Origin of the sequence: Aquamicrobium defluvii (assembly GCF_004363725.1) — a bacterium.
GTDB lineage: Bacteria > Pseudomonadota > Alphaproteobacteria > Rhizobiales > Rhizobiaceae > Mesorhizobium > Mesorhizobium defluvii.
Genome location: NZ_SNZF01000015.1, coordinates 1 through 55433, shown reverse-complemented (window position 1 = coordinate 55433; position 55433 = coordinate 1). Strand labels below are relative to the sequence as shown.

At 64.2% G+C, this 55433-nt stretch carries 62 protein-coding genes (1 of these 62 running past the window's edge); 16 read left to right on the top strand and 46 right to left on the bottom strand.

The window, feature by feature from the left end:
• Together DES43_RS12815 and DES43_RS12810 are read left to right on the top strand one after the other, a co-directional pair.
• On the top strand, positions 1-605 hold the final stretch of the coding sequence (locus DES43_RS12815; protein ID WP_051520419.1) for a sigma-54-dependent transcriptional regulator. 895 nt of this gene lie to the left of the window's left edge; 605 of the gene's 1500 nt are visible here — the last part of the coding sequence; the start codon falls outside the window, past its left edge; the stop codon is at positions 603-605.
• A 210-nt stretch (positions 606-815) separates the two neighbouring features.
• Positions 816-2636 (top strand): peptidoglycan L,D-endopeptidase MepK, encoded by a 1821-nt coding sequence (locus DES43_RS12810; protein ID WP_425352065.1) that lies wholly within the window; start codon positions 816-818, stop codon positions 2634-2636.
• A gap of 85 nt (positions 2637-2721) precedes the next feature.
• Here DES43_RS12810 and DES43_RS12805 read toward each other — a convergent pair whose 3' ends face one another.
• A complete protein-coding gene (locus DES43_RS12805; RefSeq protein ID WP_035024290.1) occupies positions 2722-3366 on the bottom strand; it encodes a 2-dehydro-3-deoxy-phosphogluconate aldolase in 645 nt (214 codons plus the stop codon).
• Positions 3367-3437: 71 nt separating this feature from the next.
• Positions 3438-4316: an N-acetylmuramidase domain-containing protein gene (locus tag DES43_RS12800; RefSeq protein ID WP_035024603.1), complete on the bottom strand. Its 879-nt coding sequence runs from the start codon at positions 4314-4316 to the stop codon at positions 3438-3440.
• Positions 4317-4509: 193 nt separating this feature from the next.
• On the opposite strand from DES43_RS12800, the gene trhO reads away from it, so the two are divergent.
• From trhO to DES43_RS12770, 6 genes are all read left to right on the top strand, one after another.
• Positions 4510-5436: an oxygen-dependent tRNA uridine(34) hydroxylase TrhO gene (gene trhO, locus DES43_RS12795; RefSeq protein WP_035024601.1), complete on the top strand. Its 927-nt coding sequence runs from the start codon at positions 4510-4512 to the stop codon at positions 5434-5436.
• Between the two features lie 164 nt (positions 5437-5600).
• Positions 5601-6335 (top strand): tellurite resistance TerB family protein, encoded by a 735-nt coding sequence (locus DES43_RS12790; protein ID WP_051520418.1) that lies wholly within the window; start codon positions 5601-5603, stop codon positions 6333-6335.
• Positions 6336-6513: 178 nt separating this feature from the next.
• Positions 6514-7269, top strand: coding sequence for an SDR family oxidoreductase (locus DES43_RS12785; protein ID WP_035024285.1), 756 nt, complete (start codon positions 6514-6516; stop codon positions 7267-7269).
• Positions 7270-7365: 96 nt separating this feature from the next.
• Entirely contained in the window at positions 7366-8052 is a 687-nt protein-coding gene (locus tag DES43_RS12780) for a GNAT family N-acetyltransferase (RefSeq protein WP_035024284.1), read from the top strand.
• 14 nt (positions 8053-8066) lie between these two features.
• Positions 8067-9053 (top strand): cation diffusion facilitator family transporter, encoded by a 987-nt coding sequence (locus tag DES43_RS12775; protein ID WP_035024283.1) that lies wholly within the window; start codon positions 8067-8069, stop codon positions 9051-9053.
• Positions 9050-9298: a hypothetical protein gene (locus tag DES43_RS12770; protein WP_084496406.1), complete on the top strand. Its 249-nt coding sequence runs from the start codon at positions 9050-9052 to the stop codon at positions 9296-9298. The genes DES43_RS12775 and DES43_RS12770 overlap by 4 nt, the downstream gene beginning before the upstream one ends.
• A gap of 16 nt (positions 9299-9314) precedes the next feature.
• Here DES43_RS12770 and DES43_RS12765 read toward each other — a convergent pair whose 3' ends face one another.
• From DES43_RS12765 to DES43_RS12755, 3 genes are all read right to left on the bottom strand, one after another.
• Positions 9315-10415: a nickel/cobalt transporter gene (locus DES43_RS12765; RefSeq protein WP_035024281.1), complete on the bottom strand. Its 1101-nt coding sequence runs from the start codon at positions 10413-10415 to the stop codon at positions 9315-9317.
• A 9-nt stretch (positions 10416-10424) separates the two neighbouring features.
• Positions 10425-11087 (bottom strand): DUF1007 family protein, encoded by a 663-nt coding sequence (locus DES43_RS12760; protein ID WP_035024280.1) that lies wholly within the window; start codon positions 11085-11087, stop codon positions 10425-10427.
• Positions 11088-11179: 92 nt separating this feature from the next.
• On the bottom strand, positions 11180-12079 hold the full coding sequence (locus DES43_RS12755; RefSeq protein ID WP_035024278.1) for a LysR family transcriptional regulator: 900 nt from the start codon (positions 12077-12079) through the stop codon (positions 11180-11182).
• Between the two features lie 577 nt (positions 12080-12656).
• Here DES43_RS12755 and odc2 point away from each other — a divergent pair.
• Positions 12657-13790: an ornithine/lysine decarboxylase gene (gene odc2 / locus DES43_RS12750; RefSeq protein WP_035024277.1), complete on the top strand. Its 1134-nt coding sequence runs from the start codon at positions 12657-12659 to the stop codon at positions 13788-13790.
• A gap of 97 nt (positions 13791-13887) precedes the next feature.
• The gene (locus DES43_RS12745; protein ID WP_051520417.1) at positions 13888-14481 is read left to right on the top strand and encodes a GNAT family N-acetyltransferase; all 594 of its coding nucleotides are present in this window, start codon (positions 13888-13890) and stop codon (positions 14479-14481) included.
• Between the two features lie 61 nt (positions 14482-14542).
• Here the strand turns inward: DES43_RS12745 and DES43_RS12740 are convergent, their stop codons facing one another.
• The 38 genes from DES43_RS12740 to DES43_RS12555 all read right to left on the bottom strand — a co-directional run bounded on the left by DES43_RS12740 (position 14543) and on the right by DES43_RS12555 (position 47297).
• On the bottom strand, positions 14543-14827 hold the full coding sequence (locus tag DES43_RS12740) for an SCP2 sterol-binding domain-containing protein (protein WP_035024275.1): 285 nt from the start codon (positions 14825-14827) through the stop codon (positions 14543-14545).
• A gap of 152 nt (positions 14828-14979) precedes the next feature.
• Positions 14980-15501 carry a hypothetical protein gene (locus DES43_RS12735; protein WP_035024274.1) on the bottom strand — a complete coding sequence of 174 codons (522 nt, stop codon included), beginning with the start codon at positions 15499-15501 and terminating at the stop codon, positions 14980-14982.
• Between the two features lie 19 nt (positions 15502-15520).
• Positions 15521-15940, bottom strand: a complete 420-nt coding sequence (locus tag DES43_RS12730; protein ID WP_035024272.1) for a hypothetical protein — start codon at positions 15938-15940, stop codon at positions 15521-15523.
• Between the two features lie 9 nt (positions 15941-15949).
• A complete protein-coding gene (locus DES43_RS12725; protein ID WP_035024271.1) occupies positions 15950-16486 on the bottom strand; it encodes a rod-binding protein in 537 nt (178 codons plus the stop codon).
• Positions 16487-16560: 74 nt separating this feature from the next.
• Complete coding sequence (locus DES43_RS12720; RefSeq protein ID WP_035024270.1) at positions 16561-16944, bottom strand: hypothetical protein; 384 nt, start codon at positions 16942-16944, stop codon at positions 16561-16563.
• A gap of 3 nt (positions 16945-16947) precedes the next feature.
• On the bottom strand, positions 16948-17703 hold the full coding sequence (gene fliR / locus DES43_RS12715) for a flagellar biosynthetic protein FliR (protein WP_035024269.1): 756 nt from the start codon (positions 17701-17703) through the stop codon (positions 16948-16950).
• Positions 17700-19787, bottom strand: coding sequence for a flagellar biosynthesis protein FlhA (gene flhA, locus DES43_RS12710; RefSeq protein WP_035024268.1), 2088 nt, complete (start codon positions 19785-19787; stop codon positions 17700-17702). The genes fliR and flhA overlap by 4 nt, the downstream gene beginning before the upstream one ends.
• A 79-nt stretch (positions 19788-19866) precedes the next feature.
• The gene (locus DES43_RS12705) at positions 19867-21513 is read right to left on the bottom strand and encodes an MFS transporter (protein ID WP_035024267.1); all 1647 of its coding nucleotides are present in this window, start codon (positions 21511-21513) and stop codon (positions 19867-19869) included.
• Positions 21514-21779: 266 nt separating this feature from the next.
• Positions 21780-22046: a flagellar biosynthesis protein FliQ gene (gene fliQ / locus DES43_RS12700; protein WP_035024265.1), complete on the bottom strand. Its 267-nt coding sequence runs from the start codon at positions 22044-22046 to the stop codon at positions 21780-21782.
• A gap of 3 nt (positions 22047-22049) precedes the next feature.
• The gene (gene flgD, locus DES43_RS12695; RefSeq protein ID WP_035024261.1) at positions 22050-22487 is read right to left on the bottom strand and encodes a flagellar hook assembly protein FlgD; all 438 of its coding nucleotides are present in this window, start codon (positions 22485-22487) and stop codon (positions 22050-22052) included.
• A gap of 2 nt (positions 22488-22489) precedes the next feature.
• Complete coding sequence (flbT, locus tag DES43_RS12690) at positions 22490-22933, bottom strand: flagellar biosynthesis repressor FlbT (RefSeq protein ID WP_035024258.1); 444 nt, start codon at positions 22931-22933, stop codon at positions 22490-22492.
• On the bottom strand, positions 22930-23277 hold the full coding sequence (flaF, locus tag DES43_RS12685; RefSeq protein WP_035024257.1) for a flagellar biosynthesis regulator FlaF: 348 nt from the start codon (positions 23275-23277) through the stop codon (positions 22930-22932). The genes flbT and flaF overlap by 4 nt, the downstream gene beginning before the upstream one ends.
• Before the next feature lie 20 nt (positions 23278-23297).
• On the bottom strand, positions 23298-24344 hold the full coding sequence (locus DES43_RS12680) for a flagellar hook-associated family protein (RefSeq protein WP_035024256.1): 1047 nt from the start codon (positions 24342-24344) through the stop codon (positions 23298-23300).
• A 2-nt stretch (positions 24345-24346) separates the two neighbouring features.
• Complete coding sequence (gene flgK / locus DES43_RS12675) at positions 24347-25783, bottom strand: flagellar hook-associated protein FlgK (protein ID WP_035024254.1); 1437 nt, start codon at positions 25781-25783, stop codon at positions 24347-24349.
• 26 nt (positions 25784-25809) lie between these two features.
• A complete protein-coding gene (locus DES43_RS12670) occupies positions 25810-27060 on the bottom strand; it encodes a flagellar hook protein FlgE (RefSeq protein WP_035024253.1) in 1251 nt (416 codons plus the stop codon).
• Positions 27061-27160: 100 nt separating this feature from the next.
• Entirely contained in the window at positions 27161-27829 is a 669-nt protein-coding gene (locus DES43_RS12665) for a response regulator transcription factor (protein ID WP_035024249.1), read from the bottom strand.
• Between the two features lie 188 nt (positions 27830-28017).
• Positions 28018-28536, bottom strand: coding sequence for a transglycosylase SLT domain-containing protein (locus tag DES43_RS12660; protein WP_166647749.1), 519 nt, complete (start codon positions 28534-28536; stop codon positions 28018-28020).
• Between the two features lie 103 nt (positions 28537-28639).
• Positions 28640-29863, bottom strand: coding sequence for a flagellar hook-length control protein FliK (gene fliK, locus DES43_RS12655; protein ID WP_084496405.1), 1224 nt, complete (start codon positions 29861-29863; stop codon positions 28640-28642).
• Complete coding sequence (locus tag DES43_RS12650) at positions 29860-31179, bottom strand: chemotaxis protein MotC (protein ID WP_035024246.1); 1320 nt, start codon at positions 31177-31179, stop codon at positions 29860-29862. Before DES43_RS12650 ends, fliK begins: the two co-directional genes overlap by 4 nt.
• Positions 31176-32450: a MotB family protein gene (locus DES43_RS12645; RefSeq protein ID WP_035024593.1), complete on the bottom strand. Its 1275-nt coding sequence runs from the start codon at positions 32448-32450 to the stop codon at positions 31176-31178. Before DES43_RS12645 ends, DES43_RS12650 begins: the two co-directional genes overlap by 4 nt.
• Entirely contained in the window at positions 32447-33058 is a 612-nt protein-coding gene (locus DES43_RS12640) for a hypothetical protein (RefSeq protein ID WP_035024243.1), read from the bottom strand. Before DES43_RS12640 ends, DES43_RS12645 begins: the two co-directional genes overlap by 4 nt.
• Positions 33058-34719 (bottom strand): flagellar basal-body MS-ring/collar protein FliF, encoded by a 1662-nt coding sequence (gene fliF, locus DES43_RS12635; protein ID WP_035024592.1) that lies wholly within the window; start codon positions 34717-34719, stop codon positions 33058-33060. Before fliF ends, DES43_RS12640 begins: the two co-directional genes overlap by 1 nt.
• Positions 34720-34837: 118 nt before the next feature.
• Positions 34838-35791: a flagellin N-terminal helical domain-containing protein gene (locus DES43_RS12630; protein ID WP_035024240.1), complete on the bottom strand. Its 954-nt coding sequence runs from the start codon at positions 35789-35791 to the stop codon at positions 34838-34840.
• A 188-nt stretch (positions 35792-35979) separates the two neighbouring features.
• Positions 35980-36990: a flagellin N-terminal helical domain-containing protein gene (locus tag DES43_RS12625; RefSeq protein WP_035024238.1), complete on the bottom strand. Its 1011-nt coding sequence runs from the start codon at positions 36988-36990 to the stop codon at positions 35980-35982.
• 185 nt (positions 36991-37175) lie between these two features.
• Positions 37176-37907 (bottom strand): flagellar type III secretion system pore protein FliP, encoded by a 732-nt coding sequence (gene fliP / locus DES43_RS12620; protein ID WP_035024235.1) that lies wholly within the window; start codon positions 37905-37907, stop codon positions 37176-37178.
• Positions 37904-38389, bottom strand: coding sequence for a flagellar basal body-associated FliL family protein (locus DES43_RS12615; RefSeq protein WP_245264646.1), 486 nt, complete (start codon positions 38387-38389; stop codon positions 37904-37906). The genes fliP and DES43_RS12615 overlap by 4 nt, the downstream gene beginning before the upstream one ends.
• An 11-nt stretch (positions 38390-38400) precedes the next feature.
• On the bottom strand, positions 38401-39105 hold the full coding sequence (gene flgH / locus DES43_RS12610; RefSeq protein ID WP_035024232.1) for a flagellar basal body L-ring protein FlgH: 705 nt from the start codon (positions 39103-39105) through the stop codon (positions 38401-38403).
• Positions 39102-39671: a MotE family protein gene (locus DES43_RS12605; RefSeq protein ID WP_035024229.1), complete on the bottom strand. Its 570-nt coding sequence runs from the start codon at positions 39669-39671 to the stop codon at positions 39102-39104. Before DES43_RS12605 ends, flgH begins: the two co-directional genes overlap by 4 nt.
• Positions 39668-40906, bottom strand: coding sequence for a flagellar basal body P-ring protein FlgI (locus DES43_RS12600; protein WP_035024226.1), 1239 nt, complete (start codon positions 40904-40906; stop codon positions 39668-39670). The genes DES43_RS12605 and DES43_RS12600 overlap by 4 nt, the downstream gene beginning before the upstream one ends.
• Positions 40903-41376 carry a flagellar basal body P-ring formation chaperone FlgA gene (gene flgA, locus DES43_RS12595; protein ID WP_035024589.1) on the bottom strand — a complete coding sequence of 158 codons (474 nt, stop codon included), beginning with the start codon at positions 41374-41376 and terminating at the stop codon, positions 40903-40905. The genes DES43_RS12600 and flgA overlap by 4 nt, the downstream gene beginning before the upstream one ends.
• A 4-nt stretch (positions 41377-41380) precedes the next feature.
• Positions 41381-42169 (bottom strand): flagellar basal-body rod protein FlgG, encoded by a 789-nt coding sequence (gene flgG, locus DES43_RS12590; RefSeq protein ID WP_035024224.1) that lies wholly within the window; start codon positions 42167-42169, stop codon positions 41381-41383.
• Positions 42170-42171: 2 nt separating this feature from the next.
• Positions 42172-42480 carry a flagellar hook-basal body complex protein FliE gene (gene fliE, locus DES43_RS12585; RefSeq protein ID WP_133675503.1) on the bottom strand — a complete coding sequence of 103 codons (309 nt, stop codon included), beginning with the start codon at positions 42478-42480 and terminating at the stop codon, positions 42172-42174.
• Positions 42480-42896, bottom strand: a complete 417-nt coding sequence (flgC, locus tag DES43_RS12580; protein WP_035024218.1) for a flagellar basal body rod protein FlgC — start codon at positions 42894-42896, stop codon at positions 42480-42482. The genes fliE and flgC overlap by 1 nt, the downstream gene beginning before the upstream one ends.
• 5 nt (positions 42897-42901) lie before the next feature.
• Positions 42902-43282, bottom strand: coding sequence for a flagellar basal body rod protein FlgB (flgB, locus tag DES43_RS12575; protein ID WP_035024215.1), 381 nt, complete (start codon positions 43280-43282; stop codon positions 42902-42904).
• 73 nt (positions 43283-43355) lie between these two features.
• Positions 43356-44039, bottom strand: a complete 684-nt coding sequence (locus tag DES43_RS12570; protein WP_342585377.1) for a hypothetical protein — start codon at positions 44037-44039, stop codon at positions 43356-43358.
• Positions 44029-45429: a flagellar protein export ATPase FliI gene (fliI, locus tag DES43_RS12565; protein ID WP_035024210.1), complete on the bottom strand. Its 1401-nt coding sequence runs from the start codon at positions 45427-45429 to the stop codon at positions 44029-44031. The genes DES43_RS12570 and fliI overlap by 11 nt, the downstream gene beginning before the upstream one ends.
• Before the next feature lie 12 nt (positions 45430-45441).
• Positions 45442-46164 carry a flagellar basal-body rod protein FlgF gene (gene flgF, locus DES43_RS12560; RefSeq protein WP_035024207.1) on the bottom strand — a complete coding sequence of 241 codons (723 nt, stop codon included), beginning with the start codon at positions 46162-46164 and terminating at the stop codon, positions 45442-45444.
• 14 nt (positions 46165-46178) lie between these two features.
• The gene (locus DES43_RS12555; RefSeq protein ID WP_035024588.1) at positions 46179-47297 is read right to left on the bottom strand and encodes a DUF1217 domain-containing protein; all 1119 of its coding nucleotides are present in this window, start codon (positions 47295-47297) and stop codon (positions 46179-46181) included.
• Between the two features lie 153 nt (positions 47298-47450).
• Between DES43_RS12555 and motA the strand changes: the two genes are divergently transcribed.
• The 6 genes from motA to DES43_RS12525 are packed head-to-tail and all read left to right on the top strand — an operon-like array spanning position 47451 to position 52288.
• The gene (motA, locus tag DES43_RS12550) at positions 47451-48326 is read left to right on the top strand and encodes a flagellar motor stator protein MotA (RefSeq protein WP_035024205.1); all 876 of its coding nucleotides are present in this window, start codon (positions 47451-47453) and stop codon (positions 48324-48326) included.
• Between the two features lie 25 nt (positions 48327-48351).
• The gene (locus DES43_RS12545; protein WP_035024203.1) at positions 48352-49275 is read left to right on the top strand and encodes a FliM/FliN family flagellar motor switch protein; all 924 of its coding nucleotides are present in this window, start codon (positions 48352-48354) and stop codon (positions 49273-49275) included.
• A 29-nt stretch (positions 49276-49304) separates the two neighbouring features.
• Positions 49305-49688 (top strand): flagellar motor switch protein FliN, encoded by a 384-nt coding sequence (gene fliN / locus DES43_RS12540; RefSeq protein WP_035024200.1) that lies wholly within the window; start codon positions 49305-49307, stop codon positions 49686-49688.
• A 43-nt stretch (positions 49689-49731) separates the two neighbouring features.
• Positions 49732-50748: a flagellar motor switch protein FliG gene (locus DES43_RS12535; RefSeq protein ID WP_035024197.1), complete on the top strand. Its 1017-nt coding sequence runs from the start codon at positions 49732-49734 to the stop codon at positions 50746-50748.
• Positions 50749-50759: 11 nt separating this feature from the next.
• Positions 50760-51842 (top strand): flagellar biosynthesis protein FlhB, encoded by a 1083-nt coding sequence (gene flhB, locus DES43_RS12530; RefSeq protein ID WP_035024194.1) that lies wholly within the window; start codon positions 50760-50762, stop codon positions 51840-51842.
• Positions 51839-52288, top strand: a complete 450-nt coding sequence (locus tag DES43_RS12525) for a hypothetical protein (protein WP_035024191.1) — start codon at positions 51839-51841, stop codon at positions 52286-52288. Before flhB ends, DES43_RS12525 begins: the two co-directional genes overlap by 4 nt.
• Here DES43_RS12525 and DES43_RS12520 read toward each other — a convergent pair.
• From DES43_RS12520 to DES43_RS12505, 3 genes are all read right to left on the bottom strand, one after another.
• Positions 52278-53030, bottom strand: a complete 753-nt coding sequence (locus DES43_RS12520) for a response regulator transcription factor (RefSeq protein WP_245264645.1) — start codon at positions 53028-53030, stop codon at positions 52278-52280. The two genes, DES43_RS12525 and DES43_RS12520, sit on opposite strands and share 11 nt — an antisense overlap.
• Positions 53027-53737 carry a helix-turn-helix transcriptional regulator gene (locus DES43_RS12515; protein WP_051520413.1) on the bottom strand — a complete coding sequence of 237 codons (711 nt, stop codon included), beginning with the start codon at positions 53735-53737 and terminating at the stop codon, positions 53027-53029. The genes DES43_RS12520 and DES43_RS12515 overlap by 4 nt, the downstream gene beginning before the upstream one ends.
• Before the next feature lie 338 nt (positions 53738-54075).
• Positions 54076-55110, bottom strand: a complete 1035-nt coding sequence (locus DES43_RS12505) for a histone deacetylase family protein (protein WP_035024183.1) — start codon at positions 55108-55110, stop codon at positions 54076-54078.
• Positions 55111-55433 lie beyond the last annotated feature (323 nt).

The window sequence follows — 55433 nt, the reverse complement described above, 5'->3', positions numbered from 1 at the left end:
AGGACCTGTTCTATCGCCTCAATGTGTTTCCGATCTACGTGCCGCCGCTGCGGGACCGGCGTGAGGACATTCCGCTGCTCGTGCGCCACTTCCTGCGCACCGTGGGCGTGGACAAGCCGCCACGCGGCATATCGGAGGAAGCTCTGGCGCTGCTTCAGGCTTACGACTGGCCCGGCAATATAAGGCAGCTCGAGAACGCGGTTTTCCGCGCCGCCGTGCTCTGTGAAGGGGACATGCTGACCGAAGCAGAGTTCCCGCAGATCAGGGCGCAGGTGGAAGGCGGGATCAGTCTCGACGATCGTGACGGCGCCACCGCAGTGGCGGCGTCCGTTCCGGCGGCGGCGGCAGCGTGCCGCGAGCCGAAACCTCAGCCCGGCCTCGTTTCCATGCTGGACGAACGTGGCGAGGTGCGCGCACTCGCCTCCACCGAACTGGAAATGATTCGTTTCGCCATCGACCATTATAACGGGCGCATGAGCGAGGTTGCGCGCCGGCTGGGCATCGGCCGTTCGACGCTTTACCGCAAGCTCAGGGAATACGGGATCGACCCGGACGCTGTCCGTAATGTCGCAGGCACCGACGCCGCGAATTGTGGCGACTCGTGAAACTTTCGATAAGGTTTTGTTAAATCTGATTAAACTTCTGATTAACCATACACCGCCTTGCACCTTTTCGGCCTTCGGGCTGCCACGCTGTCACCGCATTTGGGCTTCAATAAGCGATGATTAACCATTAGGATTGATATTCGGATTTGGTTAATCCATATCCGTTTGCTCAAATCCGGGGACAAACGGCAGCCTGCAAGGCCTTTTGATTTGAACAGAAGCGAACGGCACAAAAACGGTCGGCATCCCTGCGGCAGCATCACCAGATGGCTGGTGGCGGCGGTATGCGCTTTCGGTCTCTACACGGTTTCCGCCCCCGCCGCGCAGGCGGAGGTGAGGGCGCTCAAGCTCCATAATCTGCACACCAAGGAGAAGGCGGAAATCGTCTTCAAGCGCAACGGGCGCTACGACCAGGCCGGGCTGAAAAAGCTGAACGTTTTCCTGCGCGACTGGCGTCGCAACGAGCCCACCAAGATGGACCCGCGCCTGCTCGACCTCGTGTGGGAAGCCTACCGGGCGACCGGCTCGCGCGAATATATCCACGTCGTCAGCGCCTATCGCTCGCCTGCGACCAACAACATGCTGCGCGGCCGCTCGAAGGGTGTCGCCCAGAAAAGCCAGCACATGCTCGGCAAGGCGATGGACTTCTTCATCCCGGGCGTGCCCTTGAAGAAGCTGCGCGATATCGGCCTCAAGATGCAGGGTGGCGGCGTCGGCTACTATCCGACCTCGGGCTCGCCCTTCGTCCATATGGATGTCGGCAATGTCCGCCACTGGCCCGGCATCAGCCGCAAGGAACTGGCAAGCGTCTTCCCGAACGGCAAGACGCTGCATGTTCCCAGCGACGGCAAGCCGCTGCCCGGCTACGAGCAGGCTCTCGCCGCCTACAAGTCGCGCAGCGCGGCAGGTTCGCCTGCGATCGCTCTCGCCGGCCCCACCACTTCCGGTTCCGGCAAGTCCGGCAAGTCCGGCGGCCTGCTTGCGGCACTGTTCGGCGGCGGAGCCGACGAGGAAGAGGATAACGGCGTGGCCGTTGCCGCCGCTCCGGCCCCGAAGAAGCCCGTCGCCACGGCTGCCAGGAAACCGGCTGCCGGAACACAGAGCAATCTGCCGGGCATCGCCGTCATCTCGCCTGATCAGGCAAGGCGCGCGGAAGTCCCGGAGCTTGCGGAGGAACCGCAGGAGACTCCGGAAACGATCATCGCAGCGCTTCCGGTGCGCAGCATTCCCGTGCCCGGCGCGGCGCCGCGCCCCAAGGCGGATGTGGGCGTGCAGACGCCCGATACGGTTCCATTCGGCGTGGCCGATGTCAGCCCGGTGCAGACCGCAGCGCTTCGCCCGACGCCTGAAGATGTGCCCTTCGCACAGGCGAGTGGCGAGCCGGCATCCCAGGTGGCCTCCAGCGAGGCTCCGGCGGCAGCGGTTCCGGTGCCGAGCTTCCGCCCGCAGCTTGCGCCTGCGTCCGACAATGCATCGGCGCTTCTGGCACTGGCATCCGATGAGGCGGTACCAACCGCCGATACGCTGGCGGTGGTGCCGAGCGCCCGTCCGGGTGATGAGGTCAAGGCCCTGCTCGAAGAAGCAGGCGACGAGGAATATCAGATTGCGGCAATTCCCACTCCGCGTTCGGCCTTCGCCGATCCGACGGGTGTCGATGCCGCTCCTGCATCGCCGCGCGCCGCAGCCATCGGGACACCGGCCGATCCGGCTGGCGCAATCGGCGGAAACGTAAAGACGACGCGCAAGTCGGCCCGCCCGACCGCCGAAGTCGCAAGGTCCGAACCGAGGGCCGTGGTCGTCTCGGCCGCGCCCGAGCGGGCGCGCTGGGCGCTCAACTCCGGCGACTATGTGGTGAAGGCCTCCAACGCGGCCACCGCGCCGCGCTATGCCTACAATCTGGTCCGCACGGCGCCGACCGAGGTCTATACCACCGGCTTCCAGGCCCGCAACGAAATGGCCAGGGCCAATCAGTTCACCGGCACTGCCGTGAACTTCCTGTCCGTCGCGCGCTTCGAGTCGAAGGTGAACTGAGGTCTCGGAGCGGATCCGCCTGAGGCCGACGACAAAGCCGATCTGAAAAGCGCCTGTCATGCAGGCGCTTTTTTTGTTTCCGTCGTCAGGCCGGCTTGCGCAGCTCGGCCGCCGCGCGGGCCAGATCCTCGATCCGGCTCCACTCGCCGTTGACGACGAGATCGTCCGGCGCAACCCATGAACCGCCGACGCAGATCACATTCGGCAGGCCGAGATAGCCGGCTGCGTTGGTCGCGCTGACGCCGCCGGTGGGGCAGAATTTCACGTCGGCGATCGGGGAGGCGAGTGCCTTGAGGAAGGCTGCGCCGCCGGCCTGCTCGGCGGGGAAGAACTTCAGGAAGGTCAGGCCGACCTGTCTGGCGGCCATGATCTCGCCCGGTGTGATCGCCCCCGGCAGAAACGGGATGTCGCTGTCGGCAGAGGCTTTCAGAAGCTCCTTGGTGATGCCGGGGCTGACGATGAAACGCGAGCCGGCCTGTGCCGCGGCGTCGTATTGCGCAGGATCGAGGATGGTGCCGGCGCCGACGACGGATTCCTCGACCTCGCCCGCCACGCGCCTGATCGCTTCAAGGGCGTCCGGGGTCCGCAGCGTGATCTCGATGGCCTTCAGGCCACCCCGCGCAAGCGCACGGGCGAGCGGCACCGCCTGCTTCGCATCGGCGATCCTCAGCACCGGAATCACCGGCTGGCCGGCGAGCAGGGAAACCAGTTTTTCGGACTTGTTCGACATGGCAATCTTTCGACAATGCAAATTTCAACCGATTTAACATGGGCCGGATTGCAAGTCCATGAAGCCTGAAATCAGGCTCTGCCCAGAATGCGGGCGAGGCCGCTTTTCACGGCGCTCCACCAGCGCGAGACTGGTCCGGGAACGGTTTCGGTCAGCGCGGCTCGGGTTTTTGCGCCGACGATTCCGTCCGCCGCCAGGCCCCCGTCCTTCTGGAAACGGCGCACGGCTTCCCGTGTCGCAGGACCGAATTGTCCGTCTACCTGAAGCGGATAGCCCAGCCGAACGAGGCGGTTCTGGATATCCGCAACCGCCTCGCCCTTCGAGCCCAGCCGCAGCAGCGGGCCGGTGCCGGCAGGTTGCTTCGCGCCGGACGCCCGGCGGGCATAGGCGGCAGCCAGTTTCTTGTCGTAGGCGTTCTTCGCGTAGCCGGGGCCATTGTAGCCGCGCGCGAAAGCCTGCCAGTCGTGTGAGTTGAGCGCTTTGATCAGCCCGGCCTTGTCGATATAGCGCACCATGAGCCTGATCTGGCCGCCGGCACCTGAACGGGCTTCGGCCACAAGGGCCTGGACGTTGGCGAAGCCGAGCCACAGCCAGTGTGCGCCCATGACCTGGCCGATGCCCCATGAGGTCGATTCATAGGCCGCCCTTGCATCGATTTGCGTGGCTTTGCCCAGCAGGGCCCAGCGTCCTGCCTGTGTGGAGGGGTTGGCGATCGCGCCAGCCGCGGGCGCGGCAAGGCCGAGTTCGCGGGCGCGTGCCTGCTTGCTGCCTGTCAGGCGGCGATCGAAATAATGCCCCTCGAAGCGGATGAGCGGTTCGTTGCGCCCATTCACGACGGCAAACAGGCGACCGCCGCTTTCAACCTCCATGACGGCAAGCAGGGCGGCCGGCTCGATCCCGGCCAGCGCTGCCGCGGCATTCGCTTCTGTGATGACGGCATCGTTGAACATCGGCCCGACCTCTTTGCTGAAAACATTTTTTGGCGGGAGAAGTTTCGGCCAGATTTTCAGGGCGGGCACAAATCTCTTGCCGCGACAGCACATGCGGGGCTTCAACCAGCGGAAACGCATGGCTTTTCCGCATTGGTGGCCGTGGCGTGTCGGCATCTTGAATCCACGGCCCGGAAACGTTACGCCCGGCATCATGAACGAGACCATCGCCCCTGCGTCTTTCCGTGTCGCCGCCCTCTACCGCTTCTGCCGGCTGGAACGGTTCGGGGAACTGCGCGCGCCGCTTGCCGCCTTCTGTTGCGGGCGGGGCATCAGGGGCACCCTGCTTCTCGCGCGCGAAGGCATCAACGGAACGGTTGCCGGCACCGAGGCGGCGATTGCCGAACTGGTCGCCTGGCTCACGTCCCAGCCGGAGCTGACCGGCCTCGAAGTCAAATACAGCCATGCGGCCGAAATGCCGTTCCACCGCATGAAGGTTCGCCTGAAACGCGAAATCGTGACCATGGGGGTCGATGGCATCGATCCGCAAACGAGCGTCGGCACCTATGTCGCTCCATCCGAATGGAACGAGCTGATCTCCGACCCGGACACGATCGTCATCGATACGCGCAACGACTATGAAGTGGCGCTCGGCACGTTCAGGGGCGCGGTCGATCCGCGCACGGCTACATTCCGCGAATTTCCGGAATGGGTGGAGGAACACCGGGGTGAACTGGAGAATCGCAAGATCGCCATGTTCTGCACCGGCGGCATTCGCTGCGAGAAGGCAACAGCCTTCGTGAAGTCGCTCGGCTTCGACGATGTGTTCCATCTCAAGGGCGGCATCCTGAAATATCTGGAGGACGTGCCGGCCGAAGAAAGCCTGTGGGAAGGGGAATGCTTCGTCTTCGACGAGCGCGTTTCCGTGACGCACGGGCTGGAGGAAGGCGAGGCGGAACTGTGCCGCGCCTGCCGGCACCCGCTCACCCCGGCCGAACGCGCTTCTGCGAAATACAGCCCCGGCATCTCATGCGATTACTGCCATGACAGCCGCTCCGAGGAGGACCGGGCGCGCTATGCAGAGCGCCAGCGCCAGGTCGAACTGGCGGCGAGGCGGGGCAGGGAGCATATCGGAAGCTGATCCGTTTTTTGTGCGGGCTTGCGTGACCCGCGTCATTGTAATGACATGGTCGCCGCCCTACCTGTCCCCGACAGGAAACCGCCGACCGGGATGAGGGCGTTAACGCAATTCCGAACGGAAACCGGGTTTCCAGATGTCCTGAAATTGCTCCAGCGGAGGTGCCGATGTTCGATCCCAAGAAACTTCTCGACGACCTTCTCGGCTCGCAAGTGCCCGGAACCACCGGTACCGTGCGCGACAAGGCCGGGCAGGCCGTGCAGATGGCCAGGGACAATCCACTCGCGGCCGGCGCAATCGCAGCGGTTCTTCTGGGCACCCAACCGGGCCGCAAGGTAGGCGGCGCGGCGCTCAAGCTGGGCGGTCTGGCCGCCATCGGCGGGCTCGCCTACAAAGCCTATCAGAATTACCAGAACGGCAGGCAGCCGGCTGAACCCGCACAGGCCGACGAACAGGTTCTGCTGCCCCCGCCCGAGGATACCGAATTCCATCCCTCGCAGGCCCCGCAGGGCGAGGCTGAGTTCGCGCTGACGCTGGTGCGCGCCATGATCGCGGCCGCCAGGGCCGATGGCCGGATCGATGACGACGAGAAGCGGCGCATCGGCGAGAAGCTCAGCCTGTCGGGGCTGGATGCCGAGGCCGAAAGCTTCCTCAAGGCAGAACTGGAATCGCCGCTCGACCTCGACACGCTGGTGGCGGCCGCCAGAACCGAAGCGCAGAAGGTGGAGCTTTACACCGCCTCGCGTCTTGCCGTCGATGCCGACACGCGCGCGGAACGCGGCTATCTCGATCTGCTGGCCGGGCGCCTCGGTCTGGCGGATCAGCTTGTCGATCACATCGAGGCGACGGTCACGTCGTCCGGCGCCCCGCAGCCGGCACCGGTCCCCGGCTCGCCCTGGTGACGTTGTAGCCGTTAAGGTATTGTTAACCCTGCAGGAGCAGGATTGCACACAGGCGAAGTGCCTTCCTCCTCCCGGGCGCTGTACGCAAATTGGGGCGGTCGCGAATGACCGCCCTTTTTGTATGCTTGCCTTGACCTTCGGCATTTGCGATTCCCTCTGCCAGTCTGGAGGAATTGGCATGACAATAAAGGGAACGGCCGTCGTCACCGGCGCAGGCTCCGGCATCGGCAGGAGCGTGGCGCAGGCTTTGTTGCGCGATGGCTGGAACACGGTGTTCTGCGGTCGCCGCAAGGAACCGCTGGACGCAGCCGTGCGTGAAGTCGAGGGCGCCGAGGCAAAAGGTCTCGCGGTTTCCTGCGATGTGACCGTGCCCGAACAGGTCGAGGATCTTTTTGGTGTCGCGGTCGAAGCCTTTGGTCGGATCGATCTCCTGTTCAACAACGCCGGGATGGGCTGCAAGGCTGCGCCCATCGACGAAATTCCGGTCGAAAGCTGGAACGAGGTGGTGGGTGTCAATCTCACAGGCTCCTTCCTGTGCGCCCGTGCTGCCTTCGGGGCCATGCGACGGCAAAGCCCGATGGGCGGCCGCATCATCAACAACGGATCGATCTCGGCTCACGCGCCGCGGCCGGGTTCCGTGCCCTACACCACCACCAAGCATGCCATCACCGGACTGACCAGGACGCTGGCGCTGGACGGACGGCCCTTCGACATTGCGTGCGGCCAGATCGATATCGGCAACGCCCTGACGGAAATGGTAGCGCCCATGGCGGCAGGCATCCCGCAGGCGGACGGCAGCATTGCCGTCGAGGCGGTGATGGATGTCGAGCGGGTGGCAGAGGCGGTCGTCTACATGGCCGGTTTGCCGCTCGACGCCAATGTGCTGTTCATGACGGTGATGGCGACGAAGATGCCATTCGTGGGCAGGGGATAAGCCCCGCTCTCCTGGGACATTTCTCAAGCCCCGCTGGTTCTTTCCCGCTGGCTGCTTTCCTGTGAGCCTTGTACGGTGAACAGGCAAGGAGAGACCATGGCCGACGAGCTGAGCAAATGGCAGCCGAGACCGCGCCCCGAGCGCCGGGTTCTGGAAGGCCGAACCGTGAGGCTGGAGCCGCTGGATGCCGCCCGCCATGGGGACGAACTGTTCGAGGCGTCTTCGGTGCCGGATGCCGCATTGCGTTTCGCCTGGCTGCCGGAACTGCCGCCGCAGGACCGCGCATCCTTCCAGCCATGGCTGGACAAGGCGGTGGCGAGTCCCGATCCGCTGTTCTTTGCGGTCATCGACAAGGCCAGCGGCAAGGTCGCGGGGCGTCAGACGCTGATGCGCATCGATCCGGCCAATGGCGTGGCGGAGATCGGCAATATCTATTGGGGGCCGCTCGTGGCGCGCAAGCCGGCGGCCACCGAAGCGCAGTTCCTGTTCGCGTCCCATGTCTTCGACGATCTCGGCTATCGCCGTTACGAATGGAAGTGCAACAACGCCAACGAGCCGTCGAAACGTGCAGCAGAACGTTTCGGCTTCCGTTTCGAGGGCATTTTCCGCCAGCATATGGTGGTCAAGGGCGCGAATCGCGACACCGCGTGGTATTCGATCATCGACAAGGAATGGCCGGCGCTGAAAGGCGCCTATGAGGCATGGCTCGATCCTTCGAATTTCGACGGGGAGGGCCGGCAGGTGAAAAGGCTGGAAGAGTTCCGCGCCGCGTCCGGCGCCTGAAAGGCATCGCTCCCATGGCGCATTCGCACGATCATGACGGCCACGACCATGGGACGCACGATCACGGAGCGCATGGCCACGGCCCGACCGACAAGCGCCGGGTGATGATCGCAGCCTGCCTCACCGGCGGCTTCATGATCGCAGAGGCGCTGGGCGGCATCTTCACCAACTCTCTGGCGCTGCTTGCCGATGCAGGCCACATGCTCACCGACACGCTGGCGCTCAGCCTCGCCTGGTACGCATTCCACCTTGCCGAACGGCCGGCCACCAGCCGCATGTCCTACGGTTTCGGGCGGGTGAAGACCCTCGTCGCCTATACCAACGGTATCGCCATCTTCGTCATTGCACTGTGGATCGTCTACGAGGCGTGGCGGCGTTTCATGGAGCCGCCGCCTGTTCTCGGTGCGCCGATGCTGGTCATCGCCACGCTCGGCCTGCTGGTGAACATCGCCGGCTTTCTGATCCTGCACGGCGGCGACCGCGAAAGCCTCAACATGCGCGGCGCGATCCTGCATGTGGTCGGCGATCTGCTCGGTTCCGTGGCGGCGATTGCCGCTGCGCTCATCATCCTCGCCACCGGCTGGAACCCGATCGATCCGATCCTGTCGGTGCTGGTGGCCGTCATCATCCTTTCGACCGCGTGGCGGCTGATGCGCGAGGCTGCGCATCTGCTTCTGGAGGGCACGCCCGAGACGCTCGACCGCGATGCGATTGCCTCCGATCTCAGGGCCAGCGTCGCCGGCGTGAGCGAGGTGCATCATGTGCATCTGTGGTCTCTGGACGGCTCGAAGCATATGGCCACGCTCCACGCGCGTCTGGACGAGGGGGCCGACCCCCATGTGGTCGTCGGCGCCATCAAGGCCCGCCTGGCTTCGGAGCATGGCGTGGAGCATGCAACCGTCGAAACGGAACTCGACCGCTGTGCGGACGGCGACGGCGATCATGACCAACACCATGGCCATTGCGGGCGCGACGTGGCAAAGCAGGCGCACCAACATTGAACAAGGCCGACATGCGTGCGGCCGCAGCCTGCCGAGGAACGACGATGGACCGTGAAACCAGACAGACGGCGCTCGCCACCTTTCTCATTCTCGCAGTATTCGGAACGTTCCTCTATTTCGTCCCGACCATCATGCTGGCGGTCGGAAACATCTCGCCGGTGCTCGGCGGCGTGTTCATGGGGCTGGTGCTGATTGCGCCGTTTGCGTTTTTCTGGCTCCGCTCCCGGAGCCGCAACGGCAGGTAAAGGCGCCCGATACGGGTCAGACGCTCAGGCTTGCCGAAAGCAGCGTCAGGCCGACAAGGAATATGAAGGCGGCCGCGCCGATCTCGATGGCGGTGTGAATGCGGTTGCCCAGCCTGCCGCCGCCGGCCAGAAGCACGGCCCAGTTCTTGGCCGTAACCGCCAGAACCGCCAGCGTCGAGACGGTGATGGCGGTGCCCAGCGCCATTGCCAGAACCGACAGGATTCCCGCCATCCACAAGCCGTTCAGCAGGGCGAAGGACAGGACGATCAGCGCCCCCGAGCATGGCCTGAGGCCGACGGCGGCCATGGCCGACCATGCGGTGCGCCAGTCGAACCGCTCGGATGCGAGAAGGCTGGGGTCGACGGCATGGGAATGGCCGCAGCTTGAGCACACCATTCCTTCCTCGTGATGATGTGCATGATCGTCATGACGATGCGCATCGTCATGATCGTGGTGGCCGTGGCAGCACTGGCCGTCAAGATGATGATGTCCGGTGTCGTGATCGTGATGCGCATGCGGGGCGCTTGCGGCGGAAAGGCTGTAGGCGGGGGCGGCGCCGATCATGCGCCTCACCACGGGACCGGCCTTCTTCCACAGGAGCCATGCGCCGAATCCGGTGACGAAGACGTAGCTCGCGATTTCGAGGAAGTGCGCGGCATTGGTCATGGACACGGACGTGCCGCGCAGCACGAAATAGGCGAGCAGCATGACTGCGATGGCAGTGGCCGCCTGAAGAAAGGCGGAGATGAAGGACAGGACGACGCCGCGGCGCAGCGCCACCTCGTTGGCCAGCATATAGGAGGAGATGACGGCCTTGCCGTGTCCGGGTCCGGCCGCATGGAACACGCCGTAGGCGAAGGACAGGCCGGCCAGCATCCACACCTGCCCGCTGTCGTCGCGCATGGCCTTCATGGCCGAAGACAGGGAGCGGTAGAATGCCTGCTGGTGCTGGTTGATCCACATCATCAGGCCGGAGAACATGCCGGTGGAGGGGATCACGGCTTCGTTGGCGCCGATGCCGAGCGAGCTTTGGGCATGGGCATGACCGGCGAAATGCGACAGCACGTAAGCGACGGCCAGCAGGGCGAAGGTCACGCGTATGAAGATCTTGTTCAAGGGCAGTCCTCACGCATGGCATTTGATTTCGAGCTTGGTCGCGAAGATCTTGCTCATGTCGGTGCCTGCCGGGTCGTTGAAGAATGCCTCGGTCAGCGTCTGCTGGTTCTCGGCCAGAGCGGTGTCGGGGTCGGGGCGAACCACCGTCCGCGTGCAGATGGAGGGCAGGCCGTCCACCGCCATGTTGGCGTCTTCGGTAAAGTCGATGGCTGTGTAGAAAGTAGGGTCGTAAACGCCGAGACGGATGTCCCCGGCAAGCTGGATCGGGGTCTCGGGTTCGGATTCGAACAGGATGATGAGCTGGTTGTTCTCGAAGTTGGCCATGATCGCGGCGGGCGGCTTCATCTTCACGTCCTTGCCGTCCACCGTGACGAGCTGGAAATAGTTGAAGTCGGCCAGCGAGGCGTGGATGGTGTTGGCCACCTCCTGCAACTCGTCGTCGTCGAGCCTGAGGTCGGCGTTGGCGTCGAATTCCATCAGCACGGTCGAGGAGAACAGGTCGTCGAAACGCCACAGGTGGCGCAGTGCCTTCACGGTCTGATGGTCGGCGCCGAGCACCACGTCGAGCCGGGCTTCCGCAAAGACATGCGGATGCACGCTTGCGGGAACGGTGCATGCGAGCAAGGCGGCCAGTGCGGCCCCCACCTTCGGCACTGTGCGTTCAAAGGGCATTTGAAGGTTCGTATCCCTGACTTGCTGCGAGCCCGAGGATTATCACAAAGCGGGCGAAAATGGGACAATGGCATGAAACCATGACAGAACCGTCATGGTGCTTCGCGTGTTCTGAACCAGTTGGCGAGATAGTCGACAAAAACCCGAACCTTGGCAGGCAGGTAGCGGCGGTGCGGATAGACCGCGAAGATGCCGCCGCCTTCCAGAACCCTGTCCTCCAGCACCGGCACAAGCCGGCCGGCTGCGATCTCCGGAGCGGCGATGAAATCCGGCAGGCCGGCGAAGCCGAGGCCGGAGACGGCTGCGGCGCGGGCGGCTATGGGGCTGTTTACCTCAATGGGCCCCGACACGGCCACGCTGATGGTGTCGCCGCCATCGCCCTTGAATGGCCAGTTGGACAGCCATCGCCCGTTGGTATCGATGATGCAGGGCATGCCGCCGAGGTCCTGCGGTTGCCGCGGGGTTGGGTGTGTGGCCAGCAGTTCCGGCGATGCGCAGATCATCACCCGGAACGGCGCAAGCTTGCGGGCGATGAGCGACGAGCTTTCCAGCCGCGAGATGCGGATGGCGAGGTCGAAACCCTCCTCGACCAGATCGACGAAGCGGTCGTCGAGCCTGATCTCCAGCACGATGTCGGGATATTCCCTGGCGAAGTCGATCAGCGACTGACCTATGGGGGCGTCGGCGAAGGTTCGCGGGGCGGACAGCTTGATGCGGCCGCGCACGTCACCAGATGTTTCGCGAACCGAATCAGCAAGGCTGTCGATCTCGCGCACGATCTCGGAGGCGCGCCTGTAATAGGTGTGGCCCGCCTCGGTGAGGGAGAACTGACGTGTGGTGCGGTTGAGCAGAAGCGCGCCCAGCTCGTCCTCCAGCTCGCGCACATATTTGGAAAGCAACGCCTTGGAGCGCCCTATCTTGCGGGCGGCTGCCGAAAAACCCTCGGCTTCCACCACATCTATGAATGCGCGCATGCGCGTAAGCGTGTCCATCTGGTCTTCCTTCCACCGGGGAACCCGGACAGCCATCGTCTCCAAACGTGAAACGATGATGGCAGGATTGTTCGATGCCGGTGATTTTTCAAGGCGGGCAAAGAATTCGGTTGATTGTGACAGGCACTGTTCCTATATCGCGCTTGCCCAAAGTCGCACGTGCCTGTGGGCGTCCCCCGGCTCCTCGAATGGCGAGGACAGTCGGGACGGTACCCGGGAAATAACGAGCCCGGTCGATCAAGTGGCCAACCGCATGATCGAGGACGCCTTGAAGCAACGACGGTGCGGGCCTTTCTGGTGTCTGCCGATCGTCCATAGATCGGGGTTACTGAAGAGGCACACCTTCATTGCCGGCAGTGCGGTTGGGATTTCCCATCCAAGCCAAGGCAGACAAAGCGAGCCGGAGCCGGGCAAGGCTTCAGCTCACCGCCGCGGAAAGGCGTTTCGGGGTTCCGGTGTCTCCACCGGCCGGCTCCCTGCGATTCCCTTCCCGCTTTGTCCACCGCGTTCATGCGAGGCCGCGCGCCCGCTCGACGCAGCCTTTGTGCGCGCCTTGTGGCGCGATGGAGAAAAGCCGATGGCCACCCAGCGTATCCTCGATTTCCTCGCCACCCGCCGTCCGAGCGGACCGTGCCTCGTGGTAGATCTCGATGTCGTGCAGGAGAATTATCGCGCCTTCGAGAAGGCGCTTCCCGACGCGCGCATCTTCTATGCGGTGAAGGCCAACCCGGCGCCGGAGATCCTGCGCCTGCTGGCCGGCATGGGCTCGTCCTTCGATACCGCCTCGGTCGCCGAGATCGAGATGGCGCTGGACGCAGGCGCCACGCCCGACCGCATCAGCTTCGGCAACACCATCAAGAAGGAGCGCGACATTGCCCGCGCTCACGATCTCGGCATCCGCCTCTACGCGGTGGACTGCGTCGAGGAGGTAGAGAAGATCGCCCGTGCGGCCCCCGGTGCCCGCGTGTTCTGCCGCGTGCTGACCGACGGCGAGGGCGCCGAGTGGCCGCTGTCGCGCAAGTTCGGCTGCGCACCGGCGATGGCCGTCGATGTGCTGCGCCGCGCCGCCGCGCTCGGGCTCGACGCCTATGGCGTGTCGTTCCACGTCGGCTCGCAGCAGACAGACCTCACGGCCTGGGACCGCGCGCTGGCCGATGCCGCCGGTGTGTTCGGCAAGCTTGCGGCCGAAGGCATCGTGCTCAAGCTCGTCAACATGGGCGGCGGCTTCCCGACCCGCTATCTCAGCGACGTGCCGGCCGCGCAAGCCTATGGGCAGGCGATCTTCGAGGCGCTGTCGAAGCATTTCGGCAACCGCCTGCCGGAAACCATCATCGAGCCGGGCCGCGGCATGGTCGGCAATGCAGGCGTCATCAAGTCCGAGGTGGTGCTGATCTCGAAGAAGGCCGACAACGACAATGTGCGCTGGGTCTATCTCGACATCGGCAAGTTCGGCGGCCTGGCCGAGACCATGGACGAGGCCATCCGCTACCCGATCGTCACCCCGCGTGACGGCGATGCGGTGGAGCCCTGCGTGCTGGCCGGTCCGACCTGCGATTCGGCCGATGTCATGTACGAGAAGAAGCCCTATCCGCTGCCCCTGTCGCTGACCATCGGCGACGAGGTGCTGATCGAAGGCACCGGAGCCTACACGACCACCTATTCGGCGGTCGCCTTCAACGGCTTCGAGCCTCTCCGATCCTACGTGATCTGACGGGCCATAAACCCGTCAGATCGTCCATACGCCGGTGAAGCTTCACCGGCGTATGGGTTCGCTCGTGGAAAATCTCCGCCTGTGAAGGATCGCGGACATGAACAACCTTGCCATCGCTACCCCTGATTTCGATCCCGCCGGTTTCGCCCGGAACCTGCCTGCATTCACCGTGGAAGCCGAACTGCCTGCCGACGTGGCGGCGCGGGAGGCTTTGCTCGACCGTGCCATGGGCGCGGGGCGCAAGCGCAAGTCTTCCGAGAAGCTGCGTCGCGGCCGCCTTCCGGCGGAAGGGCTGGCGCTGGTCGCCCGCTCGGCGGGCGGCATGCTGCTCGGCACCGTGCGCCTGTGGAACGTGACGCTCGGTCCCGGCGGCCAGCCGGCGCTGCTGCTCGGGCCGCTGGCCGTGGAGCCTTCGGTGAAGAGCGCAGGCATTGGCTCGGCGCTCATGCGCCATGCAGTCGCGCAAGCGCAACGTCTCGGCCATGGCGCGATCCTTCTGGTCGGTGACGAGCCCTACTACAACCGCTTCGGCTTTTCGTCCGCGCGCACCGGCGCGCTTGCCATGCCGGGTCCTTATGAGCGCCATCGCCTGCTGGCGCTCGAACTGAAGAACGGTGCGCTGGACGGTGCATGCGGGATCATAACCGCGTCCGGCCGCAAGCAGCGGAACGAACGGGTGCAGGCTGCCTGAACAAAAAAAGCCGCCTCGTCGGGCGGCTTTTTCTTTTTTTTTCGGACCGGCGTTTCGCGGGTCAGCCGATAAGCTGGCTGAGTTGCATGGCGATCGACATGTCGCCTTCGATCTTCAGCTTGCCGCTCATGAAAGCCATGGTCGGGTTGAGCTCGCCGGCCAGCAGCGACTCCAGATCGTCGAGCGACAGCTTGATGGTGCAGTCCGCCGGGCCGTCGGTGGTGGAGATGCTGGTGCCGTCGATGAGGATCACGCCGTCGCTGCCCGTGTCGAACTTGACGGAGCGGCTGAAGCCGGCGCTCTCGACCTGCGCCTTCAGCTTGTTTGCGATGTCCTGCACGCCCATGGTCTCTTCCCTTGAATTGTGCGCCTTTGCGCGGTTGCGTCTGCCGGGACAATGCCAGGCTCCATGCGGCGCGACCAGCGCACCGGTTGGCGCTTTTATAGGAGGTGTTTGACGTTTACGTCAACGTGATTTGAGCGGCGCGGGACGAAATCTCACGGCATGTCCGCGGTCGTTTCAGATGTGGACCCTGTCTGCGCTGCCGGTTTGCGACGGCGCCTGGAGTGATCGCGGATATCGTCCCTGGTCAGGAAGTCCATCTGTTCGATCAGCACCTCGTGAATGAGCTTGTCGCCGACACGCCGGTTGATGCTGTCGCGTATTCCGGCGCGAAAGCCGTCGAGATTGACCGCTGTGCGGTCGGACATATCGAATTGCGGGTTGGAATAGAGGTAGGAATAGACCTGATCGGCGAATAGCGCCGAAGGCGGCACCGACAGCCTGTTCAGCCTGGCCGGCTCGGCCGTGAACACCAGGCGGGCGATGAAGTATCCTTCCACCGCGGAATTGCGCACTATCGGAACGGTGATGAGGTCGGTTTTCACATAGTCGAGCCCGCCGAACATGGCCGGCGCCGGCTGGGCGTCTTCGGCCTTGCCGGAGTTCTGGAACGAATAGAACACCGCGCCGACCGTTGCGGCGCTGATCCAGAGAGCTGCGACGACAAACTTGATCATGATGACGGGATCGCCGGTGTCATGGCTGCGCCCAGCCGAAGCCGCCGGACGAATAGGTGCCGTCCGCCTCGGCGTTCTGGATCGCATCCTTCAGCAGATTGGCGACCTCGGTGACGGCATTGAGATGCGCCAGAATGGCCGCCTCGTTGCGCGCCAGTTTCTGGCGCAGGCGCTGCAACCCGTCGCGATGCTCGGCCAGATTTTCGGGGCGGCCGGATTTCATCACCCGGTTCAGCTCATAGAGATAGCGGCTCTTGCGGGCGTTCGATGCCTTGATGTCGAAGGCGGGGTCGGTGCGGATCGCGGCCGTTTCGGCTTCCACCGCCTCCTCGATGCGGCCGATGAGCGTGGCAAGGTTCCCGGCAGGGGCAGACATTCCAGGTCCGGGAGAGGAGGCAGGGGCGGGCAGGCCGGAAGTGAATTCGGAATATTCGTGCATGACGCGGCCTTACTTGCTGCGGGACTCTGGGAGGGTCTGACCGGCTTCGCCAAGCGAACGCACGACACGCATCTGGAGCTGGTGGACGAGCGACGAGGACATGTTGAGCTGGGCATTCAGCTCCGCCTTGTTCCGGTTCGGGGAAGCGGGTCCGGCCGCTTCGGCTCCCGCGCCGGAAAGATAGTGCGCAGAAGCCAGCGCTTTCGCTATACCGATGCCGCCGCGGTCGGCGACCGTGTCGGCAAGGCGCTCGGCCATCTGGGTCTTCCACATGTCGCCGGCAAAACCCTTGCCGTAGACACCTTCGGTGTCCTTCGGCAGCATGTTCTGGATGAAAGTCTGCAACACCATCGCCTCGAAGCGTCTGAAGCTTTCGCCGCCCTTTGCCGGTTCCGCTGCGCGCGCAGCCGGCAGGTTTGCGACCTCGAAGGAAGCTTCGCTGCCGCCGATGCGGTTCATCAGTTCGGCATGGGCTTTGCGGATGTCCTCGGGACCGGCCGCGCGGGCCACGTCGAGCACGATGTCGCTGGGGGGAGAGATCGCCAAGACAGGAGCCTTCTATCGTTGTTCCGATGCCGATCATGCCGCCGAAAGCTTGCCGCAGGCTGACGTGGCGTTCGTCACCTGCGCCTGTGCTTCTGCTCGATGAGGTCGAGCAGCATGCGTTCCGTGGACCGGCGCTCGTCCGTCTGGCGGGCGTCCCTGTAATCGCGCTGCACCATGTTGGCGCGCGCCGTGGCGGTTGCCAGCCGGGACGACTCGGCGCGGGCTTTTTCAAGCTCGGCATCGCAGCGGGCGAGGGCATCGGCGATCCGCCGGTGATAGACATCCGGAAAGAGCGCCGACAGCGAACCCGGTGCGTCGAAGCCGGCGGCAAGCTCCTCGGCTTCGCGTCTTGCCGAGGCGGCGTTGGCCAGATGCGTGGCGTGATGCATTTCGTGCAGCGCCCTGATCTGGTCCTGTACCCTGACGAGTTTCTTCAGGCGTCTGGTGCGCGGGGTCATGGATTATCTTGCCAGCGTCATGCCGAGGAAACCGTCGGCGAACAGGGAAAGCATGGTCGAGAAGGCGAAGTAGAACAGGATCAGCCCCCCGGCGATGACGAAGGGCAGGGAGATGAAGTAGATCGGTATCTGCGGCGTCAGCTTGTTGACGAAGCCGATGGTCAGGTTGACCAGTATGGCATAGGCGATGAAGGGGCTGCCGAGCCGCAGCACGAGGAAGAAGCTTTCCGAAACCGTATCGGCCACGTCGATCAGGGCCGATTGCGGGTTGAAGAAGACGTTGACCGGCGCGATCGAATAGGAGGCGACGAGCGCGCGGATCACTTCCAGATGGAAGTCGAATACGAACAGCAGGAGCAGCGCCGACAGCGAGATGAGAGCGGCGAGCGGACCTTGCGGGTCGGCTTCCTCGATCGCCGTGCCGCCCATGCTGTTGAAACCCATGAGCATCGCGATCGCCGTGCCGATGAAGCGCATCGCCTCCATGTAGAGCCGCGTCAGCGCGCCGATCAGCCCGCCGACGAGCAGTTCCGAAACGATCATCGGAACCATGACGGCCGGGCGCGTCCCGTCGACGAAGGGAAAGATGCGGTCCCACAGGAAGGTGAGCAGGGCCATGGTGACGGCGACGGCCGTGAACAGGCGCACCTGGACCGGCACGCGCACGCTGGACAGGCCCGGCATGATCATCAGGCAGGCGCCGATGCGGCAGAAGGCGAGGAATGCCGCCAGAATGGCGCCTTCGGCCAGCGCTGTCACGATATGGTCCCGAGCACCCTGATCTCGACGCCCCGCGCGATCTCGACATGGCTGAGCACCGGCAAGGTGGGGTAGAGGCGCTCGATGATCATGCGCACATAGGGCCGGGCGTCCGGCGCGGTGACGAGCACGAAGCGCTCGCCGGCCTCCAGATGCTTGCGGATCGCCTTGGTGGCATCCTGCCCGAACTCCTCAAGCTGGCGCGGGTCGATGTCGAACTCGCGGATTTCACCCTTGCCGTCGCGCTTGAGGCTCTGGTGAAAGGCGAGATCCCAGCGGTTGCCGAGCCGCAGCACCTTGAGCACGCCGCCTTCGGAGAGGTCGCCGCAGATCTGCTGCGCCATGCGGATGCGCACATGCTCGACGATCTGCTCGGTACGGCGCACATGCGGGGCGATCTCGGCGATGGCCTCGATGATGAGGTGCAGGTTGCGGATCGATACGCGCTCGGCCAGCAGCAGCTTCAGCACCGCCTGCAGACCCGGATAGGAAATGTGCGTGGTGCAGATCTCGTCGGCAAGCTTGCGATATTCCGGGTCCTGCCGCTCCAGAAGCGCCTTCATGTCCTTGTAGGACAGAAGCTGCGGCAGGTTGTTGCGAATGACTTCGGACAGGTGGGTGAGCAGCACCGACATGTTGTCGGCGTAATTGAGCTGCTCGCGCTTGAGGTCCTCGGCGAATGTTTCCAGAACCGAATAGGCACGCATGCCGAAGGCCGGTTCCTTCACCTCTTCTCCCGGTATGTCGGGCAGGTCGCGGCTGCCGAGCAGCACCATGATCTCGCCCACGCGCATCTCGTATTCGGCCACCACCGTGCCGTGGATCTTGATCTGGTAGCTTTTTGGCGGGATGGCGAAATCGTCGGTCAGCCGCACCTCCGGCACGACGAAACCGTACTGTTGCGCGAACTTCTTGCGCATCTTGCCCATCCGGAATGCGAGTTCCTGATGCGAGGTAAGCAGCCGTGTCGAAAGCTGCTTGCCGATCAGGAGCTCGATCTCGGCCGTGGCGAGCGACGACTTGACCGAGTTCTTTTCCTCGTCGGCCTTCGCGGCGGCTTCGCTCTGCCGGACGGCTTCCTCCGCCGCCTGCTGGCGCTTGTGCCGCTGCGGGATGACGTAACCGAGACCGGCCATTGCGCAGGCCAGAACCATGAAGGGAAACAGCGGCAGGCCCGGCATGAGGCCGAGCAGGGCAAGCAGCGATGCGGCGACGTAGAGCGCGCGCGGATAAGCGCCGAGCTGGCCGAATACGGCCTGGTCCGCCGATCCGCGCGTGCCGCCCTTGGACACCAGCAGGCCGGCGGCCAGCGAGACGATCAGCGCCGGAATCTGGGTGACGAGGCCGTCGCCGACCGAAAGCTTGATGAACACTTCGGCGGCCTCGCCCATGCTCATGCCGTGGCGCAGATAGCCGATGGCGATGCCGCCGACGATATTGATGGCGGTGATGATGAGGCCGGCGATGGCATCGCCGCGCACGAATTTCGAGGCGCCGTCCATGGAGCCGAAGAAGGAGGATTCCTCCTCCAGTTCGCGCCGGCGCAACTGCGCGGTCTTGTCGTCGATGGTGCCCGCGGACAGGTCGGCGTCGATCGACATCTGCTTGCCGGGGATGGCGTCGAGGGTGAAGCGCGCGCCGACCTCGGCGATACGGGTCGCGCCCTTGGTGATAACGATGAAGTTCACCACGATCAGGATCAGGAACACGATCAGGCCGATGACGAAGTCGCTCGACATGACGAGCCTGGAAAAGCCGGAGATGACGTGGCCCGCCGCGTGGGTGCCTTCGTTGCCGTGCGAGAGGATGACGCGGGTGGTGGCGATGTTGAGCGACAGGCGCAGCATCGTGGCGATCAGCAGGATGGTCGGGAACGAGGAGAAGTCGAGCGGGCGCTGGATCCACAGCGCGACCATGAGGATCAGCACCGACAGCGCGATGGAAAAGGCCAGCCCCATGTCGATGAGGAAGGCGGGGATAGGCAGGAACAGCACGGCGAGAATGACGACGATGCCGAGCGCGAAGAAGACGTCGCGCGCGTTGCGCGCGGGGGCGCCCGTCGAAATGCTTTCGCTGATCGCCATCGTCCGCCGCCGCCGTTCCCTGCACAAACTCTTCGCGAAGCTAGCCGCTCAAACTTGCGCGAAGATGGGGCGAACGGCGTCAGTGCAGGTCGATCGGACCCTTCGGGGTGACGATGGCCTGCTGGGCGCTGGTCTGGCGCTCGATCATGCGCCGCACGCGCGGGCGCTCGGCGCCGCTGTGCAGCGCGCGGATGCGTTCCGAAATCGCCGCATCGGCATAGGTGGCACGTGTGTTGTGGCGCACATATTCCAGCCAGGTCGGCGTGTGGTAGCTCTCGATCCAGATGTCGGGATTTTCGAGATCGCGCGCCAGCGTCCAGTTGCGCGCGCCGTCGCGCCGGCGGATGCGGCCACGCTCGGCCATCAGCTCGATGAACTCGGGCAGGTCCTTTTCCCCGATCACATATTCGATCATGATCGCAATCGGCCCGCTGCGGGGTTTCAGGTCCAGCGACAGCAGCGGTTCGGTCCAGCGGTTGAGCGGATCGAGGTTCATGGTGGTGAGTTGCGGCAACGGCACGGCGAAACCGATGGCGCCGCCGGCCAGCATCGAAATCGCGGCTGTAATCAGCGCGGCCTCGACGCCATGCGTTTCGGCCACCACGCCCCAGACCCAGCTTCCCAGCGCGATGCCGCCGAAGGTCGCGGTCTGGTAGATGGACAGGGCGCGGCCGACAACCCAGCGCGGCGTCGACATCTGCACCGTGACGTTGAAGTGCGACAGCGCCAGAACCCAGCAGGCGCCGCCGATCAGCAGGCCCGTGGCGGTTAGCCATGCATAGGAACTGAGCGCCGCGGTGAGGGAGCAGATCGAGAAGCCGAGGAAGGCGCAGCGCACCATGACCTCGCTGGACAGCATCTGGCGCAGGCGGCCGCTGATCAGCGCGCCGCCGACCGCTCCGAGGCCGAAGGCGCCCAGCATGATGCCGTAGGTCAGCGGACCGCCGCTGACCAGATCGCGCGCCACCAGCGGCAGCAGCGCCAGTATCGAGCCGCTGGTGAAGCCGAACACGGACGATCTCAGAAGCACCTTGCCGATATTGGGCGACATGGCCATGTAGCGGATGCCGGCGCCCATGGCGGCCCCCAGCGTCTCGCGCGGCAGCCTGGAGGGCGATACGTCGGGCTTCCAGCGGGCAAGCACGGTGAGCAGCGCGACATAGCTGGCTGCATTGACGGCGAAGGCGGCGGCGGCGCCGGCTGCCGCCACGATAATGCCGCCGATGGCGGGGCCGACGCTGCGGGTGAGGTTGAAGCCCATCGAATTCAGCGCCACCGCTGCCGGCAGATCCTCGCGCGGCACCATGTCGCCGACCGAGGCCTGCCATGAGGGGTTGTTGAGCGCCGTTCCGCAGCCGATCAGGAAGGTGAAGGACAGCAGCATCCAGGGCGTGATGAGGCCCTTGTAGGCGAAGATGGTGAGCAGGATGGAAATGACGAGCATGAAGCCCTGCGCAACCAGCATCACCTTGCGCCGGTCGAAGCTGTCTGCGATTGCGCCGGAGGCAAGCGAGAACAGCATGATGGGCAGCGCCGTCGAAGCCTGAACGAGCGCCACCATGTCGGAAGACGTCGTGATGGAGGTCATGAGCCAGGCAGCGCCGACGCTCTGGATCAGGCCGCCGAAATTGGAGGCGAGGCTGGCTGTCCATACGGCGCGGAATATTCCGTGCCTGAAAGGGGCGAGGGTTGAGCTTCTCTGCGTGCCGTTGTCGTCGTCGATCAAGCGTTTCGCTCCGCCGTGAGGCGGACCTTTTCACAATCGGGATTGCCCATGGTCGAATATATTGGGCGCAAATCGTTTCGGAGAAGTTTGTCCCTAACAAGGGTGCGTCGCGCCGCCGTGTCAAGTGTCGGCGCGAGTGAACCGGTGCGGGATGGTGTGCTGGACCAGAGCATTTTGCAGTCAGACGGCATCGCCTGACGTCGCACAAATGCGCCGAAAGCAAACAGATAGAGCGGCAGCCCGGATCTGTCCGGGCGTCCGCCGTTCTAGAAGCCGTGCTCGACGCGTTCGAAGATGACGTTGGCGAAGGCGGAGATCTGGCTGCCGACGAAGGGGCCGGACAGCGCCACCACGAGCATGATGGCGACGATCTTGGGAACGAAGGTGAGGGTGATTTCCTGAATCTGGGTCAGCGCCTGCACCAGCGCGATGCCGATGCCGACGACCATGGCGACCAGAACTACGGGCGCAGCGGCGACGAGCACCGTCCACACCGCATATTGCATGATGTCGAGCGCATCGGCCTCATTCATGGTCTAGCCGGCGCTCTCCGTGCCGGTGTCGCCCGTGGAGGGCGCGGTGATGGTGACGCCGGGGCCGACGAGCACCTGCTCGCCGCTTTCAAGGACCGCCACCATGCCGTCGGAGAAGATGCGCACCTCCTTCACGACGCCGGAAATGCTGCCGTCGAGCGCACTGATGTGATGACCGATCAGGCCCGTCGCCTGCGACAGGGTGGAAGCCTGCAAGATCTGGTCCAGCTTGGTGTTGGCCTGCATGGATTGCTCGACCTGCGAGAAGGTCGCAAGCTGCGCCACATATTGGGTGGAATCCATCGGCTGGGTGGGATCCTGGTTCTTCATCTGCGCGATCAGCAGCCGCAGGAAGGAATTGTAGTCCACCATCGCCTTCGATCTGGCGGAAGATGCCTGATTGGCACCGGCAGGAATGGCCGTGGTTGTATCGACGTTCATGATCAGCGCGCTCCCACCGCAATCGCTTCATATTCGCGCTGTTCCGGCTCGTGGCCTGCCCGCAGTGCTGCCTGCTCGACCGGATAGAGCGCGCGGATGGCCTTCAGCGCGCCGTATACGTCGCCTTCTCCCACCATGCGATCCACCTGCTTCAGGCTCGCCAGAATCCGCTCGTCCGTGAAGCTCGCCAGCATCAGTGGCAGGGACTTGCGGAACATCTCGCGCGCATCCGGTGCGCCTTGCGGGTTCATCAGCATCACTTGCAGGATGAAATAGAGCTGTCGCAGCGGCGTGCTGGCATCTTCGGGCTGGAGCACATGGTTTTCCAGCAGGAACTGAACGTCGTTCATCAGTTCGATGGTCACCTTGCGGTCGGGCCGGATCACGGCGCCGTTGATGTAGATCTTCTCGTTCGCCTTCAGGGAAAGCTTGAGCGTGCCTTTCATTGGATGCCATCCCTGATGATCTGCGAAATCTCGATGATGCCCTGAAAGTCGCGGGTTCGGGCCTGACGGATGTCCTCCGCCTCGCGCAGGACCCACAGGCCGATGGAGATCAGGTTGGCGCGCAGCTCCTTCGGCAGCACATTGTCGCTGGAGCCGAGGTCGTCCAGAAGTGCGGTCCATACGCGCATGGTGAAATGCAGCGCTTCCACCGCCTCGCGCGAGTCCGGCCCGGCAGCGGACGCCGCCATCAGCATGTCTATGGAGCGGCTCAGCAACTGGCGCTCGCGATCTCTGGCCTCGGCGACCGAGTCTGTCTGGATGTCGGCGTAGGAGAATTGATACATCGCGAATCCGCCCCGTCAGGTCACAGATAATTCAGCAGGCTGAGCTGCTGGATGCGCGCCGTCAGCGCAAATGAAGTCTGGATATGGCTCATCAGGTCGTTGACACGGTTGGCCGCCTCATAGGGATCGACGCCCTCGAGGTCGAGGATGTGCTTCTCGAACAGGTCGATCTGGGTGTTGATGCGCGTGCTGGCATCCGAAACGCGGTTCTGGATGATGCCGGTCTGCGACTGGAGCTGTCCGAGGTCGGCGACGGCTTCGCCGGCCAGAGCCTGCGCCCGCTGCGCGACAGCCTTTCTCGCCTCTTCGGACAGGTTGCCCGAAAACGCCTCGAAGGCCAGCGTCGCGGCCATGGCCACCTTGCGCAGCCCTTCGTTGTTGGCGCTGACGGAGGTTTGGGTCGTTTCGTTGAGCGCGATGCGGCTGACGATGGTCTGGTCGGTCGCGTTCGACCAGTTGGCCTCCCAGCCGGCGCCCAGGAACTGCGGCTCGACCACAGCGCTCATGAAGGTCCCGATGCCGGCCGCTGTGATGCCGGCTGCGGCCGGATCGTCCTTGGCGAAGCCGAAATGCGACAGGAAGGCCGCGTCGAAGGCTGCCCTGGCAGGCGAGGACGGCGACATATAGTCGTCGAGCGGGCGCACATCCGTATTGGTGCCGGCAAACAGATACTCGCCGTTCATGCTCGCGTTGAGAACCGTGGCCAGCGATTGCAGCGCGGTGCTGCCGCTTTTGGCGGTGACGCTGTCGGGTGCATCGCCGGCGACGGCAACCGTCAGCGCATTCACCAGAGATTGCGTTGCCGACACGATCTGGCCGAGCGAATCCTGCGTCGATTTCAGGCGGGCGGCCACCAGTGCGTTCGAATCGACGATAGCGTTCAGCCGGTCGAGATCGCGCTGGAAATTCACCGCCTGCGCGCTTCTGGCCCCCAGCGCGAGCCCGGTGTCCGCCACCTTGCCGGAATCCAGCTCTTTCTGGGCCTTGACCAGATCGACCTGCATGCGCGTCTGCGAATAGCGCATCGCATTTGAAATGGCGGCGGAGGAGACGGAGACCGCTTTCATGGCTATACCGCGTTCAGCAGGGTTTTGAGCATCTCGTCCACCGTGGTGAGCAGGCGGGCGGATGCCTGGTAGGTGTGTTCCAGATCGAGCATCAGCGACATTTCCATGTCGATGTTGACGCCGGTTGCGTTGGACAGGGCCTCGGCGGTGCGCGCCGCCAGCGCTTCTTTGGTGTCGGCCTGCGTCGTCGCCTGCTGGCGCGCATTTTCCAGCCAGCCAATCGCATTGGCGGAATAGGCCGTGACGCTGGAAGATGCCGTGATGCCGGTTGCCGGGCTGAAGCTCATCGGCTGGTCGAGCCTGTCGCCGAACGCAATCAGACGGTCGGCAAAGGATGCGGTTCCGGCCGTATTGGTCACATAGCCGGCCCCGTTGGCGCCACCGTCGCGCAACAGGCTGACGTCGCCGCCCTGATCGGGATCGAAAGCGGCGTTGACGGAAATCTGTCCGGCAAGACCGTTAACCAGCGTCGCGGGCACATTGGGGGCGCCCGACCATGTGAACAGCCCTGCCGCGTCGGGCAGCGGTGGCGCGGTCTCGGCAAAAGCGCTTACAAGCCCGCGGGCGATTTCATCGAGCTGCGCCTGCATGGCGACGGTGGTGCCGTCGCGCAGCTGAAGCAGCCCGGCGATCTTTCCGGAAACCTCGCCGCTGCCAACGGAGAACGGGACGTTGTCGATATAGAGCGCCGCGCCGGTCATGCCCGGCGAATAGGCGGGCGACGGCGAGAAACTGACCGGCCGCGCAACCGTCTCGAACATGGTGATGCCGCCGGTGGTGGTGATCACCATATCGTTGTCCGAGCGCATGTGCGCAGTCACCGGCACATATTCGGAAATCTTCTTCAGAAGCGCGTCGCGCTTGTCCAGCGCATCGGATACGTCGGTGCCGGTTCGCGTGCCGGAAACGATTGCCTTGTTGACGTCCTCGAACTGCGCAAGCAGGTGATTGAGATCGGAAGCGGCGGCTGCAATCTGGCTGTCGACATCGGCACGGAAGGACTGGATCGCCTGCGTGCCGCTGTTGAGGGAGCGCACCACCTGCCTGGCCGCATCGACCACCGTCGCGCCGACATTCGGGTTGGACGGCGTGGTGGCGTAGAGCTGAAGCGCGTTGTGCAGCTTGCCGATGGCGGTGGAGGCGGAGCCAGCATTGTCGACGCCATTCACGGCCAGTTGCAGCCGGTCCAACCCGCTTGCCACCGTCGCCTGCCCGCTCCACGAGGACAATGCGGAAAGATTCTGCCGGAAAAGCTGCTGGTCGACGACGCGCTGGATGGTGACCATGCGCGCGCCGGGCGCCGTGCTGACGACCTGGGCGATGCGGCGCGAATAGTCGGCATTGGAGGCATCCGCCACGTTCCGCGTGACAACGCTGGTCTGGCGCGACGTTGAAAGAAGCGCCGATTGAGCGATGCTGAGTGCGGATGACAGCGACATGCTAGGTTTTCACGGCTGGCGCCGCCTTATCTCTTGAGGTTGACGAGGACGTCCATCAGTTCCGAGCCGGTCTGGAACACCTTGGAATTGGCCGTATAGCTGCGCTGCGCGGCGATCATTTCGGTCAGTTCCTCGGCTATGTCGACGTTGGAGTTTTCCAGCGCGCCGGAAACGATGGCGCCACGCGTTTTCTGGTTGGCGAGGCCGATGGTGACATCGCCGGAGTCGCTGCTTTCGGAAAAGACGTTGCCGGGCAGGACGGAGAGGCGGTCGGGGCTCGGCACTTCGGCCAGCGGGATGGAGAAAAGCCTTTCAATCGTTCCATTGCCGTAGATGGCGGAAACGATGCCATCGCGGCTGATCTCGACCTTCTCGATGGCGCTGCCGGCATAACCGTCCGCGCTCTGCACGATGGTCGGCTGCGCCCCTGTTTCCGTCATCTGGGAAAAGTCGAGATCGATTGCCTGGCCGTTCGGCAGGGACAGCGAAAGGGGCGTGACAGCGGGATCGATCGCGCCCGTCACCGGGTCGAAGGTCACGTTCGCCGTTCCCAGCGGACCGGACGTATAGGGGAAACCGCCGCCGGGGGCGGCATCCGCCCGGTCGAAAACGGCGACTTCCCATGCGTTCGGGCCGGTATTGGTGAAATGGACATCCAGTATCCGCTGCGTGCCCTGGGCGTCATAAACGACGAGCGAGGAGCTCACCGTGGCTTGCGCCGTCACGCCGTTTGCCGATGGCAGGTTGGCGGGAGGCACGGGCGTCGAGCCGGTCGGCAGCCCGCCCTGAAAAGCGCCTTGTGTGCTGGCCTGCGCGGGTATCTCGCCTTGCGGAACGGCGACCGGCACGAGGCTGCCGAAATCGGCGGAGCCGACGGCGGGCGTGAAACCGTATGGATAGGCCATCAGCTGGAAGCCGGCGGCGTTGACCAGCCGGCCCTGGCCGTCCGGGACGAACGCGCCGGCGCGCGTCAGATAATCCTTATTATCGCCGCCCCGCACGACGAAGAAGCCGTTGCCGTCGACGGCAAGGTCGAGCGCGGAGGTGGTGTATTTGTGAATACCCTGCTGGCTTATCGAATTGATCACGGTGGTCGTGACGCCGCCGGACGTATAGTTGCGGCCGGTGTTCGGCATGACCATGGATGAGAATTCGGTCGAGGCGCGCTTGTAGCCGGTGGTATCGGAATTGGCGATGTTGTCCGCCGTCGTCGCCAGCCGGCTCGACTGGGCGGCCATGCCGGAAACGCCGGTCCGCATCATTCCGTAGAGGCTCATCGAGACGTCTCCTCAGGTCCACCTTGTGTGGGAAACAGGATAGGCCGTCTGTCTTGCGCGAAGCTGGTGATGTCAGGCAGTTGGCGACTGCCTGAAGCTGTCACAGCACGAGCCGGTAGCCGAGGAACCGCTTCGACTCGATCGGGTCGTGCCCCAGCCGCTCGCGCAGCTTCTTGCGCAGCTTGGAAATGTGGCTTTCCACCACGTTCTCCTCGACCTCGTCGTCGAAGATGCCGTAGATCGCGTTGAAGACCTGGGTCTTGGTGACGCGCCGGCCCCGGTTGGCGGCAAGGAATTCCAGAATGCGGCGCTCACGGCGCGGCAGCGGCAGCGGCTGGCCGTCGATTTCCGGGTCGCGGCCGTCCATGAAGATGCGCATGCGGCCGACTTCGGTACAGTCCGGTTCCGTCTCGGCACGGCGGCGGATGGCGGATATGCGGGCGAGGATCTCGCGGATGTGGACCGGCTTGCGCACCACGTCGTCGACACCGCTTTCGAACAGCTTCAGCGTGTTTTCCAGAGAGTTCTGTTCACTGAGCGCGATCACCGGCGCTCCGGTGCGGCCTCTTATGTGGCGGGGAGAAACGCTGCCGTCTCGGCAGTCGCCGATCAGGAACGCGCTGACCGAGCGCAGGTCGTCCTCGGCCGCACTGGAGACCCACTCGTCGAACTCACCGGGCGCAAACCCTGTGCAGGCCACCCCTTCACGATCGAAAAGTGAGTTGAAACCCGCAGTTACGAGTTCGCGTTCGTCTACGACCACGATCATCGGCCCGCCTCCGAATCATTTCGATAACCCCAAAAAAATGGTTAACGGCCAGCCGGAATCCTGACCAACCTTCAATTTTTGCGACCATGAATTTGGGGAGCGGGTAAACGCAGGGGTTGTATCTGTTTGTGAGGGTTCTTGTACGGTTTTTCCTCGTTTCGAGCTGGGGCGGCCAATAAGGATACAACTCACGGCCGGCAAAAAGAGCGGGCCTTGTCCGTCCATCTGCCGAAACCGACCGCCACCATGTTGGCGATGACGCGGCATACATATGCCTTCTGCGCGGGGTCGTTGTCGGGGCCGGCATGGTAGCGCGCCACCGCCATGGACCATGTCGAGTGACGGGCATGGAGGCTCGCCAGAAACCGCGCGGCATAGTCGACGTTGCGGCGCGGATCGAGCATGTCCTCCACGTTGCGGAAGTTCGCGGAGTGATAGTGGTAGTTCACCTGCATGCAGCCGAGGTCGATCAGTTTGCGACCCTCGCGCCTTGCATCGTGGAAGGCGGTCAGGGCCTCGGAGCGGTTTTTAGGAAAAACCGCTTTCCCTTCTATATTCAATGCGTTGGGTTGCAGGCTGCCTTTCCTTCCCGTCTCCGTCAGCCCGACCGCATAGAGGATGCCGGCCGGGATCTGGTAACGCTCCGCAGCCCGCAGGATCTCCCGTTCACATGCGTTCGTCGAGGCAGAGGCGGAGCTTGCCAGCAGGCTAGATCATTTCATCGTTTCTCCGAATCGATGAAATGATCTAACTATTTGTTTATACTGCATTTGTGCGACGCCAAATGTTTCCATTTGGCTGCAAAATGCTCTAGATATAAAGGCCGCCGCCACTATTCGCGGAAGCCGATGGCGACGAGCGGAGGGGTTGCCTGTTTTCCTGCGCATTGTTGCCGGATGCATGTCGTTCTCCCTGCGAGCCGCCTTCATGGCCTGACCCACCTGCATCGAGGGCTGGGCCGTCGCGGCCGGCGAGCGCCCCCGCATCGGTGCGGGAGGCTGGCGTTGCTGTGGCCGAAGGCGGCAGGACCGTGACCCTGGAGATTTCGAAACCCAGGTCCCGCATGGCGCGGGCAATCGTTTCGCTGTCGGAGGAAAGACGTTGCCAGCCCTCCTGCGTGTCGGGTCTTATCTCAACCGACAGTTGATCCCCGGCGAGAAGGAGACGCGCACTGATCATGCCGAGTTCCGCGGGATGCAGCTCGATCCTGAGGCTGTGGGCCGGGCCGGCGATCCTGTGCAGGCCTGCGCCGTGCGAAGAAGCGGCAATAGCGGTCTGTTTCAGCCCTTCGTCACCAGCCAGCGCTTCCACTACGCTGGAAACGGTCAGGTCGAGACCGGTATTGGCCGGTGCGGCGAAGCTTTGCATTGCGACCACCGAAATGCGGGGTGTCGGCTCATCCCGGCCCTGTTGCGCGCGCGGCTGCGGGAAAGACAGCTCCGCGACTTCCGTGGCAGACGCCGCTTTTTCCGGAGCTGCCGGGTCCGATGATGTCTCGGCACCCGCCGGCCGATCCGGGCCGGCGTCTCTATTCGCTTGCCACCCGACTGCGCCAGTGGCGATTGTATCGGATTTCGCCACACCCAAAGCAGCGGATTCAGCAGGTCTTGCCGATGACGGGAAGATCATGCTGGCGGGACCATGCTGGATACCGTGCCCTTCCGGCAAGGAGGCGGCTTCCTGTTCTCCAGTCGAAGCCGCAGCGGTCGGCGGGAGATTCAACGGCGACGGCGTGCCTTCCTTCAAAAGCGGCTGCATGGCGATGTGATGCGCTTGCAGTGGCGCTTCGCCTTCGATCCGCTCTCCGCCTCCTTCATCCAGCCCGATCCGTGCAATCATGTTTCCGGGTTGACGGATGGGGTGCATATGAAAGGCGTCTTTGCCACCGGCAGCGAGCCCGGCTTCCGTTTGCCCGTCGCTTTTGTCATCGAGGATGTTGCTGAAATCGGCCACGCCTTCCTGCCTTCCCTGCCGTTCGGGGGAAGGGTGGGAGGGCGTTCGTGTCAACACCTGGAGTATGCTGGTGATGCTCATAGGGGGGCGCTCCCGAGCAGCTGGTCGATCCTGTCGATCGTGCGGCGCATATTGGCGATGGTCTCGTCGGTTTCGTCGGGCTTCTCCGGCAGTGCCGGTTTTGCCGCCACCGGCGGGGCAGGGGCCACGTCGCTCTGTGCCGGCTCGGGCATGATGCCTTCCACCAAGGGCAAATCTTCTGCATCTTCCGCAGACACGGCCTCAACGACCTGCTTCGACGCCGCTTTGGCGGGCGCCTCCGGTTCCTGTGCGGGTGCCGGTGCGAATATGCCGGACGGTGGAGCGACAACCTCGCTGGTGACAGCGCGGGCGGCGTCGAGCAGCATCCGGTCGCCCGGCGACAATCTGTTGCGATCGATCTTTCCGAGCTTTTCCGCAAGTTCCTTCACGGGTTCACCGGCTATGCTGGAGAGGCCGGAATAAAGAAGCGTGCGGGGATCGTCGCTTCCGCCGCTCTCTCCCGCATCGGCTTTCGCCCTTGCGGCAGCGAATGCAGACAGGTCGCTCAGCCCGTCTATGGCAGCGCTGCGCGCTATGCGCAGCCAGATGACCCGCTCGCGCTCCGCATCCATCATCGAGACGATATCGACCAGGCCGTCACGGCCGATTGCTCCGTCGAGCGCAACGGCCCCGGTGACGAATGTATCTGCGAACTGGCTCGCATAGGGCGAATGCAGGAAGCGCGCGACATACTGGGTGGAGGCGCGCGCGAAGCGGTCGGCGTTGGAGGTGGTGACGGCGATGGCGATGGAACGGCGCAACGCGGCCTCTTCCACCAGCGTGCCGGGGGCCAGAAGTCGGACCTGATCGAGAAGCGCAAGAGCGGCCTCCGGCGCTTCCCTTGCCAGAAGCGAACCTTTCACCAGCGCGACAAAGGTGAAGATGTCTTCGGGAAGCGCATCCAGTTCGACATGTGCGAACGCGTTCAGCGCGGCGCCGGGGTCTCCCTCAAGATAGGCGATGACGCCGGCAGCCAGCGCCTTGTCGCGCTCATCGAGCTGCAATTGCGAGATGGCATTGTGCAAGGTTGCGGGATTGCCGCCGCTCATGCCGTAGACGAGGAGCGCGCGGAAATTGCGCGGCTCCCTGAAATCCTCGGTTGCGACCTTTCTCAGGCGTGCATCGGTGAGTTCGAGAAGCTTGCCCTGCATGGGCAGGGCAGCGTGATCGCCGCCGGCGATGCGGTCCTGCACCAGCTGAAGCGAGCGCACGAGCTGGTAGGGCTGCAAGCCCTCGTTCGATGCCACAGCCAGTGCTGGAAAGGTCAGGCACGAACCCGACCACAACAGCAACAGGCACGACAGCCGCCGCCTCATGGCTGCGTCTCCAGAAGAATGGCGATACGGCGGTTCACCGCGGCCATCGGATCGGCCTTGTTGCGCGGTTCACGGTCGGCAAAGCCCGAGACTTCCCTGATGCGCGCCTCGTCCATGCCGCCGCGCACCAGCATGTAGTAGGCAGCATGGGCGCGGGCGGTGGAAAGACGCCAGTTGTCATAGGTCGCGCTGCGGAACGGGCGGGCGTCGGTGTGCCCCTGAATGGAGAGCAGACCCTCTTTCTCCCTGAGAATCCTGCCGATCTTTTCCATGGCGAGCACGAGTTCGCGGCGCGGCAGTGCCGAACCGATCTCGAACATGCCGAAGTCGAGCTGGTCGGTGATGGTCAGCACCACGCCACGGCCCGTGGCTTCCACGGATATGCCTTCTCCTATCTTGTCGCCGGAGCCGAAAGCCTGCGCTATCTGCTGCCGGATTTCCGAGGCGGTTTGCCGGGCCTTTGCGTCGGGCGGGATGATTTCGGAGCGATCCTCCTGCCGATGTGGCTCCGGACTGCCTTCGCCCGCATTGGTGGCTTCGCCTCCCGAAGAAGCTTCGACCTGCCGGGCAGGGGATTCAGGATCGGTGTGGGGAGCTGTTTCCTGTTGCGTTTCCTCCTGCGAGGCGTGGGCGACGGTTTCCTCCCCGGATTTCGCGCGTTCGGCGCTGGCTTCCCCCGGCGGAACCGTCATCTGCTGCGACCAGAAGTCCGGAGCGAAGGGATCGCGATAGAACTCGCCGCCAGAGGCTCCCGACGAAGGGCCCGAATTCTGCGCGCCGCCGTCTCCCTTTTCGCTGACATTCTGCAAGCGGCCCGAATCGGCGGCTATCTCGGCCAGCACCGCGTAGGGGTTGGCAAAAAGCTGCTCATCCGGGGAGAGCGTATGAGCGCCCGCTTTTTCAAGCTCGTTCTGCTCGGCGACGGAGCCGGCATTGCCCTGGCCATCGGTCCCGGTTCTGGCAAGAGCCTCAAGCGGATCGCTTTCCGCCCGGCCGGAAGAAGCTGGCCCTTCGCCGAGATCCTCAAGGCCCTTGCGGCTGGAGTTGCGGTCGATCAGCTTGATCGGGTTGAAATAGCTGGCAACCGCGGCCCGCGTTTCTTCATTGGCGGCATTGATGAGCCACATGACGAGAAAGAAGCACATCATCGCCGTCATGAAGTCGGCGAAGGCGATCTTCCAGACGCCGCCATGATGCGCCTCCTCCTCATCGTGCCTGCGGCGGACGATGATGATTTCCTGTCTCGGCGCGGTGGCTTCGGTGTCGCTCATGACACGATCCCGGACAAGGCGGCCGACCATTCGCCCATCCGGGTTTCGATCACCGTCTCGTTGACCGAAACGGTGAGGTCGAAGCCGGGCGCCTCGACAAAGTCGAGCTTTTCGGCACGGTTGCCGAGCGTGGCGCAAAGCGCTTCGAACAGGTGCGCGGGGCCGCGTACCTGGATGCGGATGGCATCGGGGTCGTCGATTGCCGAGGCGATTGCGGCGGCCAGTGCCGCCAGCGAGCGTTCGCGCAAGGTGTCGCTCAGAACGCCGCCCAGAATGCGGCCTGCCGCCGCTCCCATCGTTTCGCAGATATGCTCCTGCAACCGCTCCAGGCGATCCGATATCAGCGCGCCGATATCCGACCCGAGGCTCTCCATGAGCGCTTGCGCGTCTGTGGCTGCGGCTTCGCGCTCGGCTGCAAGTTGCGCCTGATGGGCTTCGGAAAGACGCGCCGCGAGTGCCGCCTCGGCCCGGGCGACCGCCGCCTCGACCAGAGCGTCGACGTCGGGTTGGGCCGGCTTGTCAGGCGCCGGTTGCGCGGCCGGATGCCGAACGTGGTCGTTGGCTGCGCCAAAATCCGGCAACAGGTCCCAAAGCGCTGCGGCTGACATCACGCCGCCTCGGCGGAGGCGGGGGCAGCTTCCGCGGCAGCCCATTTGCGCAGGATCTGGGCCGTGCGCTCCTCATTGAGGTCGACCATTCGAACCAGACGCTCCTGCGGCGCCGGTTTCAGTCTGCGGCTGATGTCGTCGGCCTGGGCGACTGCGGGGTGGCCGGCACTCTCCAGCGCCGGTGTTCCCGCCGATTCCGCTGCCAGTTCCGGGGTGGGCAGGGAACGCTGCATTTCCTCGAAGCCGGGGGCGGCAATCGCCGGAGCGGACCGGGCAGACAGTGCGGCAGCCATCGGGCGCAGGCCGAAGAAGGCGACGAGGAAGGCGACGGTCACGAAGGCGGCTGCATTGATCAGCGTGCCGGTATATTTGCCGAAAGCATCCATCAAGCCGGGCTGCGGCAGGGCCACGCCGTCGAGCCCGTCGATGAATTCCACAGCAGAGACATCGATGACGTCGCCGCGCTTTTCATCGAAGCCGGTGGCGGAGGCGACGACCTTGCGAATTTCGGCGACACGGTCCGCGAGCTGCTGCGGTGTTGCGTCCTGGCCGAGAATGGAGAGAAGCCGCTGCTGGTTGACCACCACGGCAACCGACATCCTGTCCACCGTATAGCCGTTCGAAATGGTGGCGACGCGCCGGGAATTGATCTCGTAGTTGGTGATCTCCTCGCGGCGATCGTTCTGGGAGCTGGACTGGGGGCCATCGGAAGCGGCGGCTTGCGTCTCAGGCAGGTTCTGCTCGACGCTGGCGGGGCTTGCGGACTGGCGCTGGCTGCTTGCCTCGTTGTTGCGTACGCTCTGCACCGAACGTTCGACGCGCGATGCGGGATCGAAGATCGTCTCCTCGATCTGTCTCGTGTCTGTGTTCACATTCGCCTTGACGCTGGCGCGGAAATTATCCGGTCCGAGATAGGGGGTCAGCGCCCGCCTGATATTGTCCTCGATCTGGGTTTCGACCGTTTGCTCCACGTCCAGCGAACGGGCGGCGCTGGTGTTGGAGGGGTCGTCGCCGGCAGCAAGCAGGTTGCCGGCGGAATCGAGAACCGTCACCTTTTCGGCGCCGAGGCCGGGAACGGCGGCGGCAACGAGGTGGCGGATGGACTGGGCCGTCCTGGTGCTGTCCACACCGGCATATCGGATCACCACCGAAGCGGATGGCTGCTGTTCCTCGCGGCGGAAGTTGGCGCGCTCCGACATGACGATATGGACGCGCGCGGCCTTGACGCCGGCCAGCGATTGTATGGTCCGGGAAATCTCGCCTTCGAGGGCCCGTACGCGGGTGATCTGCTGCATGAAGGAAGTCAGGCCGAGCGAGCCGACATTGTCGAAAAGCTCGTAACCGGCATTGGCGCTGTTGGGCAGGCCCTTTTCGGCCAGCAGCATGCGCGCGCGGGCGGTGTTGCCGGCGGCGACCAGCACGCTGGTGCCGTCCGCCCCGATATCGAATTCTATTCCGGCCTCACCCAGCACCATGCCGATCTGGCCGGCATCGGAACGTTCCAGTCCGACATAGAGCGTCTCGTAGGCGGGCCGGTTCAGAAAGATCGAGCCGACAACGACCGTGGCCATGATCAGGGCGGCCATGCCTCCCATCAGGGCAAGACGTCTGGTGCCGAAGCCCCTGAGGTTTTCGATGATTGTCTGGATCTGTTCCGGCACTGCCACACGGCTCCCGCATCTTGGCCCGTTCACAGGCTAGCTGCCGAAGCTTGTGCGAAAATGAAATCGGGCCGCCGGTGGGGCAGCCCGATCAGAAAAGGGACGGAAGCGGTCCGGATCAGCCCTTGAACAGCGACAGGATGTTCTGCGAGTTGGTGTTGGCGATCGAAAGCGACTGGATGCCGAGCTGCTGCTGGACCTGGAGAGCCTGAAGGCGGGTCGATTCCTTGTTCATGTCGGCGTCGACGAGCTGGCCCACACCCTTGTCGATGGAATCCATCAGCTTTGAGACGAAGTCCTTCTGCATGTCGATGCGGGCCTTGGCCGCGCCGAGTTCCGCAGCGGCGTTGGTCATCTTGCCCAGCGCCTTTTCGATGTCGGTGAGCAGATTGTCGAATTTCGCGGCCTCGTCGGCACCGGTCACGCCCGAAAGATCGGTCAGGTCGATGTTGAGGATCGAAACCCCCGAGACGTTGCCCGCCGTGGTGTCCAGAATGCCGGTTCCGGCGACGGGGGGGGTGGCCAGCGGGTCGGCCGCGCTGTCGATCAGCCTGATGTTGGCGAAGGCGATGTCGATGGTGGTGGTCGAGACCGCCCCGCCCGAATCGCGGTTATAGGCCGAGATGATGCTGACCTGGGTAGGCTGGCCGCTGGCGCTGCTGGTCTGCAACAGGTTCGAGCCGGCATAGGAAGCGCCGCCGATGCTGTCGCGCAGCTGGGCGACATAAGTGTCGATCTCGCTCTGGATCTTGGCGCGCTCTTCCGTGCCGCTGGCCTTGGCGAGCAGCACCTTCTGCTTGATCTTGTCGACCACGTCGAGGGCCGAGTTCATGGCCGTGTAGGCGGTGTCCACCTTGCCGGCACCGAGGCCGAGCGCGTCCTGAACCACCGAGTTCGCCTGATTGTCCGAGCGCATCGTGGTGGCGATGGACCAGTAGGCGGCATTGTCGCTGGCTTCCGCCACGCGATAGCCGGTCGAGATGCGGGCCTGCGTCTGCTCGAGCGCCTTGTTCGTCGCGCTCAGGCTTTGCAAAGCCGTCATTGCGGATGCATTCGTCATGATGCTCGACACTGGTGCCACCCCTCGGTCAACAAGCGTTCGGTCCGCCACATGCGAAACCTTCGGTTAACCATAATTACAAATTCGTGGTTAACAGACGATTAAAGCCGGCAGGGTGGGGTGGCAGAAAAAGAAAGACCGCGCTTCCGAAGAAGCGCGGCCTTTCAGTTTTCATGGTTCCGGCTGGGACCGGACTGCTTTTAGCGGAACAGCGACAGGATCTGCTGCGAGTTGCCGTTGGCGATCGACAGAGCCTGGATGCCGAGCTGCTGCTGGACCTGGAGAGCCTGCAGGCGGGTCGATTCCTTGTTCATGTCGGCATCGACGAGCTGGCCCACGCCCTTGTCGATCGAGTCGGAAAGGCTCGACACGAAGGAGGACTGGAGGTCGATGCGGGCCTTGGCGGCGCCAAGTTCGGCGGCACCGGTGGACATGGAGCTGAGAGCGGATTCGATGTCGGTCAACAGCTTGTCGAAGGCCGCGCCTTCGTCGGCGGCCGAGTAGCCGGTAACACCGGTCACGTCGCTGACATCGATGTTCAGGATCGACGCGCCGGAAGCGCCGCCGACCTTGTCCAGAATGCCGTTGCCGGGGGTGCCGGGGACAGCGGGCGTCACCACAACAGGGTTCAGAGGATCCGTGTTGTCGATAACGGCCGGAGTGCCTTCCGTCGCGCTGCTGTCGATGAGGCGCGTCTTGCCGAAATTCACGTCGATCGTGCCGGTGCTCACATTACCGGAGTCGTCGCGATTGTAGGAGGTGATGACGCTCAGCTTGGTGCTGCCGGTCGAGGTCGAGTCGGTCTTCAGCAGGTTGGAACCGGCATAGTTGGCGCCGCCGATGTTGTCCTTGAGCTGTGCCTGATAGGTGGCGATCTCGGCCTGGATCTTGGCGCGGTCCTCGGTGCCGGCGGTCTTGGCCAGCAGAACCTTCTCCTTGATCTTGTCGACGACCTCGATGGCCTTGTTCATGGCCGTGTAGGCGGTGTCGATCTTGCCGGCGCCGAGGCCGAGAGAGTCCTGCACGACCGAGTTGGCCTTGTTGTCCGAACGCATGGTGGTGGCGATCGACCAGTAGGCGGCGTTGTCGGAAGCGGTGGCGACGCGGTAGCCGGTGGAAATGCGGCTCTGGGTGGTCTCGAGCGCCTTGTTGGTGGCGTTCAGGCTCTGAAGCGCGGTCAAAGCCGATGAATTGGTCATGATGCTGGCCATGGATACACGTACCCTGATTTTACTGGAAATCTGACATACCGGCTCGACCGGTATGACGGTACGGCATCATGCCAATGATCTGCTAGGTGCGATCAACCGCCATTTCCGGGATTATGGCGGGAACTTGCTTCGAAAAGCATAAGCAACATGGTTAATGGACGGTAAAAGCGGCTTTTTTCGCGCTTTCAGGTGAAGGAGCGCACCAGCGAGCCCACCAGCAGGTTCCAGCCGTCGATCAGCACGAAGAACATGATCTTGAAGGGCAGGGAAACGACCGTCGGCGGCAGCATCATCATACCCATGGCCATGGTGATGGTGGCCACGATCAGGTCGATGACGAGGAACGGCAGCACGATCAGGAAACCGATCTCGAAACCCCGCCTGATTTCGGAAATCATGAAGGCCGGCACCAGAATGCGCAGGTCGACCTCTTCACGAGAGACGGTCTGGCCGCGTTCGCGGGCCAGATCGGCAAACAGGTCGAAATCCTTCTCGCGGACATTGTCCAGCATGAAGGTGCGGAACGGGTCGGCGATCTTCTCCACGGCTTCGGACTGCTCGATCCTGTTGTCCATGAGCGGCTGCACGCCCTCGCTCCAGGCGCGGTCGAAGGTTGGCGCCATGACATAGAAGGTCATGAACAGCGACAGCGAGATGAGGATCAGGTTGGCGGGCGTCGATTGCAGGCCGATGCCGGCTCGCAGGATCGAAAACGCGATGATGAAGCGGGTGAAGCTGGTCACCATGATGAGCAGGCCGGGCGCCACGGACAGAACCGTGATGACGCCGAAGAGCTGGATGATGGTTCCGACCGTCGAGCCGCTCATCTGGCCGAGGCCGCCGAGGTCGAGTTGCTGCGCACCGGCAGCGCCGGTCAGTGCCAGCAGAATGGCGCCCGCGCCCGCTGCTATTCTCATTCGTACACCAGCGTTCTGATCAGCACGTCGCGCACCTTGCCGCCGCTGCGCATCGAGGCCCGTTCGCGCAGGTCCGCCTTCAGATGGCGGAAACCGCTCGGCCCTTCCACCTGGTGCATCCTGACCGAGCGCATGAAAGCCAGAAGATCCTGATGGACGGCGCTGGCCAGTTCCGTTGACAGCGGTGCCTCAAGCAGCAGGGACAGGTCCATCCGTACCCAGGTTTCGGTAGGCGCGGCCATGTTGGTGGTGATCGGCGGCAAATCCTGCGTGACGAGCCTGAGGCCGGAACCTGCCGCCACCGGATCGGCGGCGGCAGCCGGTGCCGGTTTGGGTGCGGCTGCCTGCTGGCTTTTCAGATAAGCGCCGGCTCCCCAGCCCATGCCGAGCGCGGCCACGGTGAGGCCAGCCAGCATCGCGATCTGGACGACGATCGACGGCCCTTTTTGCACCGGTGCGGTTGCGGCATCTGCCATCGCCATGTCCCGGCCCCCTAGAACGGCAGGACCTGATCCAGAACCTGCTGGCCATAGGCCGGCTGCTGGATCTCGGAGATGCGCCCGCGTCCGCCATAGGAGATGCGGGCTTCGGCGATGCGCTCGTAGGAAATGGTGTTCTTCGCGCCGATGTCGGACGGACGCACGATGCCGGCGATATGGAGCACGCGCAGCTCGGCATTGACGCGCACCTCCTGCGAGCCCTTGATCATCAGGTTGCCGTTGGGCAATACCTCGGTCACAACGGCTGCCACGTTGAGGATGATGTTTTCCGAGCGCTCGGTCGCGCCGTCGGCATTGGTCACGGTCTTCGATTTCAGGCTGCCGTCGCCGGCGCCGCCGGTGGAGGAGCCGTCCCAGCCGATATTGGCGTCGAAGCCCAGCGTGCGGCTTGCGGTGCGGCTGCGGTCGTTCTGGTTCTTGAAGCGGGCGCGGTCGTTGATCTTGATGTTGACGGTGAGGATGTCGCCGGCGCGTAGCGCGCGCGGGTCGGTGAACAGGCGGCTCTGGCGGTCGTCCCACAGGGAGAAGCGCTTGACGGGTTTCGCCGGGGTCTCCGGATACTGGTAGACCGAGACGCTGCCGCCCTCGATGCCCGAGCCGACCGGCGACAGCGCCGGTTCCTTGTTGACCTCGCGCAGGTCGGTCGCGCAGCCGGCCAGCGCCGCACATGTCAGAACGAATGCAAATCTGCGCATCATGAGGGGTCCGTCCTGCGTGCCGCGCTGGCCATGACGCTTGTCAGGATGGCGGCGGCCTTCTGGTTCATTTCATTGAGGATCGTGCTCGCCTTGCGGGTGTCGAGCTTCATGAGGATGGCGGCGGCCAGCTCGGTTTCGACCATGGCCAGCCGTTCGGCCGCGGCATCCGGCTTCATGCCCGCATAGATCGAGACGACGCTTTCTTCGGCGCGGGCCAGGAACAGCTCCCGGCGCTTGAGCCAGGTCTCGTATTCGTTGCGCTTGTCTTCGAGCGCCTTGATGCGCTTGTCGACCTCGCCCTGCAACTGCTTCAGCTCTTCCGCTTGCAAGGCGTAGCGGCGGTCGCGGGCGGCATCGGCGATGTTGGAGCAGAAGCGCTGGACTTCGCTGGCATCGGGATCGAGGGCGGGAACGGCTTCGCGGACCAGTTCCTGTGCGGGGACCGGTTCCGGCGCGCCCGGCAACACCTGACGGACCTCGCCGGCGCGGACGGAGACGGCAGCGCTTGCCACGAGAATCGCAGCGGCGAAGAGTTTGCGGCAATTGCGGAGGATCGACATGGTCATTGCACCACGAGGTCGGCCTGTAGGGCACCGGCGGTCTTGATGCCCTGCAGAATGGCGATGATGCCGTCCGGCTTCACGCCCAGCCTGTTGAGGCCGGATACCAGCGTTTGCAGGTCGGGACCGTCCAGAAGCGCCACACGGGCATCCGGCTGGACGACGTCGATGGCCGTGTCGGGTTCGACTGCCGTCACCCCTTTGGAGAAGGGCTCCGGCTGGACGACGCGCGGCGCCTCGGTGATGCGCACGGTAAGCGTGCCGTGGCTGATGGCGACGCGCGAGATGCGGACCTGATTGCCGATGACGATGGTGCCGGTGCGTTCATCGATCACCACCCGTGCCGGCGTATCGGACTGGATGACGAGGTTCTCGATCTCGGCGTAGAAGCGGGCGGCCGATATGTTCTTCGGCTTGCGGATCGAGACGGTGCGGGCATCGCGTTCAGCCGCCACCCGCTGGCCGAAACGCTGGCGCGTATAGGCGTTGATGGCGTCGGCGATGCGCACGGCCGTCGAGAAATCCGGATTGCGCAGTTGCAGCGTCAGCTCCGCCTGATCGCCGAATTCCGCCGAGACCGAGCGTTCGACGATGGCCCCGTTGGGAACCCGCCCGGAAGTCGGGACGCCCTGCATCACCTGCTCGGCCTGTCCCTGCGCGTTGAAGCCGGACACGATCACCGGACCCTGGCCGACAGCGTAGATTTCGCCGTCGGCCGCTTTCAGCGGCGTCATGATCAGCGTGCCGCCCGCCAGCGAGGTGGCATCGCCCATCGAGGAGACGGTCACGTCGATGCGCGCGCCGGACTGCACGAAAGGCGGCATGTTGGCAGTGACGATGACAGCGGCCACGTTGCGGGCGCGCGCGCTGCCGCCCTCGGTGGCGATGCCGAGATTTTCCAGCATGGCGCGGATCGACTGCTCGGTGAAGGGCGAGTTGCGCAGGGAATCGCCCGAGCCGGCCAGCCCGATGACCAGACCGTATCCGACGAGCTGGTTGTCGCGGGCGCTCTGCAACTGCGCCACATCCTTGATGCGGGCGGCGATCTGGCCGGGAGGCAGGTTGCTGGGCGCAGGCGCGACCTCGAACATGCGTGCGGCGGTGGCCGGATCGTAGTCGGTCTCGACGAAGCCGCCCTTTTCGGCTGCGATGGCGCGCTTCTGCCTGTCGGTGAGGCCATCGGCCAGCACCGGCTGCAACGGCATCAGGGCCGCAAGGACAAGGGCGAGCGCGCGCTTCATGTGCCGACCCTGACGGTGCCGTCTTCCATCACCGTTCCGGTCAGCACCTTGCCGCTGTCGACATTGCGGACCCTGACCATGTCGCCCGGCGCCCCCGCTTGCAGCGTCACGGCGGTGGCCGAAATCGTCAGCCCGCCGGTGATGAAATAGACCTGCACCGAGGCACCCTGCTCGATCAGCCAGGCGCTGCGTACGGCCGCGGAGGGAATATAGCGGCCGGGCAGAAGCGTGCGCCGCGCTACCTTGCCGTCCAGCTCGGGCAGGGTGGTGGCAACCGCGTCCGGCTTCACCTTGCCGGGAACGAGCTTCACCTGTCTGAGCGCGCCGGCGGTGATGGTTTCGCCCGGATAGATGACGCGATTGGGGATCAGCACCGCCTCCTGCGCGAGGGCGGGCGTGCAGATGTCCGCCACCGTGACGATGGCCAGCCCGGCGCGACGAATTGCGGCGATGAAGGAGACGGCGGTCATCACGCTACCTGAGGTTTCTCGACACCGTGGACGCCATCTCGTCGGCGGCCTGAATGACCTTGGAATTCATCTCATAGGCGCGCTGAGCCGAGATCAGTTCGGTGATCTCCTTCACCGGATCGACATTGGAGCTTTCCAGATAGCCCTGCTCTATGGTCGCGAAGCCGGGGTCGCCGGGAATGCCCACGATGGCCTGGCCGGAAGCGGCCGATTCCTGAAAGAGATTGTCGCCGAGAGGTATCAGGCCGGCTTCATTGGCGAAGTTGGCGATCTGGAACTGGCCGAGATCGCGCACCTCCATCTCCCCGTCTATACGTGCGGAAACCTGGCCGCTTTTGCTGATGAACACCTCTACCGCGTCTTCAGGAACGGTGATTGCGGGGATCAATGCGGCTCCATTGATCGTGACGAGCTGGCCCTCCGCATTGGTGTTGAAGGAGCCGGCGCGGGTGTAGAGCGTGCTGCCGTCGGCGGCCTCTATCTGGAACCAGCCCTTGCCGACGAGTGCAAGATCGTAAGTGTTGTCCGTATTGGCGAGCGGACCCTGTATCTGCACGTTGCGCACGGCGGCGAGCTTGACCCCAAGGCCGACGGACGCACCCTCCGGCACGATCGAGGCGTTGGCGCGGTTGGATACGCCCGGCATCCGCTCCATCTGGTAGAGCAGGTCGGTGAACTCGGCGCGGGCGCGCTTGTAGCCGGTGGTGTTGATGTTGGCGATGTTGTTGGCGATGACTTCCAGATTGTTCTGCTGGGCGTTCATGCCGGTGGCGGCGATGGCGAGTGCTTTCATGTTCAGATACTCATCCGGCTGACTTCGAGATAGGCGCTGACGATCTTGTCGCGGATGGCCACGGCGGCCTGCAGCGTTTGCTGGGCGTTCATCACCGCATCCACAACCTGCCGCGTATCGGCATTGCCCCTGAGCGCCTCCATCGACAGGGTTTCGGCGCTTTCCAGCTTTCCGACCGTGCGCGAAGCGGCCTGCGCGAGAGCGTCGGCGAAGGATGCGCCGGCGTCCGATGCCTGCTGCACGGGGGAGGCGCCGGCCGCTTCGGTGCCGATGGAAGGGGCAAGGCGCAGGGAGCCGACGGGGCCGATCATCATGGCGTCCTCATCAGGTCGATGGTCATGGAGATCAGGTCGCGCGCCTGGCGGATGACCTGGAGGTTTGCCTCGTAGGACCGGTTGGCCTCGGTCATGTCGGCCATCTCGATCAGCACGTTGACGTTCGGCAGCTTGACGTAGCCATTCTCGTCGGCGGCGATGTTGCCGGGCTGGAATTCGAGCGGAAAGGCGCTGCGGTCGCGGTCGATGGCGCCGACTTCCACCAGCGATCCGCCCGACAGGCGATCGAGCTCAGATACGAAGGAGACGGTCTTGCGCTGATAAGGGTCCGCGCCCGGAAAATTGCCGGTCGACTGGGCGTTGGCGAGGTTTTCCGAAACGACGCGCAGCCGCTCCGACTGGGCGCCGAGGCCGGATGCGGCGATCTTGAGGCTGGCGGTCAGTGCATCCATTGCGATCAGCCCTTGGACACGGCCAGCAGCATGCCGTGGAAAGCCTTGACGATGGCCGTATTCAGCTCGAAGGCGCGGCGCACCTCGCCGGCCTTCATCAGCTCGGTTTCCATGACGACGGTGTTTTTCGACGGCATGACCGCCCCGTCGAATTCCTGCGCTCTCGTCCGGAAGGCCGCCTCGCTGGCGCCGAAGCCGAGATGCCCTTGCTGCGTCGCGTTCAGCGAAACCGTGGTTCGCTCCAGAACGCGCTCGAACGGCTCCACGTCATGCGCCAGATAGCCCGGTGTGTTGGCGTTGGCGACATTGCCGGCGATGGCGGTCTGGCGCACGGCCAGCCATTGCGACTGCCTTGTGGCGAGATCGAAGAGGTTGACGGGCTCCATGGGCTTCTCCGGTATCCTTGCCCATGGTAGGCGGCCAGTCTTGCGCGGGCCTTGCGCCGGTCCCGGCCCGCCGTCATTCGGAGAGTTCGATCACCTGCTCCCTGCTGGTCACCAGCACCCATTTTCCGGCCCGTTGCTCGATGGCGGCGACGCGGCTGGAATCGGGCAGCCTGGAACCGTTCTGCACGATCCACAGGCCGGCATCGTCCTCGATCATCGCGCGGCCGTTGGCGACGTGGACCAGCCTGTATTCTGCGGCTGCGCCGGGAAAGGGCTGCTCGTCGGCGCCCGGCGGATCGCGGGCCGGTTCGTCGGCGATATTGCCGGTGCTGAACAGATCGAGTTCGCCCGGAAGTTCCGGAAGGTCGCGTATCCGGGCGGGCGGCGGCAGGCTTTCGGCGACGACGCGGCCCGAGTTGGCGCCCTGTCCGCCAAGCCTCATGGCCCGCACGCCGAACTGCTCCTGATTGAAGAAGATGTACCATGGGAACAGCGCGCAGATCAGCCCGAGCGCCACACCGAGGCCGGCGACGACGAAGTCGCCGCGACGGTCGGGCCTGTCGATCTTCGGAAACGGGGCCGAAGGCGGAGCGGGCCAGCTTTCCGGGACGGGTGCGAGGGCCTGCCGGGGAGGGCGGGTTTTGCCGAAGAGCCCGGAGAGCAGCGAGACGCGGGCTGCCTCCGCTTCTTCTTCGGCGCGCGCTTTCGCAAGCAGGTTGTTGAGCAATGTTTCCGTGCGCTGGCGTTCAGTGGGCATGGTCGCCATTCCTGCCTCTCAGATGGCCGGCCAGATCGGCGAAGGCATCGACCGACGCCGGATCGACAGGCGATTGCCTGAGGGCTTCGTAGATCAGCGGCACCTGTGTCACCGCCACATCGAGTTCCGGATCGCCGCCGGGCTGATAGGCGCCCAGAAGGCGGATGTCGCGGGTGTCCTCGAAGCGGGCGATCATCGCTTTGAGTTGTGTCACCAATGCGCGCTGTTCCGGTGTCCAGGCGCGACCGGCAAGGCGCGAGATCGATGCGAGGGGATCGACCGAGGGCAACCGGCCCTGCTCGGCAATCGCGCGGTCGAGCACGACATGGCCGTCGAGGATGCCGCGCACGGAGTCGGCCACGGGATCGTTGTGATCGTCGCCATCGACCAGCACGGAAATGATGGCTGTGATGGAGCCGGCGCCTTCCGCCCCCGGGCCGGCGCGCTCCAGCAGTCTTGGCAGTTCGGTGAAAACGGAGGCGGGATAGCCGCGCGCCACCGGCGGTTCGCCCGTGCCGGTCGCCACCTCGCGCAGCGCGTGTGCGAATCGGGTGATGGAATCCAGAACCAGAAGCACCCGGTCGCCGCGGTCGCGGAAATATTCCGCCACCCGCATTGCGGTATCCGGGGCGCGGCGGCGCATCATGGCGCTTTCGTCGCTGGTGGCGACGACCGCCACGGTCTTGGCCATGTTCTTCTCGCCCAGCGTATCCTCGAGGAACTCGCGCACCTCGCGGCCACGCTCGCCGATCAGGGCGACGACCACGGTGTCGAAGGCATCCGCCCCGGCCAGCATCGCCAGCAGCGTCGACTTGCCGACGCCCGACCCGGCAAAGACGCCGAGACGCTGACCGAAGCAGAGCGGCGTGAAGATGTCGATGACGCGAACGCCCGTCCGGAACCCCGTGCCGACGCGCTGGCGCTCCATGGCGCCGGGCGTCCTGTCGGCGCTGCCGGATTCCTCCGCGCCGCGCAACAATGGCGCTCCCGCGTCCATCGGGCGTGCCAGCGCGTCAATCGCGCGGCCGCGCCAGGACGGGTGCGGCGCAACCGTCAGCGGGCCGCGCCTGAACACGGAATCGCCGATGCCTGCATCGGCATTGCGTTCGAAGGGCGCGATCACGATCCCGTCGCGGGCGATATGGACGACCTCGCCCAGTGTGCCGCCGCCATGACGGCTGCGATGCTCGACCAGATCGCCGAGCCGCGCCAGTTCGCTGAGACCGCTCACCTTGTAATGGTTGGAGGATACTTCAACGACCCGCCCGCCGTGCTTGAGAAGGGCCGAAGGCTCCCCGAAGCGCCGCCAGACATGTTCGAGCAGCGTCAGCCGGTCCGGGGCAGGGGCGCTGCGTTCGGACAACCTGACGAGCGTGGTTTCATCCGTCATCGCGCGCGGCCGTTACTTCGAACCCAGCGTCTTGATCGCCTCATCGACGGAAGAGCCGGTGTCGCGGATCAGGGCCGACATGTTCTCGAATGTGCGCTGCACCTGGATAAGATGCATCATCTCCAGCATCGGATTGACGTTGGACTGTTCCACGAAGCCCTGCGAGACGCCGACATCCTGCGTATCGACCTGCGGCTCCAGCCGGTTCCGGTTGAGAATGCCGGAGTTGCCGTAGCGCTGGAAATCGAGGCCGGGCTCGAATGCGAACAGGCCGATGGCGCCGACCAGCCTTCCGTCCTGTGTGAGGGAACCGTCACTGCCGGCCTCGGGCGGACCGTCGTTCGGATCGAGCTGGATCGGTGCACCGCCGGCGTCCAGCACCGGGTGCCCCTCGACGGTGACCAGTGCGCCCGAATTGGCCAGGGTGAAGCGGCCGTCGCGGGTCATGACCGTGCCGGCAGGCGTCGCCACCGCGAACCAGGCGTCGCCCTGTATGGCGAAGTCGAGTGGATTGCCGGTCTCGAGCATGCTGCCACTCACGGGGGAAAGATATGTGGAGCCCGACGACGCGAAGGAGACGGCGCGCGGACCGGTTCCCGAAACCACATCCTCGAACTTTACGCCGGTGGCGCGAAAGCCCACGGTGGTCGAGTTCGCCACATTGTCGGCGACGGTGTTCAGCCGCCGTTCCAGCGCGACCTGGGAGGAGAGGGCGACATAGAGGCTGTCCTGCATGGCCGGGTCGCCCCTTATTTCGACTTGAGTTGCTGCATTGCCATCAGCAGGTTCGTGGAGACGCCTGCCGTCATCGGCTGTGAGAACAGGATGCTGGCTGCATTCAGGGCCGGTGAGGTCGGGTTGCTGATCTCATAGAGGCTGGTGAAGCGGGTGATGAACTTCTCCAGCTTTGCCGGGTTGGCAAAGTCCTCGATGTTCATCTTCGATTCGAAGAGTTTCACCTGCTTGTCGATGTCGGCCTTGGCGAAGGAGTCCGGCAGGCCGAAAGCCGTCCGCACCACGGTGGCCAGCGCCTTGTCGGCCAGCACCTGATACCAGTCGGTGATGTCGGCGGCCTTGCGCTGGAAGTAGAGCGCCAGCCGCACGCCTTCGTTGCTGTTGCCGGCATCTTCCTCAAGCGTCTGCCGCAGATACTTGTCGACCACGTTTTCATGCGTGGGCGTCCAGGTCGTGGCCTTTTCGCCAAGGCCGGCGAAGTCGAAGGCGCTGGCGAAGGCTGCATAGCGCTTGTCTTCCAGCGTATTGGCGAGGCTTTTCGGGTCGGACATGCCGCCTTCCAGCACCTTGCGCATCGTCTCGGGGCTCTCCGTTTCGGGATCGAGCGCATAGGCGCGCATGGCGTAGTTATAGAGCCGGGCATCGCCGAACAGGTCGTCGATCGACTTCACGCCCGCGATCCTGCTCATGTAGTAGTCGGTCTCGGCCTTGACCGTCGCCGGATCGATTTCGTCGATGGCGGCCTGGATGGCGTAGTTGCCGGTCGTCGCCTGCTGGGCCTTGTTGTAGATCGTGGCCGCGTCGCCATGCCTGGCGAAATCGAAGGTGGAGACGAATTCCGCGTAGCGCTTGTCGGTCAGCTTGTTGGCGAAGCTGTCCGGGTCCGTCACGCCTTCCTTGAGCGCCTTGACCATGAAGGCCCTGGCGTAGCTCATGTCCTGAAGGCCGAATGCCTTCATGGCGTATTTGAACAGGCGGTCGTTCTTCACGAACTCGTCGATCGAGCTGACCTTGCCGATATTCTCGAGGTAGTATTTGGTTTCGCGGTCGACCATCGGCTGGCGCTCGATGCGGTCGATCGCCTTCGGGATGTCCCGTGCAATCAGCTTGTAACTGACGAAAGTGTTCAACACGCGATGCCTCCGGCCGAAGCTGAAGGGAAAGAATAGGCCGGCTTGCTTGCGCGAAACTGAACCGGACGTTGCGCGCCGGTCGCCGGATTCAAGCCTCACACAAGGCACGCGCGCTATTCACATTGTCTGATACGAGATGCGGAAGGACGGAACGTGGGCATTCTGATCGGATTTGTGGTCACGCTCGGCTGCGTTCTCGGCGGCTTCATGGCCATGGGCGGTCACCTGCATGTGCTCATGCAGCCGTGGGAACTGGTCATCATCGGCGGTGCGGCGCTGGGCGCTTTTCTCGTCGCCAATCCGATGAAGACGGTGAAGGACACCGGCCGCGCCGTCGTCGAGGCGATCAGGCAGGCCGTGCCGAAGGAGCGCGAATATCTGGAGACGCTGGGCGTCCTGCACAGCCTGATGCGCGAATTGCGCTCCAGGTCGCGCAGCGAGGTCGAGGCGCATATCGACAATCCGGAAGAGTCCGCGATCTTCCAGGCATTTCCCACCGTGCTGCGGAACAAGGACCTCACCAATTTCATCTGTGACTACTGCCGCATCATCATCATCGGCAATGCCCGCCCCCATGAGATCGAGGCGCTGATGGACGAGGAAATCCAGACCATCCGGTCCGACAAGCTGAAGGCGTATCATTCCATGGTCGCCGTTGGCGACGGCCTTCCGGCGCTGGGCATCGTCGCGGCCGTCTTGGGTGTCGTGAAGGCGATGGGCGCGCTCGACCAGTCACCGGAAATCCTCGGCGGGCTGATCGGGGCCGCGCTTGTCGGCACCTTCCTCGGCATCTTCCTTTCCTATGCCGTCGTGGGGCCCGTGGCCTCCAAGATCAAGACCGTGCGCGAGAAGCAGAGCCGCCTCTACGTCATCGTGAAGCAGACACTTCTGGCCTATATGAACGGTTCTTTGCCGCAGGTGGCCATCGAGTTCGGCCGCAAGACCATTTCCGCCTACGACAGGCCGTCCATCGATGCCGTCGAGCAGAGCACCATGAATGCGGTCATCGCCGAGAAGAAGGCTGCATGACGATGGCTGTGGAGGCTTGCGCATCATGAGCAGCCCGGCCAGCCCGGCGGGAACCCGTTCCCTGATCATGGAGCGACTGCTGGGCGACAGCGGCGACGCCGGCCAGGTGATCGGCGCCGGACGCTCCATGGCGGAGCGTGCGCTGCCATTGCTCATGAAGCGTCTGGCTGAAGAGATCGGCGCCCCGGTGCGCGTCGACCTTCAGGGCGTGGAGATCATCCGGGTGGCGGAAGCGCGTTCGCTTGCCGGTGACAGCTTCGCCATGACCATCGTCGCCTCGACGATCTCGTCCGATGCCATGACGCTGGTCATGGATGCGGCAGCGGTCTCCGTCATGGTCTGCACGCTGTTCGGCGGCGATCCCGATGGGCCCGTCTCCACGATCGAGCGGGATTTCTCTCCCGTCGAGATCGATGTGGCGACGCTGGTGTTCCAGGAGTTCGCCGACGTGCTCAACGGCTCCGGCAGGCGTTCGCTCGATCTCAGGCTTCCCGTGCAGCGGGCCATGGCAGGGCTGGAGGCGAAGCGCCATGTGCTGCGCGACGGTCCCGCTGTGCGCATCGTCTTTGCGCTGTCGACCGCGACCGAGCGTGGCACTGTCGCGATCACGATCCCCCAGCGGGTGATCCTGGCGCGCAACGGCGCGGATGCCGATGCGGAAGATACCTCCCGCTGGCAGACGCATTTCTCGCAAGAGGTGAAGCGTTCGACGATTTCGCTGACGGCAACCATGCCTCTGGCGAAGATGTCGCTCGGCCAGCTTGCCGGTCTGCGCGCCGGCGACGTGATCGAACTGGGCGACATGGCCCAGAACCATGCGCGGCTTGGGGTGCGGGACCGCACATTGTTCGTGTGCGAGCTTGGCAAGCTTGGCAAGCACTACACGGTGCGCATCAGGCAGCCGCACGATGAAGCGCAGGATTTCATGGATGGGCTTGCGCCGGGTTGACCGGGCGTTGGCAACAGGAGAGTAGCAGTATGAGCCATTCCAATGCGGAAGCCCTGGGCGAGGACCGGGACGAGCAGCTCGACCGGGCCATCGAAGAGTTGCGCGGCGTACTCCAGCAGGAGGAAAAGCGCCCGCAAGACGCGGCCCCCGAAACCGCTTCGTCCGGCAGCAGCGTCATCATGGATATCCCGGTCGATGTGCAGATCGTGCTCGGCACCACCGAAATGGCGGTATCCGATCTGATGACCTTGCAGAAGGGCTCAACCGTGGCTCTCGACCGGCGCATCGGCGAGCCGATCGACGTGATGGTCAACGGTCGCCGCATCGCGCGCGGCGAACTGACCGTGCTGGAAAACGATTCCTCCCGCTTCGCGGTCCGCCTGACCGAGATCATCACCGCAAAGAGCGCCTGATGCCGGGCCGGACGGGCGCGCAACGGGAGCAGGGGAGAGCCGCATGACGACATCGCTGACGCTGACCCGGCCGCAGAAGGCAGCCGCCATCCTTGTGGCCATGGGCAAGCCGGCGGCGGGTCGCCTGCTCAAGTTCTTCAAGCAGGAGGAACTCAAGTCGCTGATCGATGCGGCGCGCATGCTGCGAACCATTCCGCAGGCCGATCTGGAGAAGATCGTGGCCGAGTTCGAGGCTGAATTCACCGAAGGCGCCGGCCTGCTCGATTCCGCCGACAAGATGGACACGCTGCTCAACGAGACGCTGTCGCCGGAAGAGGTCAGCGCCATCATGGAAGGCAGGCAGAAGAAGCCCGATGCCGGTCCCCTGCCGGTATGGCCGCAGGTGGAGAAGCTCGACGCCGCGCGCATCGGCGGCTTCCTCGCCGGCGAACATCCGCAGACTGGCGCGCTGGTGCTTTCGAAGCTGTCGTCGCAGCTTGCCGCGCAGGTGCTGCTGACGCTGGAGAAGCCGCTGCGGGCGGAGGTCATGAAGCGTATGGTGACGATGGCCAGCGCGCCGCAGGCGGCAGTGCGCATCGTGGAAAACCAGATCCGCGCCCGCCTGCTCGACGGCTCTTCCTCAAAGGACACCTCATCGGGCCAGGCGCGTCTGGCGAGCGTCCTCAACGAGATGGACAAGGCCCAGCTCGATGAGGTTATCCAGGATCTGGAATCCGTCGGAACGCCCGATCTCGCCGGCGTGAAAGCGCGGGTATTCTCCTTCGATGACATGCATCTGCTGTCGCAGAAGGCGCGTGTGCTGGTTTTCGACGGCCTGTCGACGGACGTCGTCACACTGGCGCTGCGCGGGGCGCCGGAAGAACTGACCGAGGCGGTGCTGTCCGCCATCGGCGCGCGGGCGCGGCGCATGATCGAGTCCGAGCTTTCCATGGGTTCGGAGGGCATTGCGCTTGCAGACATCATGCAGGCCCGCAAGACGGTCGCCTCGGCCACGGTACGCCTTTCGCGCGAAGGCGCCTTCGAACTGCCCGGAGCGCAGCCAGCCTCCGAAGCGGCATAGCTGGCTGAGCCATGTCCGAGGCCGTCGACAAGGATTCGAAAACAGAAGAGGCGACCGAGAAGAAGATCCGCGACACCGTCGAGAAGGGCAAGCTGCCCCATTCGAAGGAAACCGCGATCTTCGCCTCTTTCGTCGCCATCCTTGCCTACACCGTCTTCTATGCGCGCGACGCTGCGGTGGAGCTGGGGCTCTTCCTGTCCATGTTCCTCGAAAAGCCCGACGTGTGGCCGATGGCCAACGAGACTGACATGATCGCGCTCTATCGCAGCGTCATGGTCGAGATCGGCCGCGGCGTCGCCGCCCTGCTGGTTTTGCTGGTGGTTGCCGGGATAACGGCTTCGGTCGCTCAGAACATGCCTCGTTTCGTTGCGGAGCGCATTCGGCCGCAGGCGTCGCGCATTTCCATCGTGCAGGGCTGGAAGCGCATGTTCGGCGTGCAGGGTTTCGTGGAATTCCTGAAGTCGGTCGCCAAGGTGGGCTTCGCCATACTGGTGCTGATGATCGCGCTTTCGGACAGCGTCAGCCGCCTGCTGGCCGGCATGATCACCAATCCGGTGGAATTCGGAGGCGTGATCCGCGGCTTCACCGTCGATATTCTTGTCGTGATCGTCTTCGTGATGGGCGCCATCGCCGCGGCCGACTTCATATGGCAGCGCTTCCACTGGAAGCAGGACCTGCGCATGACGAAGCAGGAGGTGAAGGACGAGCTCAAGCAGTCCGAAGGCGATCCGATCGTCAAGTCGCGCATCCGGTCCGTGGCCCGCGACAGGGCGCGCCGGCGCATGATGGCGGCCGTTCCGCGCGCCACGCTGGTGATCGCCAACCCGACCCACTATGCCATTGCGCTCAAATATGTGCGGGAGGAGGATGCCGCCCCGCTCATGCTCGCCAAGGGGCAGGATCTGGTGGCGCTCAAGATCCGCGAACTGGCCGAAGCGAACGGCGTTCCCGTATTCGAGGACGTTGCGCTTGCCCGCTCCATGTACAAGCAAGTTTCGGTGGATAGCGTCATCCCGCAGCAATTCTACCAGGCCGTCGCCGAACTGGTGCGGATCGTCTACTCGAACAAGGTCAAACGCCGGCAGGTGACATGATAAGGCAGCCGCACGCAGAAACACGCGAGAGCATCGTGGCACGCGCCATCGAACAGGTGGTGGGAGAATTGCGGCTGGTCGATGTGGCCGACTACATCGCCTTTATCCGGCTGGAGCATTTCGCCTGCCTTGCCGACCTCGTGGATTCGGCGGCCGAGCTCTATTTCATGCCCGGCACCCTCAGGCTCGGCCATGGCGGCGAAGCCTATATCGACTGGGGCGGCAGTCCGCGCATCGTGCTCGACCTCGAACTGAGGCCAGCCGGGGTCGCTGTCTACTTCCAGCTCACGCTCGAAGAGCATCAGGCTTCCGTGGTGGTCAACTACGTCACCTTCGAGACGCCGCGCGAGGACCCGCAGATGAACACGGCGCTGCTGCGTCAGGCGATCGAACAGTCGCGAATCCGGCCTGCCGAGACGATGGGGCTCGGCCGTTCTACTCTATGAGGCCGAGGCGAAGCGCCTTGGCCACGGCTTGCGTGCGGCTCACCGCATTCAGCTTCTGCGCCGACTGGGTGAGGTACTGGTTGGTGGTGTGCACCGACAGCCTGAGCAGACGCGCGATCTCCTCGCTCGTATAGCCGTTGGCGGTGAGCTTCAGGCATTCGAGCTCGCGACGGGTCATCGCCCGTTTCAGCCCCGGATTGTCGGAGCGGATGCGCGATACGGCGGCGAACAGCGAAAAACAGCGCCCATGGATATCGTAGAGCATGTCCTGGGAAAGACTGATCCCGTCGCCCGCGAAGACCATCAGCCCGCACTGGTTGCGTTCCGCATGAACCGGGAACGCGATGCCGGCTTTGTCTTCGACCAGCGGCGAGATCCGCGTGACCCACGACAGCGAGCCAGGAGCGGTGTCCGAAGCGCAGTCGCCTGCCTTGCTCCACCACAGCGGTTCGGTGGAGGAGCGGACATGCTGCACCACATGTTCCGTATCGGCGTCGATTGTTTTCGAGAAGCCTATGCCCGGATGGTCGGAATCGAGGCAGGGCACGAGGCGCGCGCGCTCCTGTGCCGGGGGCGCGAGAAGCAGCGCGAAAGCGTCCGCGTTGATATCGAGCGCCATCCAGCGGCAGCGGCGCACGGCATCCGCGAGAGTGAGCCCATGGCTGCCACCCTGCGGCCAGACCTGTCCGAAGGTGGCGCGCGGCTGGCCTGGGTCCACATCCTTCAAGGCTGGCCGGGTCAAATGATGCCGCTCCTGATTGCCGTTGCGATGGCCATCGCCCTGTTGCTGGCCGAGAACTTCTGAATGGCGTGGGTGATGTAGCTGTTCACCGTGTTGGAGGACACGCCGAGGATGACGGCGACCTCGTCGGTGGTCTTGCCTTCCGAAACCCAGAACAGGCATTCGCGCTCGCGGTCGGAAAGCGGGTCTTCGGTGGCGGTTCCGGCGATGAGATGGGGCGTGCGCGACAGCGCATAGCAGCATTCGATCTGGGCACGGGCCAGCGTGGAAAGGTCGATGCTTCCTGCCTGCGCGGAAGAAAAAAGGATGAACAGGCGCTGGCGGCCCACATTGAGCGCCAGCGAATAGACCTCGGCATGGCCGAGCACGTGAAGCAGCCTCGCTTCCTCGCCATTGATGAGCGCGTCGGTGTCGGGTGCGCTGCTGACCGTCAGGGCGGCGGGAAGCGTGCCCGGTGAAGCGGTCCACGGCCCTTGGGCAAGCGTCGCGATGAGCTGGCGCCCGATCAGCTCTATGGCGTCGAACTGCCAGTTGGAAGCAACGATGCGGGCCTGATTGCGGGCTTCGCCGTGCACGATGGCGACCAGCATGTAGCTGTCGGCGCCGGTATTGGCGGTCATGTTCATGAGGAAGCCGGTAAGCTCGCCCCGTGAAGCGGGCGGGTGTTCCGGGCCGCGGTTTTTCGTGTCTGATGCGAGGTTGTTCATCGGAGTCTTGGAGCCACAATCCATGGTCCACCGCAGGCATGACGCCCATGGCAGGGGAAAACGCATCGAATTCACGCTGGAACGCGCAAAGTTTTTGGGAACGCAAAATGCCGGAAACGCACGGGACGCCGACAACGCCCGACCGGACGATTCCGTCAGGGAACGCGAAACCATCGCGTCTTGCCTCGATCGTTTCGTCGAAGCTTCAGACCTGGAAGTTTTCGCCCCGCCCCCGCAGGATCGACTGATTCGGACTTAATCTACCCTCACTCGAATCCGACATCAAACGGGAATTGACAAAAATCGGATTCGGAGTCCATGCGCGACTCGGTTTCTGCTCAGCGACCCTCGAAGCCGGTCAGGACACCCACGGCGTTGATGCCGATTTCCTCGACCGCATAACCGCCCTCCATGACGAAAAGCACAGGCAGGCCAAGTTTGCGGATGCGTTTGCCGATGAGGGGATAATCGCTGCTTTTCAGCCTGAACCGGCTGATCGGGTCCTTCTCGAATGTATCGACACCGAGCGAGACGACGACCACGTCGGGGCGGCAGGCGCCGATTTTGGCGCAGGCATCCTCGAGCGCCAGGCTCCATTCATCCCACGCCGTTCCGGCGGGCATCGGATAGTTGTGGTTGCAGCCTTGCCCGGCCCCGCTGCCATGTTCGTCGGCGTGGCCGAGGAAAAAGGGATATTCGGCCATCGGATCGGCGTGCAGGTTCAGCACCTGCACGTCGGCGCGCGAATAGAAGATTTCCTGCGTTCCGTTGCCGTGATGATAATCGATGTCGAGCACGCTCACGCGCGCCGCGCCGTGGTCGCGGAACCACTGCGCGGCAACGGCCGCGTTGTTGATGTAGCAGTAGCCGCCCATGAAGGCGGAGCCGGCGTGGTGGCCCGGAGGGCGGCAAAGCGCGAAGGCGGCACGTTCGCCTGTGTTGACCAGACCGGCTGCGGTCAATGCGACATCGCAGGAGGACTTCACCGCCTCCCATGTTCCTTTGACGAAGGGCGCTCCGGCATCGAACGAGTAGTAGCCGAGCTGAGCTTCGATGGCGCGCGGCCTCCTGTCTGCACGCAGGCCGCGTGTGGGCCACACATAGGGCAGCGCCGCCGGGCCGGTATGCCCGGCCGCTTGCCATTGCGACCAGACGGTCGACAGGAAATCGATATAGTCGGAGGCGTGAACCTTTCTGGCCGCCGAAAGGTCGTGCTCCTGCGGCGGCAGGATGTCGCCGAGCTTCTCGCTTTCCACCCGTGCCCTGATGAATTCCGCCCGCGATGGCTTCTCGAAACCGGGCACCAGCTCGCCGGCAACAAGTTCGAACGTATCGGCGTGCCCGGCGTGCAGCGGCGAAAAGACGGTTTTCATGCGGTTCTGCCCCTTGTTTCGGGATGCAGCCTAAACAGCGGCCGATAGGGCTGGCAAGTTGTGGTTCGTGTCTTCCAGCGGGGTGGCGCAAGCGTTCCGGAACCGTTAGTCATAGGCAAAATCCCTGCTTCAGGGCCGGGTATGACGGCTGCGGCCGTCGAACGTGTTTCGATTTCCAAAGGTGATCTGATGTCCATAGCAAATGAGACGGCCGAACTTCTCTGCGGGCTTGGAGTTTTGCCGGCTTCGGTTTCGGGCGGAACGCTTGTGGTGCGCAGCCCTGTGACGGGTGAGGAGCTTGCACGGGTTGGCGAGGTTTCGGG

Excerpts from the sequence above, each read along its gene's own strand:
- fliI (WP_035024210.1), bottom strand. The coding sequence starts at position 45,429 with ATGACGGATGAAACCACGCTCGTCAGGTTGTCCGAACGCAGCGCCCCT.
- odc2 (WP_035024277.1), top strand. The coding sequence starts at position 12,657 with ATGGCCACCCAGCGTATCCTCGATTTCCTCGCCACCCGCCGTCCGAGC.
- DES43_RS12665 (WP_035024249.1), bottom strand. The coding sequence starts at position 27,829 with ATGATCGTGGTCGTAGACGAACGCGAACTCGTAACTGCGGGTTTCAAC.
- flgK (WP_035024254.1), bottom strand. The coding sequence starts at position 25,783 with ATGTCGCTGTCATCCGCACTCAGCATCGCTCAATCGGCGCTTCTTTCA.
- DES43_RS12680 (WP_035024256.1), bottom strand. The coding sequence starts at position 24,344 with ATGAAAGCGGTCTCCGTCTCCTCCGCCGCCATTTCAAATGCGATGCGC.
- DES43_RS12805 (WP_035024290.1), bottom strand. The coding sequence starts at position 3,366 with ATGTCGAACAAGTCCGAAAAACTGGTTTCCCTGCTCGCCGGCCAGCCG.
- DES43_RS12600 (WP_035024226.1), bottom strand. The coding sequence starts at position 40,906 with ATGAAGCGCGCGCTCGCCCTTGTCCTTGCGGCCCTGATGCCGTTGCAG.
- trhO (WP_035024601.1), top strand. The coding sequence starts at position 4,510 with ATGAACGAGACCATCGCCCCTGCGTCTTTCCGTGTCGCCGCCCTCTAC.
- DES43_RS12775 (WP_035024283.1), top strand. The coding sequence starts at position 8,067 with ATGGCGCATTCGCACGATCATGACGGCCACGACCATGGGACGCACGAT.
- fliN (WP_035024200.1), top strand. The coding sequence starts at position 49,305 with ATGAGCCATTCCAATGCGGAAGCCCTGGGCGAGGACCGGGACGAGCAG.
- flhA (WP_035024268.1), bottom strand. The coding sequence starts at position 19,787 with ATGGCGATCAGCGAAAGCATTTCGACGGGCGCCCCCGCGCGCAACGCG.
- DES43_RS12505 (WP_035024183.1), bottom strand. The coding sequence starts at position 55,110 with ATGAAAACCGTCTTTTCGCCGCTGCACGCCGGGCACGCCGATACGTTC.
- fliE (WP_133675503.1), bottom strand. The coding sequence starts at position 42,480 with ATGATCGGCCCCGTCGGCTCCCTGCGCCTTGCCCCTTCCATCGGCACC.
- DES43_RS12790 (WP_051520418.1), top strand. The coding sequence starts at position 5,601 with ATGTTCGATCCCAAGAAACTTCTCGACGACCTTCTCGGCTCGCAAGTG.
- DES43_RS12670 (WP_035024253.1), bottom strand. The coding sequence starts at position 27,060 with ATGAGCCTCTACGGAATGATGCGGACCGGCGTTTCCGGCATGGCCGCC.
- DES43_RS12755 (WP_035024278.1), bottom strand. The coding sequence starts at position 12,079 with ATGGACACGCTTACGCGCATGCGCGCATTCATAGATGTGGTGGAAGCC.
- DES43_RS12640 (WP_035024243.1), bottom strand. The coding sequence starts at position 33,058 with ATGTCAGCCGCAGCGCTTTGGGACCTGTTGCCGGATTTTGGCGCAGCC.
- DES43_RS12800 (WP_035024603.1), bottom strand. The coding sequence starts at position 4,316 with ATGTTCAACGATGCCGTCATCACAGAAGCGAATGCCGCGGCAGCGCTG.
- flbT (WP_035024258.1), bottom strand. The coding sequence starts at position 22,933 with ATGAAAGGCACGCTCAAGCTTTCCCTGAAGGCGAACGAGAAGATCTAC.
- flgG (WP_035024224.1), bottom strand. The coding sequence starts at position 42,169 with ATGAAAGCACTCGCCATCGCCGCCACCGGCATGAACGCCCAGCAGAAC.
- fliQ (WP_035024265.1), bottom strand. The coding sequence starts at position 22,046 with ATGAATGAGGCCGATGCGCTCGACATCATGCAATATGCGGTGTGGACG.
- flgB (WP_035024215.1), bottom strand. The coding sequence starts at position 43,282 with ATGGAGCCCGTCAACCTCTTCGATCTCGCCACAAGGCAGTCGCAATGG.
- DES43_RS12785 (WP_035024285.1), top strand. The coding sequence starts at position 6,514 with ATGACAATAAAGGGAACGGCCGTCGTCACCGGCGCAGGCTCCGGCATC.
- DES43_RS12515 (WP_051520413.1), bottom strand. The coding sequence starts at position 53,737 with ATGAACAACCTCGCATCAGACACGAAAAACCGCGGCCCGGAACACCCG.
- flhB (WP_035024194.1), top strand. The coding sequence starts at position 50,760 with ATGTCCGAGGCCGTCGACAAGGATTCGAAAACAGAAGAGGCGACCGAG.
- fliK (WP_084496405.1), bottom strand. The coding sequence starts at position 29,863 with ATGAGCATCACCAGCATACTCCAGGTGTTGACACGAACGCCCTCCCAC.
- fliP (WP_035024235.1), bottom strand. The coding sequence starts at position 37,907 with ATGAGAATAGCAGCGGGCGCGGGCGCCATTCTGCTGGCACTGACCGGC.
- DES43_RS12760 (WP_035024280.1), bottom strand. The coding sequence starts at position 11,087 with ATGCCCTTTGAACGCACAGTGCCGAAGGTGGGGGCCGCACTGGCCGCC.
- DES43_RS12650 (WP_035024246.1), bottom strand. The coding sequence starts at position 31,179 with ATGAGGCGGCGGCTGTCGTGCCTGTTGCTGTTGTGGTCGGGTTCGTGC.
- flgD (WP_035024261.1), bottom strand. The coding sequence starts at position 22,487 with ATGAACGTCGATACAACCACGGCCATTCCTGCCGGTGCCAATCAGGCA.
- DES43_RS12735 (WP_035024274.1), bottom strand. The coding sequence starts at position 15,501 with ATGATCAAGTTTGTCGTCGCAGCTCTCTGGATCAGCGCCGCAACGGTC.
- DES43_RS12570 (WP_342585377.1), bottom strand. The coding sequence starts at position 44,039 with ATGCCCACTGAACGCCAGCGCACGGAAACATTGCTCAACAACCTGCTT.
- DES43_RS12625 (WP_035024238.1), bottom strand. The coding sequence starts at position 36,990 with ATGGCCAGCATCATGACCAATTCATCGGCTTTGACCGCGCTTCAGAGC.
- DES43_RS12615 (WP_245264646.1), bottom strand. The coding sequence starts at position 38,389 with ATGGCGATGGCAGATGCCGCAACCGCACCGGTGCAAAAAGGGCCGTCG.
- DES43_RS12740 (WP_035024275.1), bottom strand. The coding sequence starts at position 14,827 with ATGGGCGTGCAGGACATCGCAAACAAGCTGAAGGCGCAGGTCGAGAGC.
- DES43_RS12645 (WP_035024593.1), bottom strand. The coding sequence starts at position 32,450 with ATGAGCGACACCGAAGCCACCGCGCCGAGACAGGAAATCATCATCGTC.
- DES43_RS12535 (WP_035024197.1), top strand. The coding sequence starts at position 49,732 with ATGACGACATCGCTGACGCTGACCCGGCCGCAGAAGGCAGCCGCCATC.
- flgA (WP_035024589.1), bottom strand. The coding sequence starts at position 41,376 with ATGACCGCCGTCTCCTTCATCGCCGCAATTCGTCGCGCCGGGCTGGCC.
- DES43_RS12730 (WP_035024272.1), bottom strand. The coding sequence starts at position 15,940 with ATGCACGAATATTCCGAATTCACTTCCGGCCTGCCCGCCCCTGCCTCC.
- flgC (WP_035024218.1), bottom strand. The coding sequence starts at position 42,896 with ATGGATGCACTGACCGCCAGCCTCAAGATCGCCGCATCCGGCCTCGGC.
- DES43_RS12605 (WP_035024229.1), bottom strand. The coding sequence starts at position 39,671 with ATGACCATGTCGATCCTCCGCAATTGCCGCAAACTCTTCGCCGCTGCG.
- flaF (WP_035024257.1), bottom strand. The coding sequence starts at position 23,277 with ATGTATCAATTCTCCTACGCCGACATCCAGACAGACTCGGTCGCCGAG.
- DES43_RS12525 (WP_035024191.1), top strand. The coding sequence starts at position 51,839 with ATGATAAGGCAGCCGCACGCAGAAACACGCGAGAGCATCGTGGCACGC.
- DES43_RS12780 (WP_035024284.1), top strand. The coding sequence starts at position 7,366 with ATGGCCGACGAGCTGAGCAAATGGCAGCCGAGACCGCGCCCCGAGCGC.
- flgF (WP_035024207.1), bottom strand. The coding sequence starts at position 46,164 with ATGCAGGACAGCCTCTATGTCGCCCTCTCCTCCCAGGTCGCGCTGGAA.
- DES43_RS12545 (WP_035024203.1), top strand. The coding sequence starts at position 48,352 with ATGAGCAGCCCGGCCAGCCCGGCGGGAACCCGTTCCCTGATCATGGAG.
- DES43_RS12720 (WP_035024270.1), bottom strand. The coding sequence starts at position 16,944 with ATGACCCCGCGCACCAGACGCCTGAAGAAACTCGTCAGGGTACAGGAC.
- DES43_RS12745 (WP_051520417.1), top strand. The coding sequence starts at position 13,888 with ATGAACAACCTTGCCATCGCTACCCCTGATTTCGATCCCGCCGGTTTC.
- flgH (WP_035024232.1), bottom strand. The coding sequence starts at position 39,105 with ATGATGCGCAGATTTGCATTCGTTCTGACATGTGCGGCGCTGGCCGGC.